66 protein-coding genes (2 of these 66 only partly in view) are annotated in these 52,688 nt (G+C 62.2%); 32 read left to right on the forward strand and 34 right to left on the reverse strand.

All coding sequences use genetic code 11. From position 1 onward, the window contains the following. From ACR3EL_RS14400 to ACR3EL_RS14410, 3 genes are all read right to left on the reverse strand, one after another. Nucleotides 1-1,587: the 5' portion of a chromosome segregation SMC family protein gene (locus ACR3EL_RS14400; RefSeq protein ID WP_170342705.1), read on the reverse strand. Its footprint begins 1,869 nt before the window's first position; the window shows 1,587 of its 3,456 coding nt (coding positions 1-1,587); the start codon lies at nucleotides 1,585-1,587; the stop codon falls past the left edge of the window. 137 nt (nucleotides 1,588-1,724) lie between these two features. Further along, nucleotides 1,725-2,129, reverse strand: a complete 405-nt coding sequence (locus ACR3EL_RS14405) for a hypothetical protein (RefSeq protein WP_170342707.1) — start codon at nucleotides 2,127-2,129, stop codon at nucleotides 1,725-1,727. A 44-nt stretch (nucleotides 2,130-2,173) separates the two neighbouring features. Beyond that, nucleotides 2,174-3,367, reverse strand: a complete 1,194-nt coding sequence (locus ACR3EL_RS14410) for an aminotransferase-like domain-containing protein (protein WP_480722061.1) — start codon at nucleotides 3,365-3,367, stop codon at nucleotides 2,174-2,176. Between the two features lie 159 nt (nucleotides 3,368-3,526). Between ACR3EL_RS14410 and ACR3EL_RS14415 the strand changes: the two genes are divergently transcribed. Then, complete coding sequence (locus ACR3EL_RS14415; RefSeq protein ID WP_170342711.1) at nucleotides 3,527-4,303, forward strand: FadR/GntR family transcriptional regulator; 777 nt, start codon at nucleotides 3,527-3,529, stop codon at nucleotides 4,301-4,303. 13 nt (nucleotides 4,304-4,316) lie between these two features. Here the strand turns inward: ACR3EL_RS14415 and ACR3EL_RS14420 are convergent, their stop codons facing one another. From ACR3EL_RS14420 to ACR3EL_RS14455, 8 genes are all read right to left on the reverse strand, one after another. Next, entirely contained in the window at nucleotides 4,317-5,555 is a 1,239-nt protein-coding gene (locus ACR3EL_RS14420) for a glycosyltransferase (protein WP_170342713.1), read from the reverse strand. 102 nt (nucleotides 5,556-5,657) lie between these two features. Further along, nucleotides 5,658-6,458: an FkbM family methyltransferase gene (locus ACR3EL_RS14425; RefSeq protein ID WP_170342715.1), complete on the reverse strand. Its 801-nt coding sequence runs from the start codon at nucleotides 6,456-6,458 to the stop codon at nucleotides 5,658-5,660. Next, nucleotides 6,455-7,402, reverse strand: coding sequence for a glycosyltransferase family protein (locus ACR3EL_RS14430; RefSeq protein ID WP_480722064.1), 948 nt, complete (start codon nucleotides 7,400-7,402; stop codon nucleotides 6,455-6,457). The genes ACR3EL_RS14425 and ACR3EL_RS14430 overlap by 4 nt, the downstream gene beginning before the upstream one ends. Nucleotides 7,403-7,531: 129 nt before the next feature. Beyond that, entirely contained in the window at nucleotides 7,532-8,092 is a 561-nt protein-coding gene (locus ACR3EL_RS14435; RefSeq protein ID WP_480722066.1) for a F0F1 ATP synthase subunit B, read from the reverse strand. 5 nt (nucleotides 8,093-8,097) lie between these two features. Next, nucleotides 8,098-8,649 carry a F0F1 ATP synthase subunit B' gene (locus ACR3EL_RS14440; protein WP_093965216.1) on the reverse strand — a complete coding sequence of 184 codons (552 nt, stop codon included), beginning with the start codon at nucleotides 8,647-8,649 and terminating at the stop codon, nucleotides 8,098-8,100. 86 nt (nucleotides 8,650-8,735) lie between these two features. Then, nucleotides 8,736-8,960, reverse strand: coding sequence for a F0F1 ATP synthase subunit C (locus ACR3EL_RS14445; RefSeq protein WP_005981269.1), 225 nt, complete (start codon nucleotides 8,958-8,960; stop codon nucleotides 8,736-8,738). A 68-nt stretch (nucleotides 8,961-9,028) separates the two neighbouring features. Then, the gene (locus ACR3EL_RS14450) at nucleotides 9,029-9,784 is read right to left on the reverse strand and encodes a F0F1 ATP synthase subunit A (RefSeq protein WP_093965215.1); all 756 of its coding nucleotides are present in this window, start codon (nucleotides 9,782-9,784) and stop codon (nucleotides 9,029-9,031) included. A gap of 2 nt (nucleotides 9,785-9,786) precedes the next feature. Then, the gene (locus tag ACR3EL_RS14455; protein WP_093965213.1) at nucleotides 9,787-10,119 is read right to left on the reverse strand and encodes an AtpZ/AtpI family protein; all 333 of its coding nucleotides are present in this window, start codon (nucleotides 10,117-10,119) and stop codon (nucleotides 9,787-9,789) included. A 231-nt stretch (nucleotides 10,120-10,350) separates the two neighbouring features. Here ACR3EL_RS14455 and ACR3EL_RS14460 point away from each other — a divergent pair, with 231 nt between their 5' ends. After that, nucleotides 10,351-10,686 (forward strand): ArsR/SmtB family transcription factor, encoded by a 336-nt coding sequence (locus ACR3EL_RS14460; RefSeq protein WP_093965326.1) that lies wholly within the window; start codon nucleotides 10,351-10,353, stop codon nucleotides 10,684-10,686. Here ACR3EL_RS14460 and ACR3EL_RS14465 read toward each other — a convergent pair. The 4 genes from ACR3EL_RS14465 to ACR3EL_RS14480 all read right to left on the reverse strand — a co-directional run bounded on the left by ACR3EL_RS14465 (nucleotide 10,683) and on the right by ACR3EL_RS14480 (nucleotide 13,287). Then, entirely contained in the window at nucleotides 10,683-11,096 is a 414-nt protein-coding gene (locus ACR3EL_RS14465) for a universal stress protein (protein ID WP_170342718.1), read from the reverse strand. The two genes, ACR3EL_RS14460 and ACR3EL_RS14465, sit on opposite strands and share 4 nt — an antisense overlap. Nucleotides 11,097-11,170: 74 nt before the next feature. Next, the gene (locus ACR3EL_RS14470) at nucleotides 11,171-11,440 is read right to left on the reverse strand and encodes a hypothetical protein (protein WP_170342720.1); all 270 of its coding nucleotides are present in this window, start codon (nucleotides 11,438-11,440) and stop codon (nucleotides 11,171-11,173) included. A gap of 57 nt (nucleotides 11,441-11,497) precedes the next feature. After that, nucleotides 11,498-12,412 carry a DMT family transporter gene (locus tag ACR3EL_RS14475; RefSeq protein WP_170342722.1) on the reverse strand — a complete coding sequence of 305 codons (915 nt, stop codon included), beginning with the start codon at nucleotides 12,410-12,412 and terminating at the stop codon, nucleotides 11,498-11,500. After that, a complete protein-coding gene (locus ACR3EL_RS14480) occupies nucleotides 12,409-13,287 on the reverse strand; it encodes a LysR family transcriptional regulator (RefSeq protein WP_170342724.1) in 879 nt (292 codons plus the stop codon). Before ACR3EL_RS14480 ends, ACR3EL_RS14475 begins: the two co-directional genes overlap by 4 nt. A 121-nt stretch (nucleotides 13,288-13,408) precedes the next feature. Between ACR3EL_RS14480 and ACR3EL_RS14485 the strand changes: the two genes are divergently transcribed. Then, nucleotides 13,409-13,990 carry an FMN-dependent NADH-azoreductase gene (locus ACR3EL_RS14485; RefSeq protein WP_170342725.1) on the forward strand — a complete coding sequence of 194 codons (582 nt, stop codon included), beginning with the start codon at nucleotides 13,409-13,411 and terminating at the stop codon, nucleotides 13,988-13,990. Between the two features lie 73 nt (nucleotides 13,991-14,063). Then, entirely contained in the window at nucleotides 14,064-14,804 is a 741-nt protein-coding gene (locus tag ACR3EL_RS14490) for an aspartate/glutamate racemase family protein (protein WP_170342727.1), read from the forward strand. Here ACR3EL_RS14490 and ACR3EL_RS14495 read toward each other — a convergent pair whose 3' ends face one another. Continuing rightward, entirely contained in the window at nucleotides 14,805-15,335 is a 531-nt protein-coding gene (locus ACR3EL_RS14495; RefSeq protein ID WP_170342729.1) for a prolyl-tRNA synthetase associated domain-containing protein, read from the reverse strand. A gap of 258 nt (nucleotides 15,336-15,593) precedes the next feature. Here ACR3EL_RS14495 and ffh point away from each other — a divergent pair, with 258 nt between their 5' ends. Genes ffh through trmD form a run of 10 tightly spaced genes read left to right on the forward strand, consistent with a single transcriptional unit; the run spans nucleotide 15,594 to nucleotide 21,910 of the window. Further along, on the forward strand, nucleotides 15,594-17,102 hold the full coding sequence (ffh, locus tag ACR3EL_RS14500) for a signal recognition particle protein (protein WP_170343386.1): 1,509 nt from the start codon (nucleotides 15,594-15,596) through the stop codon (nucleotides 17,100-17,102). After that, complete coding sequence (locus tag ACR3EL_RS14505; RefSeq protein ID WP_170342732.1) at nucleotides 17,103-17,711, forward strand: GNAT family N-acetyltransferase; 609 nt, start codon at nucleotides 17,103-17,105, stop codon at nucleotides 17,709-17,711. Beyond that, nucleotides 17,708-18,259 carry a GNAT family N-acetyltransferase gene (locus tag ACR3EL_RS14510; protein WP_170342733.1) on the forward strand — a complete coding sequence of 184 codons (552 nt, stop codon included), beginning with the start codon at nucleotides 17,708-17,710 and terminating at the stop codon, nucleotides 18,257-18,259. The genes ACR3EL_RS14505 and ACR3EL_RS14510 overlap by 4 nt, the downstream gene beginning before the upstream one ends. Continuing rightward, nucleotides 18,256-18,552 carry a chorismate mutase gene (locus ACR3EL_RS14515; RefSeq protein ID WP_170342735.1) on the forward strand — a complete coding sequence of 99 codons (297 nt, stop codon included), beginning with the start codon at nucleotides 18,256-18,258 and terminating at the stop codon, nucleotides 18,550-18,552. The genes ACR3EL_RS14510 and ACR3EL_RS14515 overlap by 4 nt, the downstream gene beginning before the upstream one ends. A gap of 41 nt (nucleotides 18,553-18,593) precedes the next feature. Continuing rightward, entirely contained in the window at nucleotides 18,594-18,989 is a 396-nt protein-coding gene (rpsP, locus tag ACR3EL_RS14520; protein WP_093965193.1) for a 30S ribosomal protein S16, read from the forward strand. A gap of 12 nt (nucleotides 18,990-19,001) precedes the next feature. Beyond that, a complete protein-coding gene (gene bluB / locus ACR3EL_RS14525) occupies nucleotides 19,002-19,637 on the forward strand; it encodes a 5,6-dimethylbenzimidazole synthase (protein WP_170370071.1) in 636 nt (211 codons plus the stop codon). A 6-nt stretch (nucleotides 19,638-19,643) separates the two neighbouring features. Further along, entirely contained in the window at nucleotides 19,644-19,793 is a 150-nt protein-coding gene (locus ACR3EL_RS14530) for a hypothetical protein (protein ID WP_170342739.1), read from the forward strand. Beyond that, a complete protein-coding gene (gene rimM / locus ACR3EL_RS14535; RefSeq protein WP_093965189.1) occupies nucleotides 19,786-20,289 on the forward strand; it encodes a ribosome maturation factor RimM in 504 nt (167 codons plus the stop codon). Before ACR3EL_RS14530 ends, rimM begins: the two co-directional genes overlap by 8 nt. After that, complete coding sequence (locus tag ACR3EL_RS14540) at nucleotides 20,286-21,104, forward strand: hypothetical protein (RefSeq protein ID WP_170370073.1); 819 nt, start codon at nucleotides 20,286-20,288, stop codon at nucleotides 21,102-21,104. Before rimM ends, ACR3EL_RS14540 begins: the two co-directional genes overlap by 4 nt. Next, on the forward strand, nucleotides 21,101-21,910 hold the full coding sequence (trmD, locus tag ACR3EL_RS14545) for a tRNA (guanosine(37)-N1)-methyltransferase TrmD (RefSeq protein ID WP_170370075.1): 810 nt from the start codon (nucleotides 21,101-21,103) through the stop codon (nucleotides 21,908-21,910). Before ACR3EL_RS14540 ends, trmD begins: the two co-directional genes overlap by 4 nt. Here the strand turns inward: trmD and ACR3EL_RS14550 are convergent. Further along, the gene (locus ACR3EL_RS14550) at nucleotides 21,907-22,710 is read right to left on the reverse strand and encodes a glycoside hydrolase family 25 protein (RefSeq protein WP_480722077.1); all 804 of its coding nucleotides are present in this window, start codon (nucleotides 22,708-22,710) and stop codon (nucleotides 21,907-21,909) included. The two genes, trmD and ACR3EL_RS14550, sit on opposite strands and share 4 nt — an antisense overlap. Nucleotides 22,711-23,105: 395 nt before the next feature. On the opposite strand from ACR3EL_RS14550, the gene rplS reads away from it, so the two are divergent. Then, nucleotides 23,106-23,489: a 50S ribosomal protein L19 gene (gene rplS, locus ACR3EL_RS14555; RefSeq protein ID WP_093965183.1), complete on the forward strand. Its 384-nt coding sequence runs from the start codon at nucleotides 23,106-23,108 to the stop codon at nucleotides 23,487-23,489. A gap of 11 nt (nucleotides 23,490-23,500) precedes the next feature. Next, nucleotides 23,501-23,722, forward strand: coding sequence for a 50S ribosomal protein L31 (gene rpmE, locus ACR3EL_RS14560; RefSeq protein ID WP_093965180.1), 222 nt, complete (start codon nucleotides 23,501-23,503; stop codon nucleotides 23,720-23,722). 64 nt (nucleotides 23,723-23,786) lie between these two features. On the opposite strand, the gene ACR3EL_RS14565 is transcribed toward rpmE, so the two are convergent. After that, nucleotides 23,787-24,107, reverse strand: coding sequence for a Dabb family protein (locus ACR3EL_RS14565; protein WP_170370079.1), 321 nt, complete (start codon nucleotides 24,105-24,107; stop codon nucleotides 23,787-23,789). Nucleotides 24,108-24,132: 25 nt separating this feature from the next. Then, nucleotides 24,133-25,020: an AEC family transporter gene (locus ACR3EL_RS14570; RefSeq protein WP_170342749.1), complete on the reverse strand. Its 888-nt coding sequence runs from the start codon at nucleotides 25,018-25,020 to the stop codon at nucleotides 24,133-24,135. Nucleotides 25,021-25,238: 218 nt separating this feature from the next. Here ACR3EL_RS14570 and ACR3EL_RS14575 point away from each other — a divergent pair, with 218 nt between their 5' ends. Further along, a complete protein-coding gene (locus ACR3EL_RS14575) occupies nucleotides 25,239-26,048 on the forward strand; it encodes a division plane positioning ATPase MipZ (protein WP_093965175.1) in 810 nt (269 codons plus the stop codon). On the opposite strand, the gene ACR3EL_RS14580 is transcribed toward ACR3EL_RS14575, so the two are convergent. Both ACR3EL_RS14580 and ACR3EL_RS14585 read right to left on the reverse strand, forming a co-directional pair. Then, nucleotides 26,045-27,277 (reverse strand): adenylate/guanylate cyclase domain-containing protein, encoded by a 1,233-nt coding sequence (locus tag ACR3EL_RS14580; protein WP_170342750.1) that lies wholly within the window; start codon nucleotides 27,275-27,277, stop codon nucleotides 26,045-26,047. The genes ACR3EL_RS14575 and ACR3EL_RS14580 overlap by 4 nt on opposite strands. A gap of 59 nt (nucleotides 27,278-27,336) precedes the next feature. Next, nucleotides 27,337-27,789: a MarR family winged helix-turn-helix transcriptional regulator gene (locus ACR3EL_RS14585; protein ID WP_093965172.1), complete on the reverse strand. Its 453-nt coding sequence runs from the start codon at nucleotides 27,787-27,789 to the stop codon at nucleotides 27,337-27,339. Between the two features lie 56 nt (nucleotides 27,790-27,845). Here ACR3EL_RS14585 and hmgA point away from each other — a divergent pair, with 56 nt between their 5' ends. From hmgA to ACR3EL_RS14620, 7 genes are all read left to right on the forward strand, one after another. Further along, on the forward strand, nucleotides 27,846-29,201 hold the full coding sequence (gene hmgA, locus ACR3EL_RS14590; protein ID WP_170342752.1) for a homogentisate 1,2-dioxygenase: 1,356 nt from the start codon (nucleotides 27,846-27,848) through the stop codon (nucleotides 29,199-29,201). A gap of 42 nt (nucleotides 29,202-29,243) precedes the next feature. Further along, on the forward strand, nucleotides 29,244-30,500 hold the full coding sequence (gene fahA / locus ACR3EL_RS14595) for a fumarylacetoacetase (RefSeq protein ID WP_170342753.1): 1,257 nt from the start codon (nucleotides 29,244-29,246) through the stop codon (nucleotides 30,498-30,500). Nucleotides 30,501-30,510: 10 nt separating this feature from the next. Beyond that, complete coding sequence (locus ACR3EL_RS14600) at nucleotides 30,511-31,461, forward strand: MBL fold metallo-hydrolase (RefSeq protein ID WP_170342754.1); 951 nt, start codon at nucleotides 30,511-30,513, stop codon at nucleotides 31,459-31,461. 134 nt (nucleotides 31,462-31,595) lie between these two features. Further along, nucleotides 31,596-33,206 (forward strand): FAD-dependent oxidoreductase, encoded by a 1,611-nt coding sequence (locus ACR3EL_RS14605; protein WP_480722085.1) that lies wholly within the window; start codon nucleotides 31,596-31,598, stop codon nucleotides 33,204-33,206. 5 nt (nucleotides 33,207-33,211) lie between these two features. Beyond that, nucleotides 33,212-33,403, forward strand: a complete 192-nt coding sequence (locus ACR3EL_RS14610) for a DUF2783 domain-containing protein (protein WP_149776332.1) — start codon at nucleotides 33,212-33,214, stop codon at nucleotides 33,401-33,403. Continuing rightward, nucleotides 33,400-34,038, forward strand: coding sequence for a maleylacetoacetate isomerase (maiA, locus tag ACR3EL_RS14615; protein ID WP_480722089.1), 639 nt, complete (start codon nucleotides 33,400-33,402; stop codon nucleotides 34,036-34,038). Before ACR3EL_RS14610 ends, maiA begins: the two co-directional genes overlap by 4 nt. A 90-nt stretch (nucleotides 34,039-34,128) precedes the next feature. Further along, complete coding sequence (locus ACR3EL_RS14620; protein WP_480722092.1) at nucleotides 34,129-34,470, forward strand: DOPA 4,5-dioxygenase family protein; 342 nt, start codon at nucleotides 34,129-34,131, stop codon at nucleotides 34,468-34,470. Here the strand turns inward: ACR3EL_RS14620 and ACR3EL_RS14625 are convergent. After that, nucleotides 34,467-36,095: an acyl-CoA synthetase gene (locus ACR3EL_RS14625; RefSeq protein WP_480722094.1), complete on the reverse strand. Its 1,629-nt coding sequence runs from the start codon at nucleotides 36,093-36,095 to the stop codon at nucleotides 34,467-34,469. The genes ACR3EL_RS14620 and ACR3EL_RS14625 overlap by 4 nt on opposite strands. 222 nt (nucleotides 36,096-36,317) lie before the next feature. Here ACR3EL_RS14625 and ACR3EL_RS14630 point away from each other — a divergent pair, with 222 nt between their 5' ends. Then, entirely contained in the window at nucleotides 36,318-37,709 is a 1,392-nt protein-coding gene (locus ACR3EL_RS14630; RefSeq protein ID WP_170530340.1) for an aminotransferase family protein, read from the forward strand. Between the two features lie 120 nt (nucleotides 37,710-37,829). On the opposite strand, the gene ACR3EL_RS14635 is transcribed toward ACR3EL_RS14630, so the two are convergent. From ACR3EL_RS14635 to ACR3EL_RS14660, 6 genes are all read right to left on the reverse strand, one after another. Then, the gene (locus tag ACR3EL_RS14635; RefSeq protein WP_480722097.1) at nucleotides 37,830-38,606 is read right to left on the reverse strand and encodes a methyltransferase domain-containing protein; all 777 of its coding nucleotides are present in this window, start codon (nucleotides 38,604-38,606) and stop codon (nucleotides 37,830-37,832) included. Between the two features lie 231 nt (nucleotides 38,607-38,837). After that, nucleotides 38,838-39,431: a hypothetical protein gene (locus ACR3EL_RS14640; protein WP_170342766.1), complete on the reverse strand. Its 594-nt coding sequence runs from the start codon at nucleotides 39,429-39,431 to the stop codon at nucleotides 38,838-38,840. Nucleotides 39,432-39,710: 279 nt separating this feature from the next. Beyond that, nucleotides 39,711-40,076, reverse strand: a complete 366-nt coding sequence (gene rplT, locus ACR3EL_RS14645) for a 50S ribosomal protein L20 (RefSeq protein ID WP_093965154.1) — start codon at nucleotides 40,074-40,076, stop codon at nucleotides 39,711-39,713. A gap of 14 nt (nucleotides 40,077-40,090) precedes the next feature. Beyond that, on the reverse strand, nucleotides 40,091-40,291 hold the full coding sequence (gene rpmI, locus ACR3EL_RS14650) for a 50S ribosomal protein L35 (protein ID WP_005981143.1): 201 nt from the start codon (nucleotides 40,289-40,291) through the stop codon (nucleotides 40,091-40,093). Between the two features lie 181 nt (nucleotides 40,292-40,472). Then, nucleotides 40,473-42,026 (reverse strand): alanine/glycine:cation symporter family protein, encoded by a 1,554-nt coding sequence (locus ACR3EL_RS14655; protein ID WP_170442069.1) that lies wholly within the window; start codon nucleotides 42,024-42,026, stop codon nucleotides 40,473-40,475. Nucleotides 42,027-42,040: 14 nt separating this feature from the next. Continuing rightward, the gene (locus tag ACR3EL_RS14660; protein ID WP_093965150.1) at nucleotides 42,041-42,478 is read right to left on the reverse strand and encodes a universal stress protein; all 438 of its coding nucleotides are present in this window, start codon (nucleotides 42,476-42,478) and stop codon (nucleotides 42,041-42,043) included. A 189-nt stretch (nucleotides 42,479-42,667) separates the two neighbouring features. Between ACR3EL_RS14660 and ACR3EL_RS14665 the strand changes: the two genes are divergently transcribed. Continuing rightward, nucleotides 42,668-43,153 carry an Lrp/AsnC family transcriptional regulator gene (locus ACR3EL_RS14665; RefSeq protein ID WP_093965149.1) on the forward strand — a complete coding sequence of 162 codons (486 nt, stop codon included), beginning with the start codon at nucleotides 42,668-42,670 and terminating at the stop codon, nucleotides 43,151-43,153. 2 nt (nucleotides 43,154-43,155) lie between these two features. Here the strand turns inward: ACR3EL_RS14665 and pyk are convergent, their stop codons facing one another. Next, entirely contained in the window at nucleotides 43,156-44,601 is a 1,446-nt protein-coding gene (gene pyk, locus ACR3EL_RS14670; protein WP_170342769.1) for a pyruvate kinase, read from the reverse strand. Nucleotides 44,602-44,718: 117 nt separating this feature from the next. Here pyk and ACR3EL_RS14675 point away from each other — a divergent pair, with 117 nt between their 5' ends. The 3 genes from ACR3EL_RS14675 (at nucleotide 44,719) to ACR3EL_RS14685 (ending at nucleotide 46,168) form a co-directional block, all read left to right on the forward strand. Next, entirely contained in the window at nucleotides 44,719-45,456 is a 738-nt protein-coding gene (locus tag ACR3EL_RS14675; protein WP_170342771.1) for an N-formylglutamate amidohydrolase, read from the forward strand. Nucleotides 45,457-45,542: 86 nt separating this feature from the next. Further along, a complete protein-coding gene (locus ACR3EL_RS14680; RefSeq protein WP_093965143.1) occupies nucleotides 45,543-45,782 on the forward strand; it encodes a DUF6868 family protein in 240 nt (79 codons plus the stop codon). Between the two features lie 71 nt (nucleotides 45,783-45,853). Next, complete coding sequence (locus ACR3EL_RS14685; protein ID WP_170342773.1) at nucleotides 45,854-46,168, forward strand: DUF1244 domain-containing protein; 315 nt, start codon at nucleotides 45,854-45,856, stop codon at nucleotides 46,166-46,168. A gap of 42 nt (nucleotides 46,169-46,210) precedes the next feature. On the opposite strand, the gene ACR3EL_RS14690 is transcribed toward ACR3EL_RS14685, so the two are convergent. The 3 genes from ACR3EL_RS14690 to dgcN form a co-directional block, all read right to left on the reverse strand. Then, nucleotides 46,211-47,071, reverse strand: coding sequence for a D-amino-acid transaminase (locus ACR3EL_RS14690; RefSeq protein ID WP_170370100.1), 861 nt, complete (start codon nucleotides 47,069-47,071; stop codon nucleotides 46,211-46,213). Between the two features lie 11 nt (nucleotides 47,072-47,082). Further along, on the reverse strand, nucleotides 47,083-48,048 hold the full coding sequence (gene dgcA / locus ACR3EL_RS14695; protein WP_170370102.1) for an N-acetyl-D-Glu racemase DgcA: 966 nt from the start codon (nucleotides 48,046-48,048) through the stop codon (nucleotides 47,083-47,085). 72 nt (nucleotides 48,049-48,120) lie between these two features. Then, complete coding sequence (gene dgcN / locus ACR3EL_RS14700; protein WP_170342779.1) at nucleotides 48,121-49,122, reverse strand: N-acetyltransferase DgcN; 1,002 nt, start codon at nucleotides 49,120-49,122, stop codon at nucleotides 48,121-48,123. Between the two features lie 293 nt (nucleotides 49,123-49,415). Here dgcN and ACR3EL_RS14705 point away from each other — a divergent pair, with 293 nt between their 5' ends. Continuing rightward, nucleotides 49,416-50,378 carry an L-malyl-CoA/beta-methylmalyl-CoA lyase gene (locus ACR3EL_RS14705; protein WP_480722111.1) on the forward strand — a complete coding sequence of 321 codons (963 nt, stop codon included), beginning with the start codon at nucleotides 49,416-49,418 and terminating at the stop codon, nucleotides 50,376-50,378. A 55-nt stretch (nucleotides 50,379-50,433) separates the two neighbouring features. On the opposite strand, the gene ACR3EL_RS14710 is transcribed toward ACR3EL_RS14705, so the two are convergent. Together ACR3EL_RS14710 and ACR3EL_RS14715 are read right to left on the reverse strand one after the other, a co-directional pair. Beyond that, entirely contained in the window at nucleotides 50,434-51,009 is a 576-nt protein-coding gene (locus ACR3EL_RS14710) for a PA14 domain-containing protein (RefSeq protein WP_170342782.1), read from the reverse strand. Nucleotides 51,010-51,128: 119 nt separating this feature from the next. Next, a complete protein-coding gene (locus ACR3EL_RS14715) occupies nucleotides 51,129-51,581 on the reverse strand; it encodes an Lrp/AsnC family transcriptional regulator (protein ID WP_170342784.1) in 453 nt (150 codons plus the stop codon). Between the two features lie 72 nt (nucleotides 51,582-51,653). Between ACR3EL_RS14715 and ACR3EL_RS14720 the strand changes: the two genes are divergently transcribed. After that, the gene (locus tag ACR3EL_RS14720; RefSeq protein WP_170342786.1) at nucleotides 51,654-52,241 is read left to right on the forward strand and encodes a LysE family translocator; all 588 of its coding nucleotides are present in this window, start codon (nucleotides 51,654-51,656) and stop codon (nucleotides 52,239-52,241) included. Between the two features lie 130 nt (nucleotides 52,242-52,371). Next, nucleotides 52,372-52,688: the 5' portion of an acetyl-CoA carboxylase carboxyltransferase subunit alpha gene (locus ACR3EL_RS14725; protein WP_170342789.1), read on the forward strand. It continues 646 nt past the right edge of the window; 317 of the gene's 963 nt are visible here — the first part of the coding sequence; it begins with the start codon at nucleotides 52,372-52,374; its stop codon lies off the right edge, out of view.

Here is a 52,688-nt window from a genome sequence, read left to right on the forward strand (position 1 = left end):
GGCCCCCAGCGCCTTTTCAAAGCCCGGCTCGACCCGCAGCAGGTCCAGCACCTGCCCGCCCTCGGCGGTGTCGCGCTCGACCAGCTTGGCCAGCGCGGTGGTCTCGGCCCGGATCGCGCCCAACTCGCCCTCAGCCTCGGAGCGTTGGGCGCGGGCCTCGGCCTCGCGCGCCTGCGTTTCACCGCGCAGCTCGTCGGCGGCGGCCAGCGCTTCTTCGGCGGCTTCGGCGGCCTCGCGCGCCTCTTCCTCGGCGGCTTGCGCGGCCTCGAACGCTTCGTCGGCGCGGGTCAGCGCGGCGCGCGCCTCGGCAACGGCCGCGCGGGCCTTTTCCTCTTCGGCCTCGGAGCGTGCCAGCGTCTTGCGGCTGTCCTCGACCAGGCGCTGCGCCGATTGGTGACGCGCGACTAGGCGGGCGGTGTCCTCGGTTTCCTGCGCCAGCAGATCCTCGCGCTCCTGCAGAACCGCGGCGGCTTCGCGGGCGATTTCGGCGGCTTCGGCCAGCTTGTCGTCATGGCCCTCGGCGGCCTTGGCCAGTTCGCGGGCCTCCCATTCCAGCCGTTCGATCATCTCGCCGGCGTCGCGGTTCAAACCGGTTTCACGCTCGATGTCGCGGCCCAGTTGCTGGATACGGGCGGTTAGGGTTTCGATGGTCTGGCGCGCGCGGGTTTCCTGATCGGACAGCTGATCGCGCTGCACCTGCTGGCGCTGCAGGACGGCGGCGGCGATGGCCTCTTCTTCGCGTAGCGGCGGCAGGGTTTCTTCGATCTCGGCGCGTTTCGCGCTTGCGGCGCGGGCCTCGGCCTCGGCGCGCGCGGCTTCGGTGGTGCGGTCGCGCAGACGCTCTTCGGCCTGCTGGCGGGCCATGTCGGCCTCTTTCCAGCGGCGATACAGCAACATGCCCTCGGCCTGGCGCAATTGCTCGCCGATTTCGCGATACCGCGCGGCCTGACGGGCCTGGCGCGCCAGCTGCGCCAACTGCGTGCCCAACTGTTCCAGCACGTCATCGACGCGGGTCAGGTTGGCCTCGGTGCCCTTGAGCTTCAGTTCGGCCTCATGCCGGCGCTGGTACAGACCCGAGATGCCGGCGGCCTCTTCCAGAATGCGGCGGCGGGCGCGGGGTTTGGCGTTGATCAGCTCGGCGATCCGGTTCTGCCCCACCAGCGCGGGTGAATGTGCGCCAGTCGAGGCGTCGGCGAACAGCATCTGCACGTCGCGGGCACGCACGTCCTTGCCGTTGGCCTTGTAGGCGCTGCCCACGTCGCGGGTGATGCGGCGCACGATCTCGATCTGGTCGCTGTCATTGAACCCGGCCGGGGCCAGACGTTCCGAGTTGTCCATGGTCAGGACGACCTCGGCGAAGTTGCGCGCTGGACGGGTGGCAGCACCGGCAAAGATCACGTCCTCCATCGCGCCGCCGCGCATCGATTTGGGACGGTTCTCGCCCATCACCCAGCGCAGCGCCTCGAGCAGGTTGGACTTGCCGCAGCCGTTGGGCCCCACAACACCGGTCAACCCGTCTGCGATGATCAGATCGGTCGGATCGACGAAGCTTTTGAAGCCGGTGAGTTTGAGTTTGGTGAAGCGCAAAGGCCGATTTCCATGATTCCCGTTCCCTGAAAGTCTGGACAAGGGAATGCCCGCGAGTCAACGAAGTTGCGCAGGATATGGGATATTGGGCCGAGTTATCCACAATATCTTGCTGATTTGGGCGGAATTGCGCGGAGTCAATAAGGCGAACACTCGAACACCTGGTATCCGGTGTCCGCCCCGCTTTCATAGGTTCCGAAGTCGATGCATTCATAGTTGGTCGGCGTGACCGCAGCCAGCAACAGCCGGTCCGACGCCCTGCGGTCGCAGGCGAGGATGCCCACGGTCACCGCCGCGTCGCCCAGCACATCGGCGACCGGACAGCCCGCGACCTGAGCCATGGCCAAGGCGGCCCGATCTCGGACCGGCCCCAGCCGCGGGGCATATTGGCTGTTGATGCGGACCGCCTCGGCCAGGTCACCGCGCAGGCGCACGTCGAACACGCTGCCGTTCACGGCCACGCGGGTCGCTGGCACGTCGCGGAAATGGGGCGTGCCGGCCGAGCAACCGGCCAGCAACAGCAAGGCGAGGAACCGGATCATGCCGCAGCTTTGCGGCAAAATGGTTAACGAAAGCTTTCCCGCGCTCAGCCGCGCAGGAGCGTGCCCAGCCGTTCAATGCCCTCGGCAATCGTGGCCTCGTCCGAGTTGGAGAAACTCAGCCGGATCGTGTTGGCGCCGCTGCCATCGGGGTGAAAGGCCTGGCCGGGCACAAAGGCGACCTTGACCGTCTCAAGCGCGCGGGCCAGCAGCTGCGCGCCATCCGAGCCGGGCGGCAGGGTCAGCCAGATGAACATGCCACCCTCGGGCCGGGTCCATTGCACGCCTTCGGGCATGTGCCGATCCAGCGCCGCCAGCATCGCGTCGCGGCGCGCACCGTAGGTTGCGCGCACTTTCAGGATGTGGCTGTCGAAACAGGTTTGGGCCACTTGGTGCACGGCCATCTGGTTGATGGTGGCCGAATGCAGGTCAGCGGCCTGTTTCATCAGCACAAGCTGCGCGATGACGGGCCGCGCCGCCACGACCCAACCCACCCGCAATCCGGGCGACAGGGTCTTGGAAAAACTGCCGCAATAGATCGTCCGGCAGGCTTGCAGATCGCCCTTCCGCGCCAGTTCCAGCGCAAGGATCGGCGGGATCGCCTGCCCGTCATAGCGCAGGGCCTGATAGGCGCCGTCCTCGATCAGGGCGCAGTCCAACTCCTCGGCCAGATCCAGAAGGGCCTCGCGCCCCTGCCGATCGACGGTCTCACCGGTCGGGTTTGCAAAATCGGGAGACAGATAGCCGTATTTGACGGTCCCCGGCCCCGCCGCGGCCCGGTATTGCGCCGCGCCCGCATTGCCGCCTTCGCGCAACCGGTCAAAGCGTGGTTCATAGGCGTTGAAGGCCGCCAAGGCGCCCAGGTAGGTCGGCCACCCGACCAGCGCCGTGTCGCCGGGCGACAGAAACAGTTTGCCCAGATAGTCGAGCGCCTGCTGCGAGCCCGAGGTGATCAGTACGTCGTCGGGGCCGCAGTTGATGCCGATCTTGCGCATGTGGCCGGCGATGCATTCCCGCAACGGCATGTACCCTTCGGACACGGAATACTGCAGCGCCTGCGCGCCGCCGCCAGCACCAAGTGCCTGTTGGAATGCCTGAGAAAACGCCTCGGTCGGAAAAAGCGCCGGGTCGGGGATACCGCCGGCAAAGGAAATGATGCCGGGTTGATCCAGCAGCTTCAGCAGCTCTCGGATTTCAGACGCCTTCATTCGCGCGGCGCGCGTTGCAAATAGCTGGTGCATGTGCCGAGCCTCCTCCGCTGGGTCGGACCGACGCTATGACCTCTGCGTTTAAAGTCAATAATACTGACCTAGTGTTTCAGCCAATGTGATCGCGGCCCGTTCTTGCACGGGCCGGGCATATGTGGTCATATGATTTGACCAATTTTCAGCGATGATCCGATGCCCTTTCAGAAAGTCCAGACCGAGAAACTGTCCCTGGCCGTCGTCAAACAGATCGAACTGCTGATCCTGCGCGGGATCCTGCGCCCCGGTGAGCGCCTGCCGTCCGAGCGCGAGCTGGCCGACCGGCTGGGTGTGTCGCGCCCGTCGCTGCGCGAGGCGATCTCGCAACTGCAGGAGCAGGGCCTGCTGACCGCCAAGGCAGGGTCAGGCATTTATGTGGCCGAGGTTCTGGGCTCGGCCTTTTCGCCCGCACTGATCCGTCTTTTCGGCAGCCATGACGAGGCCGTATTCGATTACCTGTCGTTCCGGCGCGACATGGAAGGGCTGGCGGCCGAACGCGCCGCGCGTCTGGGCTCGGGCAGCGACCTGAAGGTGATCCAGACGATTTTCGACAAGATGGAGGCCGCCCATGCCCGCAACGCGGCCGATGACGAGGCCCATCTGGACGCGCAGTTCCACATGGCCATCATCGAGGCCAGCCACAACGTGGTGATGCTGCACATGATGCGGTCGATGTTCGATCTGCTGCGGCAGGGCGTGTTCTACAACCGCCAGATCATGTTCCACCAGCGCACCACACGCGACGCTATCCTGAACCAGCACAGGGCAATCAACGCAGCCCTTCAGGCCCGCGACCCCGAAACCGCCCGGCAGGCAGTGGAACAGCATCTGAGCTTTGTCGAACGCTGCATGGAAGACCAGCAGAAGGCCCGGCGCAACGAACTGATCGCGCGCCAGCGGCTGGAACATGAGGTTGGCAACTTGGGCGGTTGAGGCCCTCTGCCTCTCACTGCGCCTTCAACCCCAGCGTTTCATAAAGGCGCCTGTATTGCTCGGCCACGATTGGCATCGCATAGCTCTGCAGGGCATGTTTGCGCGCAGCATTCCCGTCGCGCTTCTGCCCTTGAGCCTCGCAGGAACGCTGATCATCAATCACCCCCTTTAGGCAATCCGCCAAGTCCCGCGCATCAAACGGCTTGGCCAGCCGCCCGCACCCGGGGTTCGGGACCAGATCGGGCAATCCACCGATCTTGAACCCGACGATCGGAATACCGCAAGAAAGCGCCTCGACGCCGGTGTTGGGCAGGTTGTCTTGTCGGGACGGCAACGCAAAAACGTCCGCGCACGCATAAACAGACCGCAGTTCCTCGGGCACTGAATGTTGTCCAGTGAAATGAGCCGGAAAGGGCAGATCGACCTCATGCGCATCCGCGCCGAATATCAGAACCCGGATATCAGATCTTTCCTGTTTCAGGATCGACAGAGCTTCCTTGAGGTGCCTAAATCCTTTGCGCGGATCGCTGTCGCCCCCCATGGCCCCAAAACCGATGACAGCAGAGTCGCGTGGCAGACCCAATCGATCTCTTGCCGCGTCTCGGTCGGTGGGGCGCCAGACATCGGTATCGATTGCGTTGGGAATGACTGAAACGGGCCAGTCCTGCGTCAAGGTGCTTTGCCGGGCGCAATCCGCCAGCCAGCGGCTGGGTGCAACAAGATGGAACGGCCGCGTCCAAAACCGCTGTTTTCTCTTCCAGACACGGCGGTTCAGCCTGCTCGCTCGGCTATCCTGCTCGGTCGCGTAACCGTTTTTCCAGGCATCGCCCTCAGAGTAGTGCTCCACCCCACAGAACGGCCACATGTCATGCATGGTCCATACAACCGGATGACACAGGTTTCCGATCTCGCGGATTGACATCAGATCCGAGTTGACCCAGTGCAGGTTCAGAATTTGTGAGGGCTGCTGGTTCAGGTACTTCGCCAAGCCCGAACGGACCTGACCCAGCGAAATCAAACCCGAGAAATCCGCTTCATGCCGGCGCCGGATACTGCGCGCCATTTCCCGTTGAATCATTCGTCCCAGACCCTTGGCCGGCTTGAACGTGGTGATGCCTGGCCCTTCCTGACCTCGCGCAACGGTCATGGTTGAGTTCACGCCGCTGGCGTTTAGGGCCATATGCAGCCGGTGCGCCGCAATCGCCGCGCCCCCCTCAGAACTACTGAAACTGATGTGGTTTACCTTGAGCACCGCGACTCCATTTGTCCGGCGTAGAATCTGGTCACGAGCCCCAGAGTCACGACGCTTGGTTCCGCCCGTTTTCTAGCGCATGAAATACTCGAAAGAAGCACGTCAGGGCTGTTTCTCGTGCAGGTACAAATAGTCGGTACTGCCATTTCCATAGACGCAGACATACCCTGCTGCCCTCAGCGCCTTGTCTGCGGCATCAACCCGCTGAAAGGCTTTCTTTCCGGGCCGGTTGAGTTCGTCGTATTCGACGCAGATCTGCTGGGGCCGCAGCCCGTCTGCCAGAATCTGCTCAAGAACTTCGACTTCCGCACCTTCTATGTCGAGCTTCAACAGCTGGACTTCCTCGATTGGAATTGCGTGATCGTCCAGTACTTCCTGCAATGTATCGGCCTGAACCATCAGGTGATCGGTATCCTGACGATAATCGTTCTGGAAATTCACGATCGAGTGCGACACATGCTCGGGGTTCTTGGGAAGAAAAAAACGCAGTGTCTCGTTGCGGCACCAAAGGGCGCGATCGACCATTATCAGGTTGTCTTCACTGCAGGTGCTCAGGTCGTAGGCTTCAACGGGCTGTGAACCACCTGAAACGTAGCCCGTTTCACCCACTTGGCCGAAACGCTTTTTCATCGCGCCAAAATGGGCCACGGCCCGAGGTGTCGGATCGATGATCACGACCCTAGCGCTGTAGCGGTTCGCAAACTCGACGTCGAAAGACGCGTCCTCTCCAAGACCAGCGCTGACGATCGTGCAGCCCTGCAGACTCTCGTCCTCGAGGAAAGTCCAGCCACCATAGTCAGAGCCGAGTGTGACCAGGCGCAAACCGTGCCTGGCCCGAACCGTTTGCAGCCTGTGGCGCTTGTAGCGCTTTTCGCGAAGCCAGTTTCCTATGCGCTCTATCATCTTTCCCTCTTGGACATGAGCCTGCCGACAAACCTGTTGAGCTTGCGCCTGATCTTTTCCAGTTTGCCGGGTTTGGTCAGGTAATACAGTTTCACCTGCTCCACCGCATCGGTATTTTCCGAGATCTGGTCAGGTAAGCCCGGCGAAAGGTTGGAGTTCAGGCGGCTGCGCGTGTAGGACTTGTTCACCACACCATGACTGCCGGATCCATCAAAACCGATGTTCTCTACATAGGAAAAATATGGGGACAGGCACAATCCGCGATTCCGGAAAATGGTCGCGTACCAGAAAACCGCCCATGTCTTCAACTCGCCGGTCTGGTTCGCCAGAACCTGCGACCAATAGTCCTGTGCCCCGTCGAGGTTGAAGCGGGCGATGTCTGCGTCTGAAAACTCATCCACCAGCGCGTCAGGGTCGCGGCTGTAATGCGCCCAACGGTCCGCCCAGGTTGCCCATCCCCAGCAGCTCATGAAACGCCACAGATATGCGCCCTGCGCTCGGCGAAAGGCAGGCACGTCCTCATTGTACCCGGCTATATGCCAGACATCCGGAGTATCCCTGTAGCGCTCCAGGGCAAGGTTCATATAATACAGGAAGGCTGGCGACGTGAGGATATCATCCTCGAGAATGATCGCGCGGCCATGCTCGGCCATCATCTGCGAAACACCCTCTTCGATCGAGACGGCCAGCCCTGCATTCTGGTCACGTCGGCGCAGCTCGATACTGGCGAAACCCTGCTGCGTTTCGGCGACCTGCGCAACGGCGTCGACAATCGGTTTCTCGGCATCATTGCGGGGGCCGTCGATGAATACGGTCACGGATGTCGACGCTGCGAAGGGCGATTGCGCCAGGGCATCCAACGTCCGTCGCGTATGTTCGGGTCGGTTGAACGCAAACACGCACACAGGGGCGGGATCAACAATCTTGGTATGTCCGGATGTCATCGTACCTCACCGAAATGCCACAAGCTGACTGCCCTGAATCAACAGACTATGACGAGGGCTACAAGCAAAAAACCCGAAAGCGGACAGCTTTCGGGTTTTGGAGATTGCAATTGGCTCGTGCCGAACAGCTCAGTGCAGCTTGTCACCGACCTCGGAGATCGCCGAGTCAATCAGCTTGTTGGCTTGCGCCGCAGTCATCTGCTTGGCCAACACGGACTTGGCAGCCGCAACGGCCGCAGTAACAGCCTGGTCGCGCACTTCCTTCACTGCCGAGGCCTCGGCCGATGCGATTTGATCCTGTGCGGCAGCCAGACGACGCTCGATGGATTTCTCCAGATCCGCCTTTGCCTGTTCGGCAGCCAGAACCGAATCTTCCTTCGCCGCGGCCACGATGGCTTCGGCCTGAGTCTGCACTTCGCGCTGCTTGCGTTCGTATGAGGCCAGCAGGCTGCGCGCTTCTTCATGCAGGGCACGGGCCTCGTCCAGCTCGGCCTTAATGCCTTCGGCGCGGTTGTCCAGCGCCCCGCCAATCATCGAGGGAACCTTGAAATAGAACAGGACCGCGATAAAGACGATGAAGCCCAGCGTCACGACGAAATCAGTGTTCGCCAGCGAGAAGAACGGACCGCTTGCGGCCAGCGCCGGGCTGGCGAAGCCTGCGGTCAGGATAAGAGCAAGTGTATTCCGCATGTCACTTATCCTTTCATCTGCGCGCTGATGGCACTGCTGATGGCTTTGGCATCCGCCTCGCCGCCCAGCGCAGTCACCAGTTCGGCCGCCGTATCGTTGGCAACCTGTTGAATGCTTTCCAGCGCTCCGGCACGGATTTCGGCAATTGCCTTCTCCGATTCTGCCGCCTTGGCCGCGATTTCCGCGTCTGCCTTGGCAATCGCGTCATCCAGGTCCGCCTGGATTTCGGCACGCGCTTCGGCTGCGATCCGCTGAGCCTCGGCACGGGCATCGGCCAGCGCCTTGTTATAGGCCTCTTCGGCCTCGACCGCCTTGGCCTTCAGATCTTCGGCCGCAGCCAGGTCATTTGTAATGGTCCCCTGACGCTCGGCCAGGATCGCCGCGATGCGCGGCAGGGCCACGCGGGACAGGACCAGAAAGATGACGACCAGCGTAATGACCAGCCAGAAGATCTGGTTGGGGAACCAATCGAAGCAGAGCTGCGGCATCCCGATGGCCGAGCCATGGGAATCGACGCATTTGCCGACTGCTTCTGCAGCTATGGGTTCTGTCGCCATGATGTCCTCCGTCGGAACGTTGTCTTTACAACAGGTGGGCCGCTATGGCTTGGGCCCACCTGCGCGTAAGGATCAGGTTCCGCAGATTAAACGGCGAACATCAGCAGCAGCGAGACCAGGAATGCGAAGATCCCCAGGGCTTCTGCGAATGCGATACCGATGAACAGGGTTGCGGTCTGCGAAGCAGCCGCCGAAGGGTTGCGCAGAGCGCCGGCCAGGAAGTTGCCGGCCACGTTGCCCACCCCGATTGCGGCCGCGCCGGAACCGATTGCTGCCAGGCCTGCGCCGATGTGTGCGAGATCGCCTTCCATGATGTATCTCCTTACGAATTGGAAGTTTCGATTTTGGGTTATCGTTCCTGTGCCAGGGTCGCCCCTGATCAGTGATGCGGATGCAGAGCGTCCTTCAGATAAACACAGGTCAGAATGGTGAATACGTAGGCCTGGATGAAGGCCACCAGGACCTCGAGGCCGTACATCGCGGTGATCGCCAGAACCGATACGGGCGAGATCACGGCGACCGCGGCGAAGCCGGCGAAAACCTTGATCACGGCGTGGCCGGCCATGACGTTACCCGCAAGACGAATGGAGTGGCTGACCGGGCGCACGAAGTACGAGATCAGCTCGATGATCGCCAGGATCGGGCGCAGCGCCAGCGGCGCGCTGGACACCCAGAACAGGCTGAGGAACCCGGCGCCGTTCTTGACAAAGCCCAGAACGGTCACGGTCAGGAACACGGCCAGCGCCAGCGGAATTGTGACTGCGAAATGCGACGTGGTGGTGAACGAGGTCGGGATCAGGCCGAGGAAGTTCGCGGTGACGATGAACATGAACAGGGTCATGACATACGGGAAGTACTTGACGCCTTCCTTGCCACAGATGTCTTCCAGCATCTTGTAGATGAAGCCGTAGGCCAGCTCGGCGATCGATTGCATGCGGGTCGGGACGATGGCGCGCTTCGAGGTGCTCAGCACCAGCAGGCCGATGATGGCCAGAACCGCGAAGAACAGCCACAGGGTCACGTTAGTGGGCGTGTACCAAGCCATCTCACCGCCGAAAAGCGGCTTGACGATGAACTGGTCCATCGGATGGAAAACCAGGCTGCTGCCTTCTGCTGCGGTGGTCTCGGTCGCCACGTTCAGTCCCTCTCGTCCTTCTCGGCCTGTGTCGAGGCCGCTTGTTTCTCTTGAGCTTCTTGCGCGCTGCGGAGCATGACCTTCACGCCCGCGACAAGGCCCAGCAATGTGAACAGCACCAGGAAGATCGGGATCGTCCCGAACAGGCTGTCCAGCCCGTACCCGATGCCAAATCCGATCCCCAGACCGGAAACCATCTCGATGACCATCCGCCAGGCCAGCTCGCCCCCGGATATGTCAGCGTCCGCACGAGGTTTCGGCGCTTTGGCCTTTTTTGCCGCGTCGATCTTGGCCTCAAGCTGCGTCAGGCGCTGCTTTGGGTCGTCATCGGTCACGGGCGTTTCCCTCGCACAGTCTTGGCGCAGTTGCTAAGCGGCCTCGCGCGCAGAGTCAACGCTGTTGATGGCTCCAATTGACGCAGCTTAAGCCTATGTTTTCAAATGATTTTTATGGACACGCTCTGACTGACGATCGGGCCGCGAACAAACCATGCCGCTGGAAACATCGGATTCCGCATATTCAACCAAATGGTTGACCAAACTTTCCCGCTGTGGTTCAGCGGGATCATGTCCGATGACCTCGATACCGTCTTTGCGGCCCTGGCCGACCCCACGCGGCGCGCGATACTGGCGATGCTGCTCGAGGATGACATGGCCGTCACCGACGTGGCCCAGCCGTTCGAGATGTCGCTGGCGGCGATCTCGAAGCACCTTACGATCCTGACCCGAGCCGGGCTGATCAGTCAGGAAAAGCGTGGCCGGGTGAAATGGTGCAAGCTGGAACCCGACGCCCTGCGCGCGGCCTCGGTCTGGATGCAGGGGTTCGGGCAGTTCGAACCCGTGAATCTGGACGCGTTCGAGCGGTTTCTGGAAAACCAGCTTTCCGCGGGGGACGAGGCCTAGCGCACCACGAAGACCGACATGCTGGCATGTTTGGCCAGATATCCGGCATGGCTGGACAGGATGAAGTCGGTAATCCGTGGCGCATGGGTGCCCACCACGATCAGGTCGGCACCGATCTCTTCAGCGGTGCGGGCCAGATCACCATCCACTTCGACCGCCACATCCACCGAATGAATGTTGCGGAAATCAACTTGCGCTCCGCTGGCCTGGGACAACTCGTCCGCCAGATCGGAAAGGTGGTCCTTGATCGCGGATTCGGTTTGCGTGGGGTCGCCGGGCTGGTTGCTTGTCACGCTGACGATGGTGATCCGCGCGCCCTGCCACCGGGCGATCTGTGCCGCAACTTCGGCCGCTTTGCGCACTTCGGGTGGCAGATGCAGATCGACGGGAAACATTATGTGTTGGAACATCAGTCCCTCCTTTCACGCCGACAGCTTAGCGGGTTTGACATAACCGGCCCTTGATGTGGCTCAATCCAAGAGGATCAGCCTTGCTGGCTGTACTCGACCCCTGTGACCACACCGCTGGGATCGGCGCGGCACAGCCACGGGGCCTGAGCGCCGGCCACTGTGACTTGTGTGACGGTTCCCGCCGGTTCGGCAGTTGTCGACAGAGCCTGGACATCCGCGGGGCTCCGGTTGGCCTCAGCAGCCACCAATGCCTCGCAGCTGGCTTGAAGGGTTGAATTGTCGGTGGTGTCCTGCGTACACCCAAAAACCAGCATTAGCGTGGCCGAGGCAATCAATCTGTGCATGTTCCGGTCCTTTCGGAGTTTGCCCCACCCTGCCACGAACGGGCGCTTTGGCAAAGGTCAGTCCAACGCGGTTTGTCGCCGAGCCATCCCCAGGTCATCCCCTTTCAGCAACAGCACCAGGGCAAGGATCGTCAGCCCTATCCCCACAAGAACAAGAAGGCCAGGCGCCGGCTGGCCCAGCGCGATCTGCCAGATGATCACCCAGCTGGGCGTCAGGTAGGTATAGGCCATGACCTTGGCCGATGGCAGCAGTAGCGTGGCATATTGCAACAGAACGAAGGTGGCCGCGCTGGCGCAGACGGCCACATAGAACAGACCGATCCAGACGATCGCCGGCAGGTTGGCCCAGTCGGTCGCGCGGATGTCGGACCAGCCGAACACCGTCAGCACCGCGCATCCGGCCACAAGCGTGCCGAAGGTGAACACGACCGGCGGCTCGCCCCGGTTCAGCTTGCGCACCATGGGCGTATAGATCGCATGGGCCACGCAGCCCCAGAAATAGATGATCTCGCCCTGCCCGATCTCAAAGGCGCGAAAGGCCAGCCAATCGGCGCGGAACACCACCCAAAGCGCGCCAACCGCGCCCACGCTCAATGCAAGGGCCATGTGCGGGGTGGTGATCTGGCGCAGCAGGACCCAACCCGCCACCGCCGACAGGATCGGCGTCAGGGTAAACACCGCCGCCGCGCTGACCGGCGGCGCGGTCTTCAGCCCGTAGAACATCAACACGAAATAGGCCGAGAACAGCCCGCCCAGCACCAGATACCGCCACGGCGCGCGCGCCGCGCTGCGCGGCAGGCCGGTCGTCATCAGCGCCGCGATGCCGATCACCACGCCGGCAATTGCGAACCGCGCGGCGTTCAACGCCGCCGGCGCGATCTCGTTGGCGATCATCGAGCCCAGCGAGAAACTGCCCGCCACCAGCGCCGAGAACACCAGCATGGCCAGATGGCCACGCGCCTGCGGGCTCATGGCAGCCAGTCCTTTGCCTGCTCCTTGAGGAATTTCAGAAAGGTCTGCACCTTGTTGGTGCGGTGCAGATCCACATGGGTCACCAGCCACAGGTTGCCGGCCCATTCCGGCAGCGGCTCCATCACCTCCTGCAACTGCGGATGGCGGGCGGCCTCCCACCGGGCCATGAAGCCGATCCCTGCCCCGGCCAGAACCGCTTCGGCCACGGTGAAGTTGTTGGAGCAGCGGAAGGTGATCGCCTCGGCCGGGACATTGGCGCGCAGCCAGCGCGAAAAAGGCGCGCGGCTGTTTTCGTCATCCGCCCCGACGAAGGCGTGGTTGGGGAAATTCTCGACGCCCGCGGGCAGGCCGCGCCGCGCGATATAGTCCTGACTGGCATAAAGCCCCACTTCTTGCGTCATGAAGGGCTGCACCACGTTGTCCGGCTGATCTGGGGCCGCACCGGCACGGATGGCCACATGCGCCTCGCCATATTCCAGGCGGAACAGGCGGTCGCCGGTCAGATAGCGCACGATCAGATCGGGATGGTCCTGCTGGAACGCGGTCAGCGTGGGCACCACCAGCGGTGCCAGCGAGGCCAGCGAAGTCACCACCAGCTCGCCCGAGACATCGTCTCCGCGCCCCTTCAGCCGCCCGACCAGCTGGTTGAACTGATCCTCGGTGGCCTGGGCCACGCGCAGCAGATCCTCGCCCGCCTCGGTCGGGGTGTAGCCGCGCGCGTGGCGCTGGAACAGCTTGACCTTCAGCCGGGCCTCGATCGCATCGATATGGCGGATCACCGTGGCGTGGTGCACCCCCAGAACCTCGGCCGCGCCGCTGACCGTGCCCATACGCGCTACCTGATAGGCGGTGCGGACCTCGTCCCAATTGTCCATGACAATACCAATTCTGTGCGATTTCCAACAATGACTGTTGATTTATCCCAGTTTCGTTCGCTCACGCAATACTCATATTGGGCTCAGACACAAAATCCGAACCCTGAGAAGGACCCACGCTATGACAAAGACCATCCTGCATATCGACGCCTCGGCCCGCCGCACCGGCTCGGCCACCCGCGACCTGTCGGCCCGCATCGTCCAGCACCTGGGCGCCGGCCGCATCATCCGCCGCGACCTGGCCACGCCCCTGCCCCTGCTGACCGAGGACTGGATCACCGCCAACTTCACCCCCGCCGATCAACGCGACGCCACCCAGCGCGACCTGCTGGCCCTGTCGGACGAGTTGGTCAAGGAACTGCAGCAGGCCGACACGGTGGTGATCGGGCTGCCGATCTACAATTTCTCGGTCCCCGCTGCCTTCAAGGCCTGGATCGACCTGGTCGCCCGCGCGGGACTGACATTCTCGTATACCGAAAACGGCCCCAAGGGCCTGCTGGAAGGCAAGCGCGCCATCCTCGCCATCGCTTCGGGCGGCACTGCCGTGGGGTCCGAGATCGACTTCGCCACCGGATACGCCCGCCATGTGCTGGGCTTCATCGGCATCCACGACGTGGATGTGGTGGCCGCCGACCGCATGGCGCTGGATCCGGAAGCCGCGCTGAGCAACGCGCAGAAAGCCGTGGCCGAACTGGCCGCCTGATCCGGCCACTGGCCATCCTTGGTCAAACCGTCCAATCTGCACCCGAACTGGATCGGCAGATTGGACGGTTGTCATGAAGAAGATCGGAATTCTGGGCGGGGTCGGCTGGGCGTCGACAATAGACTATTACCGCGCCATCGCCGAGGGCGCCGGGCGCCATTTTGCAGACCGTGGGCACGGATCACCGCTGCCTGTTCCTCCGATGACCATCGAATCCGTCACCCAGGCCAGAACCCGCGCGCTGCGCGGAACTGCCGGCGACGAAGCAAGCTGGTCCGCGTTCGATGCCCTTTTCCGCGATGCACTGCTGACGCTTGAGCAGGCGGGATGTGATTTCGGCATCATTGCCTCGAACACACCTCACGCCCGTTTGCATGCGATCCGGCAGGGCGTGACCATGCCGATCCTGAGTATCTTTGATGCAACCGCCGTGGCCACCAAAACGACACGCGCCAAATGCGCGCTGGTGCTGGGAACCTCGGTCACGATGCAAGCGCGCCACTATGCGGAAAGGCTGGCGGTTGAAGGCATCACAGCCAATGACCGACTTCCCGAGGACCAGATCGCGGAAATGCAGGCCATGATCGACACCGAGTTCTATGGCGGTGCCTCGGCCAATGCCCGCCACCGTCTGCTGGCGTTCTGCAACCGGCACGCCGCCCCCGGAACCGCGATCCTGCTGGCCTGCACCGAATTGCCGCTGGCCTTTCCCCAACATCTTGATGACCCGGTTTTCGAGACCGACGGGCACCTGTTCGTCAATCCCTCGGCCGCCCATGTCGCCGCCGCGTTGAAAGAGGCGCTGAGCGATTGATCAGGGATGCCAGGTAACCTCGCACCCGATCCGGTCGAAGAAGGCCATCAGGTCGTCGCGCGCCATGGCCACCGTCCGGTCGTTGACAAGCGGATGCATATAAATCACGTCCGCATGCTGCGCCGCGTCGTCCATGAAAAACCGCACATCGTTGCCGACGCCGTTGATCATCGCCAGCGGGCTGACCGCGCCGGGACGGATGCCAAGGTTCTGCATCAGCCGATCCGCCGACCCGAAGGACAGGTTGCCCACCCCCAGTTCGGCGCCCAGCGCCTTGAGGTCGATCTCGCGGCTCTGCTCCAGCGTCACCAGGTAGTTCCGCTTTTTCTTGTCGCGCAGATACAGGTTCTTGAGCCGCAACGCGTTTTCGCCCGGCACCATGAACTGATCCTCGACCGCCTTCGACTCTTCGACCGTCCGCAGCGGGACGTGGCTGTGCAGGCGATAGGGCAGCCCCCAATCGTCCAGCTGCGCCAGCAGTGCATCGGAACTAAGCGGCAATGTGTCCTGAAAGGCGGATGAGGCGTCCATGGTCTTCTCCCGAATAGCGCAGCAGTCATGGCCGACGGGGCAAGACGATGCAACCCGGCAAGCGCGGATGGTTGACTCGGGTGGCCAATGGGCCTAAACGCCAACGCAACATCCGGAAGCGTCTGTTCTTCCGGTCCCTTGAGTCGTTCAGGGATCGCCCCCCACCAGCGAGTTTCGCCCGTGGGGGCGTTTGTGCATTGACCCGTCTGCCCCTATCTATGGGGCGCCAACCGACAACCGGCGAAGGAGGCCGAAGGCATGTTTGAAAATCTATCCGAACGCCTCTCTGGCGTCTTTGACCGGCTGACCAAACAGGGCGCCCTGTCCGAGGAAGACGTCAAGACCGCCCTGCGCGAAGTTCGCGTGGCGCTGCTTGAGGCTGACGTGTCGCTGCCGGTGGCGCGTGCGTTCGTCAAGAAGGTGCAGGAACAGGCGACCGGCCAGGCGGTGACCAAGTCGATCACGCCGGGCCAGCAGGTCGTCAAGATCGTGCACGACGCGCTGGTCGATACCCTGCGCGGCGAGGAAGACCCCGGCAAGCTCAAGATCGACAACCCGCCCGCGCCGATCCTGATGGTCGGCCTGCAGGGCTCGGGCAAGACGACGACCACCGGCAAGCTGGCGAAACGTCTGAGAGAGAAAGAGGGCAAGAAGGTCCTTATGGCCTCGCTGGACGTCTACCGCCCGGCGGCAATGGACCAGTTGGCGGTTCTGGGCACCCAGATCGGGGTGGACACCCTGCCGATCGTGCCGGGCCAGAAACCGGTGGACATCGCCAAGCGCGCCAAGCAGCAGGCCACGCTGGGCGGCTATGACGTCTACATGCTGGATACCGCGGGCCGTCTGCATATCGACGAAGTGCTGATGGACGAAGTCGAGCAGGTCCGCAACGTGGTCGACCCGCGCGAGACCCTGCTGGTGGTCGACGGCCTGACCGGTCAGGTCGCCGTCGAGGTGGCTGAGGAGTTCGACGCCAAGGTCGGCATCTCGGGCGTGGTCCTGACTCGGATGGACGGCGACGGGCGCGGCGGCGCGGCACTGTCGATGCGCGCGGTCACCGGCAAGCCCATCCGCTTCGTGGGTCTGGGCGAGAAGATGGATGCGCTGGAAACCTTCGAGCCCGACCGCATCGCGGGCCGAATCCTGGGTATGGGCGACATCGTGGCCCTGGTCGAAAAGGCCCAGGAGACCATGGAGCTCGAGCAGACCGAGCGCATGATGAAGCGCATGATGAAGGGTCAGTTCAACATGAACGACCTGAAGATGCAGCTGGAGCAGATGATCCAGATGGGCGGCATGCAGGGCATGATGGGCATGATGCCGGGCATGGGCAAGATGGCCAAGCAGATGGATCAGGCCGGACTGGACGACCGGATCCTGCGCCAGCAGATCGCCATGATCCAGTCGATGACCAAGAAGGAACGCGCCAACCCCGCGCTGCTGCAGGCCAGCCGCAAGAAACGCATCGCGGCCGGTTCGGGCATGGAAGTCAGCGACATCAACAAGCTGCTCAAGATGCACCGGCAGATGTCGGACATGATGAAGAAGATGGGCAAGATGGGCAAAGGCAAGATGCTGAAACAGGCCATGAAAGGCATGTTCGGCAAAGGCGGGCCCAGCCCCGAGGACATGGCTGCGGGCATGGACCCCAAGGCGCTGGAAGCCGCAGCCAAGGCGATGGGCGGCAAGATGCCCGGCGGCATGCCCGGCATGGGCGGCGGCATGGCCCTGCCCCCCGGCCTGAGCGGGTTCGGAAAGAAGAAGTAAGTGACCGCGCCCGTCGCATATCCTTGGGAGGCTCCGGCCACCGGCCCCGCTGCCGCTCTGTCGGCGCGGCTGGCTGCGGACTTGCCGCGGCTGGAGACTGCGCGGCTGGTGCTGCGCGCGCCGCGGATCGGGGATTTCGACACCTATGCCGACATCCTGATGTCGGACCGCGCCAAACACATGGACGGCCCGTTTGACCGGCAGGCGGCTTGGCTAGATTTCTCGCAATACGTCGCGGGCTGGCTGCTGCGCGGCGCGGGAATGTGGGCCATCGAGGACCGCTCGGGCGGTCAGGTTCTGGGGTTCGTGTCGGTCGGCATGGAATTCGGCGACCGCGAACACGAGCTGGGCTATCTGCTGACCGAAGCCGCCGAGGGGCGTGGCTTTGCAACCGAGGCGGCCGAAGCCGCCCGCGACTTTGCGCTGGGTCCGCAGGCCCTGCCGTCACTGGTCAGCTATGTAGACCTCGACAACGCGGCCTCGGTCCGCGTGGCCGAGCGCCTGGGCGCCCAGCGCGACCTACAGGCCGAGGCCGGGTTCGACGAGCCGGTTCTGGTCTATCGCCACCTGCCCGGCGACGAAGATGGCGGGATGGAGGCCTACGCATGACGACCTTCGCCATCCCGACCCTTGAGACCGAGCGCCTGATCCTGCGGGCGCCGCATCTGGACGATCTGCCGGCGATGACAGCCTTCTACGCGACCGAGCGCAGCCACATGGTGGGCGGGCCAAGGGATGCGGCGGGCTGCTGGAACGGACTGGCGAACCGGCTTGGCCACTGGGCGCTGCGTGGCTATGGCCTGTGGCACCTGACCGAAAAGTCCAGCGGTTCTTTCGTGGGCTGGACCGGCATGATCTATGTGCCGGGCTGGGACGAACCCGAACTGGGCTGGACCCTGATGGAACAGGCCGAGGGCAAGGGCCTGGGCTTCGAGGCCGCGCAGGCCGCCCGCGACCACGCGGCGCGCCATCAGGGGCTGAACGGCGTCATCAGCTATATCGCCCACGCCAATGACCGCTCGCGCGCTCTGGCGGAGCGCCTCGGTGCGACCTACGAGCGCGAGGGCGAAGTGCTGGGCAAGTCCGCGCAGATCTGGCGGCACCCGAAACTCGACACGTCAACGACCGATCTGACCACCGAAAGGACCGGCCAATGAACAATCCCGTGACGCGGGCCGCGGCCTTGCTGAAAGACCACCGCGAAAGCATCGACCGGTTGGACGCGATCCTGGTCTATACGCTGGCCGAGCGGTTCAAGCACACGCAGGCCGTTGGCAAGCTCAAGGCCGAACACGAACTTCCCCCGTCCGATCCCTCGCGCGAGGCCGCGCAGATCGCACGGCTTGAAGACCTGGCGAAAGAGGCGGATCTGGACCCCGATTTTGCCAAGGCTTTCCTGAATTTCATCATTCAGGAAGTCATCCGACACCACAAGAAACACCAGAAATAGCCGGAACATTCCGGCCAACGCCATCCAAAGGAGATACCACAATGGCAATGAAAATTCGTCTGGCCCGTGGCGGCTCGAAAAAGCGCCCCTTCTACCGCATCGTTGCAGCTGACAGCCGCATGCCTCGCGATGGCCGTTTCATCGAGAAGCTGGGCACCTACAACCCGCTGCTGCCGAAGGACAGCGAAGAGCGCGTAAAAATGAACATGGAGCGCATCCAGTACTGGCTGGACCAGGGCGCGCAGCCGACCGACCGGATCGCCCGCATGCTGGAAGCCGCCGGCGCCAAGGAAAAAGCCGAGCGCAACAACCCTCAGAAGGGCACCCCGGGCAAGAAGGCCCAGGAGCGCGCCGAAGAGAAAGCCGCCAAGGCTGCTGAAGCCGCAGAGGCTGCTGCCGCTCCGGCCGAAGAAGAAGCTGCTGCTGCAGAAGAGTAAACAGGCGGGCGCGTGCAGGATCAGGCTTTCACCGAAGACTTCCGCACGCAGTTCGATCTGTTGATGCGGCTCCGGCGCGATGTACGCCGGTTCCGCACCGACGCGGTGGACGAGGCAGTGCTGACGCGCTGCCTCGACGCGTTTCAGCTGGCCCCTTCGGTGGGGCTGAGCGAACCGTGGCGCGTGATCCGCGTCGAGAGCCCAGCGGCCCGGACCGCGGCGCTGGAGAATTTCAAGGCGGCCAATGACGCCGCGCTGTCGGGTTATTCCGGTGACCGGGCGCAGCTGTACAGCCAGCTGAAACTGTCGGGCATGCAGGAGGCGCCGGTGCAGCTAGCGGTGTTCTGCGATGACTCCACCGACAAGGGCCAGGGGCTGGGCGCAGGCACCATGCCCGAGATGCGCCGTTATTCGGTGGTCTCGGCCGTCACTTTGTTCTGGCTGGCGCTGCGCGCGCATGGCCTGGGGCTGGGCTGGGTCTCGATCCTCGATCCCGACCGGCTAGCCCGCGACCTGTCGGTGCCCGAAGGCTGGCGGCTGATCGGTTATTTCTGCGTGGGCTGGCCCGAGGACTGCTCGGACACGCCCGACCTGGAAACCCATGGCTGGGAGTGCCGCCGCGGCAGCCTGCCGGTGGAAACGCGGTAGGGTGGCATGTTTGGATTGATACGCCTTCCCATCCTGCTGCTGATCGCCTTTATTGTGGGCGTGTTCTTTGAACGCAACAATCAACGCGAAGCCTGCGGCGAAATCGGTGTCTGGGAAAGTGGAATATGCGTGACAACGGAAATGCCCAATGACTGATCTGATCTGTGTCGGCAGCATCGCCGGGTCCTTTGGCGTACGCGGCGAGGTCCGCCTGAAAAGCTATTGTGCGGTACCCGAGGATATCGAGACCTACTCCCCCCTGACCGACGAGAGTGGCGCCCAGCGCTATCCACTGATCATCACCCGCGCAATCAAGAACGGGTTTGCCGCGCGTCTGGGCGGGGTCGAAACCAAGGAACAGGCGGACGCCCTGAAGGGGCTGCGCCTTTATGCCCGGCGCGAGCAGTTGCCATCGCTTCCGGATGACGAATTCTATCACGCCGACCTTTTGGGGCTTGAGGTTTATGACACCGGCGGAACCCTGTTGGGGCGGGTCAAATCGGTGCAAAACCACGGCGCCGACGACCTGCTCGAACTGCACGGGCCGGGGCTAAAATCGACTGTATTCCTGCCATTCACCAAGGCCGCCGTACCCACAGTTGACCTTGAGGCTGGGCGTATCGTCGCCGACCCTCCCGAGGGTCTGCTGTGACGCGGCGCATCTTGCTGCATCTGGGCCTTCACAAGACCGGCACGACTGCCGCGCAATCCTTTCTGTTCGAGAACCGAGCGCTTATCTGGCCGCGCCACGCATTGGTTCTGCCATATGTCACCCGCAAATCCGGGTTATCCGAAGCCGCCACGCGCCATTCGCTGTATGGGACATTCGGTACGCTGTCCGAATTCGGCAATCGCTGGCGCGAAATTCTGGCGAAGCTGGATTTCGGGGAAAAGCGCGGGCTGATCCTGAGCGAGGAGAACTTCTCGGGGCTTCGCCCCAGCCGCAATCTGGTTGTGGGATACGCCGAAGCCCCTGATCTGGCCGCCTGCGTGGTCGATACGCTGCGCAACCGGCTTGTCGGGTCGGAACTGGACATCACCGTCTATCTCTCGTTGCGCCAGCGCGGCAGTTGGATCCGCAGCCTCTGGGCCCATGATCTTCAGCGCACGCGGCTTGTGCAGGATTTTGACACGTTCCGCGAGAAGCTCGAAGAGCTCCCGTCGCTGCAGCAGACTGCGGACGCCGTTCGTGATCGGCTGCCCTCGGTTCGAGTGCAGACCGAATGGCTGGAAGACCTGCGTGAGCGCAGCTTTGGCCCCGGCACACCTTTTGCCGAGTTCCTGGATCTTCCGCCCGAGAAAGCCGCCCTGCTGGTCAAGCCCACTCGGTCAAACCCGGCATTGCCGCGAGAAGCGCTGTCCGAAATGCTCGAGTTGAACCGATCGGGGCTGGACGAGGCGGCGCTGGTCCGACAGAAAGCCCGCATCGTCGAACGCGCCCAAAACAGCCTGACCACGAACACATGACGGACAAACCTGCAAAGTCATATGGCCGCAAGGCTATTCGCCCCACGCTGAAACCGCGTGAGCTGCTGACGCCCACGCCGGACCTGCATGGCGTGTGGAAGGCCAAGGTGATCACGCTGTTCCCATCTGCCTTTCCCGGCGTCTTGGGCGAAAGCCTGACCGGCAAGGCGCTGCAAGAGGGGCTGTGGCAACTGGAAACGGTCGATCTGCGGCAGTTCGGAGTCGGCAAGCATCGCAATGTCGACGACACGCCCGCAGGCGGCGGTGCCGGCATGGTGTTGCGGCCGGATGTACTGGGGGCCGCCATTGATCACACGATGGATGGGGTACAGGGCAACTGGCCGCTGATCTACCTCAGCCCGCGCGGGCGCCGGATGGATCAGCGCATGATGCAGAATTTGGCCCGGTGCGATGGCATAACCCTGTTGTGTGGCCGCTTTGAAGGCGTTGATGAACGGGTTTTGGAGCACTACGGCATCCGGGAAGTCTCGCTGGGCGATTTCGTCATGACCGGAGGCGAGATTGCCGCCCAGGCGCTGATCGATGCCACCGTGCGACTGCTGCCCGGCGTTCTGGGCAATCAGGCCTCGACCGAGGAAGAGAGCTTTTCGTCCGGCTTGCTGGAACATCCACAATACACTCGGCCGGCCGAGTGGAACGGGCGCGAGATCCCTCCGATCCTGATGTCCGGACATCATGGGCGCATCGCCGAATGGCGTCACCAGATGGCGGAAGAGATTACCCGCACGCGCCGCCCGGACCTGTGGGATGCCTACCTGAAGGCGCGCGGGGAAGTCGACGACTAGGGTGCGCCCGCCTTCCATCGCGCCCAGATATCAGGCGAGCCATTGAAGGCGTTGATGTCCACCCGCCCCTGCACGCCGGGAACCAAACCGGTACCCGTATACTGCCAGAACCGCCAGACTGCCTTGGGATAGACATTGCGCGGATGCCCCGCGACCGAGCGCAGCCAGAACTCGGTCTTTGGCAGCCGTCCGATCCCTGTGTCCTCGTAGAAATCGACCGTGGTGTAGACGATCGGCCGGCGGCCGTAATGTCGCTCCAGTATGTCGAGGAACCTTTCCGCCTCGGCCCGCACCGTCTTGCCATCGGGGCGCAGGGTGCAGGTTTTGGAATGGGGGGTCCATTCCATGTCCAGCACATGCGGCAGGTCGGCCCCACGTGGAACGTTTCGAATGAACCAGCGGGCCTGCTCGGCCGCGGGGCGGCAGAAGTAGTAATAGTGATATGCCCCCCACGGAACCCCTGCCGCACGAGCGCCCTGACTGTGATCCTGGAACATCGGATCGGCCACGTCGCCCCCTTCGGTCGCCTTAATGAACACGAAACTGACCCCCGAGGCCTTGGCCTGGCGCCAGTCGATCGGTCCCTGCCAGCGCGAGACGTCGAGCCCATGCACGGGATAGTGCTCGGGCCGCCGCCGCTCCCAGTCATGCGGGTCGGCATCCGCAAAGGCTGGGTACAAAACCGAAGGTCCGGAAAGGCCCGCGACCATCGGTTGGTCTACGATTTGGGGCGCCGGCGCACGACGCCCGCAAGACATCAGTGCCAGCGCTAGAACCACGCATAAAATCGCTTTGCTCATCCTGTTGCTCTGCCTCTAAACCTGCCCTCAAATTATGACCCAGAATGCCCGATCCCCGGCACAAGGCAACGTCGCGGTACAGGTGACGGCGGATTCCCACCAAATCCACCGCGATTTGGCCGGAAAACCGGCGATTTGGGCTTGATATACACGTCCGACTTCCCTAAACGGGCGCAATCTGGTGCCGCCTTTCGGGCGACTCCGGTGTTTTGGGTTGATCGCAGGAACGCACCTGCCCTTCTTCGGATCAGGGAAGCTGTGGAATAACCCGGACCAAAAGGAACATTCGACCTGACCTCTGGCGGGCTGCAGATCGCGGGACCCGGAGAAGACCAAGAGCTCTCAGATCGTGCCCAACTTCGTGGACCAACCACGAGCAGATAGGAGTAACTGCGATGGACCTGATCGCACAGCTTGAGGCGGAACAGATTGCCGCCCTGGGGAAAGACATCCCCGACTTCAAAGCCGGTGACACCATCCGTGTCGGCTACAAGGTGACCGAAGGCTCGCGCACCCGTGTGCAGAACTACGAAGGCGTCTGCATCGCGCGCAAAAACGGCGACGGCATCGCCGGATCGTTCACCGTTCGCAAGATCTCGTTTGGCGAAGGCGTGGAGCGTGTGTTCCCGCTGTATTCGACCAACATCGACAGCATCACCGTTGTCCGTCGTGGCCGCGTCCGTCGCGCCAAACTGTACTATCTGCGTACCCGTCGCGGTAAATCCGCTCGTATCGCAGAAGTCACCAACTACAAGCCCAAGGCTGGCGCCGAGGCGTAAGGAGCGGAAAGATGAAAAAAGACATCCATCCCGACTACCACATGATCGACGTCAAACTGACCGACGGCACCGTGATCCAGATGAAATCGACCTGGGGCGCCGAAGGCGATCAGCTGGCCCTGGAAATCGACCCCTCCTCGCACCCCGCGTGGACCGGTGGCTCGTCGCGTCTGATGGACGCCGGCGGTCGCGTGTCGAAGTTCAAGAAGAAATACGAAGGCCTGGGTTTCTGAACCCACGCCTTTTCGGAATTTCCAAGGCCGTCCCCATGGGGGCGGCCTTTTTCGTTGGCCGCTTCTATTGCGCGTCCGGCACGTCGAGATCAAAGACGATGATCCCGTCAGCACCATTCTGACACAGATCACACAGCTGACCGCCCAACCGGCGGTGTTTCGGGTGTTCGGCATAAGCCTGCACGGCGGTTCGATCCGCAAAGCGGATCACGAACCCATCGCGATAGTCCTGCGACTTTCCTTCAAAATCGAGATTGGGGCCGCTTTCAAAGGTCAAGACCCCCTCCAGGTCGGCGCATAGCTCGGCCAAGCCGGTCAGAACGGCACGGCGCGCGTCCTGCGGTGCATCTGATCGGAAAGTGAAGAACACGCAGTGCAATATCATGATTTCGGTTCCTGGTTGGGCAAAGTCAGATCCAGTAGGCCAAGGCGAGTGGCAGCACCAGGATCGTCGTCAGGGTTGAGACCATGATGTATCCGGCCACTTCCGGGCCATATTCCGGAACATGCTGGTCGATGAACAGGTATGTCGCAACCGAGGACGGCATCAGGCAGCAGAGGATCAGCGCTCCGCGTTCGACCCCGGTAAAGCCGAACAGCCAGACAAGCGTGGTGGCGATCCCGACGGCCAGAACGAGATGCAGACCTGTCAGAACGACCGCCCGGCCAAGGCTGCCCGTCCGAAGCGTGGCCAGCGTGTGACCCAGTGTCAGCAACATCAGCGGGATCGACAGCCCGCCCAGAATGTCAAAGGATTTGGCGATCGGTTGCGGCAGGGTAGACCCCGTAGCCATCAGCGTCAGCGCGATGATAACCGCATAGATGATCGGAGATGTTGCAAGCTTGCGCGCCGAGAACTCTCCGGCCGGGATCCACATGCCGACCGTGAAAATACTCACCAATACCACGACGACAAAAGCCATCGTATAGGCCATGCCCGCATCGCCCAGTGCCAGCAAAGTGATCGGCAATCCGATATTGCCCACATTGCCATGCATCAGCGGGGTCAGAAACGCCCGCACCGGCCAACGCAACAGCCGCAACGCCAGAAATCCGAGCACGCCGAACGCCGCAATGGCGAGGGCAGCAGCAGCCATCATGTCCAGAAACGTGGCAATCTGGATCTTGGTGGCGGACAGATGGGAGATGATCAGTGTCGGATATCCCACCTTCGAGACAATCCCGCCGATCACCTTGTTGTCGAACGGTGCGCGCGCGACCGCCAGCCCGTACCCCACACCGGCACAGATCAGCACCGGCAGAACGATGTTCAATACGTTCAGGAATACGTGCTCCAAACCGGGTCCTTGCGTCCAAGTCAGTTTGCAGACTGTGGCGACGGACGCCCCGTTTGGCAACATCCAAGCGTCAAGCGGCGGGTATCGCGAAAAAATCCAATTTAGACACTGATATTGTCCCGCAGACCCTACAGGACCGCTTTTCTTCGCGGATCACACAACATATAGTGGGTTCAAACAACGTGTAGGCAAACACGGCGCGACTTGGGAATACAGGTATGGCACATATCATCGTTGTGGGGAACGAAAAGGGCGGCGCAGGCAAGTCGACGGTTTCCATGCATGTTGCAACCGCGCTTGCGCGTTTGGGAAACAAGGTCAGCACCCTGGATCTGGACCTGCGGCAGCGCAGCCTGGGCCGCTACTTCGAGAACCGCCGCAATTTCCTGTCCACGGAAAAGCTGGAACTGCCCAGCCCGCGCCACCATGACCTGCCCGAGATCGACGCAAGCAAGCTCAAACCCGGAGAGAACATCTATGACCACCGCCTGTCCGCCGCCGTGGCCGAGTTGGAGAGCGACAGCGATTTCATCCTGATCGACTGCCCCGGCTCCCACACAAGGCTGAGCCAGGTGGCCCATTCGCTGGCCGACACGCTGATCACGCCGCTGAACGACAGTTTCATCGATTTCGACCTGCTGGCCCGGATCGACTCGAAGGGCGAAAAGATTCTCGGCCCCTCGGTCTATTCCGAGATGGTCTGGAACGCGCGGCAATTGCGGGCGCAGGCCGGGCTGAAACCGATCGACTGGGTCGTGGTGCGCAACCGCGTGGGCACCCAACGCATGGTCAACAAGGAAAAGATGCAGCGCGCCATCGAAATGCTGTCGCAGCGCATCGGCTTCCGCGTTGCCTCGGGCTTTTCCGAGCGTGTGATCTTTCGCGAACTGTTTCCGCGCGGGCTGACTCTGCTGGACCTCAAGGATATCGGGGTGAAACAGCTCAACATTTCGAACATCGCCGCGCGGCAGGAGCTGCGCGACATGATGCGTGAACTGAACCTGCCCGGGGTCGAGATCGACTTCTAAGCCGTCGGCGCGAAGATCGTGAACAGCTCTTTGGGTTCGGGTACGCCGCGCAGCATGTAGCGCCCGACCGAGATCAGTTCCTGTTCGCAGGGCTGAGCGGCGCGGGCCACGTCATCCGAGATCAAGATACGTCGATCCAGCGATCGGTGCATGCCTGCAATACGCGCAGCCTGGTTCACCGCCGGTCCGATCACAGTGAAATCCAGCCGGCTTTCAGCACCGATATTGCCGTAAAGGATTTCGCCCGAATGCAGAGCAAGGGTGAAATTGGCAACCGGCAAGCCGGCGGCAGCCCGTTCCGCGTTGAGCACTGCAATGCGCTCTTGCAGAACAGTCACAGCGGCCAGCGCGGCGCGGGCGTCCTCGTCGATCTCGCCCACGTCGAACATGGCCATCAAGCCGTCGCCCATGAATTTCAGGATATTGCCGCCACAACCCTGAACGACCTCGACCGCCACGGCCAGATAGTCGTTCAGCATCGCGATGATGTCCGACCCCGGAAGGCGTTCGGCCAGGCCGGTAAAGCCCTCGAGGTCGAAATTCCAGATCACAGCGTCGATCTGCTGTAGCGACCCGCGCCGGATTTCACCCGACAGTACACGGTGGCCAGCATCCCCGCCCAGATAGACACGCAACAGATCCTGCGCCATCTTCCGGTTCGCGGCCGATTTCAAGGCGAGGCCCAGATGCGGCAGGGCATATCGGATAAGATCCAGATGCGTTTCGTCGAACCCCTCGGCGTGATCCGTCGCCCAAGACATCAGAACCCCCTCGGGCATCTGGTCCAGCGCGATCCGGCGCTCGGGTTCGACCTTCTGCAAAACCAGCCCGGATGCGAAATAGTCGGTGGCGCCCCTCTGGTGCAGTTCGTTGAGAAACGGAAACCGGCTGGGTTCGTTCTGGTCCTTCAACCTCTCGCGCAGTTCCTTCGCGCCGGTCTGCAGCATCTCGTAAAGCGGGCTGTTCACCCATTGTGCGGGCGGTACCTCGGTGTGTTCGTAATTCTCGACGCTGCCCCCTTCGTCACGGTACCAGTTGAAGCCGGTACCGCCATAAGTGGGGTGATAGGCGCTCTGGGCGGCGTGAAACCGCATCAGGGGAACGCCCGCATCCACAAGCCGCAGGCAATAGCCTTCCAGTATTTCCGACTGTTCGGCCCCCTCCAGCCCCCGGTCCAGCAACCATCCGATCAGGTTTTCGGCGTAGGCTTTGGGGTCGGTGGATGGCATCTTGTGGCTCCGTCTGGTCTGCACCCCACTTGGGGGTTGCGGGGCCAGATTACCAGAGGTCAGTCCATCCCGGCCAGCCGCCGCAGCATCATCCGCAACAGGGCCGCCTCGCCTGTGGTGAACATGCCCGCCAGCCGGGCGTCATAGTCGCGGGCGATGTCGCGCAATTCGCGGTACACCGTCAGACCGGCGGGGGTCAGGGTCAGCCGCTCCATCCGGCGGTCGTTTTCGTCGCGGGTGCGCCGCAGGTATCGGCGCTGTTCCAACTTGTGCACCGCGCGGCTGATCTTGGTCTTGTGCATCTTGGCACGTTCCCCGATCTGCTTGGCGGTCATCTCTCCGTAATTGCCCAGGTGGAACAACACGCGCCATTCGGTGCGCAGCATCCCATAGCGGTTCTTGTAGACCTTTTGAAAATCCAACGAGCTTTCCTCGGCTGCCTGGTTGAGCAGGAAGGGCAGGAAATTTCGCAGGTCGAAGTCATCTTTTTCGGCGGAATCTGGCTGTGTCATGGTTGTTAGTTACAAAATCAACTATTATTCGACAAGCAGCAAACGGAGGAACCCCGATGAATCGTCCGACTGACCCGCACGCTCTGACCCAAGCCAGCACGCCCGTTGGCACCCACGCAGGCTATATGCCCGGCTTTGGAAATGACTTCGAGACCGAGGCGCTGCCCGGCGCGCTGCCGCAGGGCATGAACAGCCCGCAGAAATGCAACTATGGCCTTTACGGCGAACAGCTCAGCGGCACCGCCTTCACCGCCAACCCGCCCGAGCGCACCTGGTGCTATCGCATCCGGCCGTCGGTCAAGCATTCCCACCGCTATGAAAAGATCGACCTGCCCTATTGGAAAAGCGCCCCAAATGTCGATCCAGACGTGATCAGCCTGGGCCAGTACCGCTGGGACGCGGTGCCCCATTCCGACCAGCCGCTGACCTGGCTGACCGGCATGCGCACCATGACCACCGCCGGGGACGTGAACACCCAAGTCGGCATGGCCAGCCACATCTATCTGGTCACTGAATCGATGGTCGACGACTATTTCTTCTCGGCCGATTCCGAGCTGCTGGTGGTGCCGCAGGAAGGCCGGCTGCGCTTTGCGACCGAGCTGGGCATCATCGACCTGGAACCCAAGGAGATCGCCATCATCCCGCGCGGCCTGGTTTACCGTGTCGAGGTGCTGGAAGGCCCCTGCCGCGGTTTCGTCTGCGAAAACTACGGCCAGAAATTCGAGCTGCCGGGCCGTGGCCCGATCGGCGCCAACTGCATGGCCAACCCGCGTGACTTCAAGGCGCCTGTCGCGGCGTTCGAAGATCGCGAGGTGGCCTCGACCGTGACGATCAAGTGGTGCGGCCAGTTCCACACCACCAAGATCGGCCACAGCCCGCTGGACGTGGTGGCCTGGCATGGCAACTACGCGCCCTACAAATACGACCTGCGCACCTACTGCCCGGTCGGGGCCATCCTGTTCGACCACCCCGATCCGTCGATCTTTACCGTGCTGACCGCGCCTTCGGGCGTGCCGGGCACGGCGAATATCGATTTCGTCCTATTCCGCGAACGCTGGATGGTGATGGAGGACACGTTCCGCCCGCCGTGGTACCACAAGAACATCATGTCCGAGCTGATGGGCAATATCTACGGCCAGTATGACGCCAAACCGCAAGGCTTCGTGCCGGGCGGCATGAGCCTGCACAACATGATGATCCCGCATGGCCCCGACAAGGAAGCCTTTGAAAAGGCATCCAACGCCAATCTGGGTCCGGACAAGTTGGACAACACCATGTCCTTCATGTTCGAGACCCGCTTCCCGCAGCACCTGACCGCCTTTGCCGCGAACGAGGCGCCGCTGCAGGATGACTACATCGATTGCTGGACGGATCTGGAAAAGAAATTCGACGGCACGCCCGGCAAGAAATGACACCGGTGGCCCCACGGCCACCGCACCGCACAAGGAAACGCAATGCCTTTGATGAAATCCTGGGTGGCCTCGGCCAATGACGCGAACCACCCGTTTCCGCTGAACAACCTGCCTTATGGCGTCTTTTCGACTGCAGGTTCCGAGCCGCGCTGCGGCGTGGCCATCGGGGACATGATCCTCGACGTGTCCGCCGCCGAGGCCGAGGGGCTGATCACTTTGGGCGACGAGCCGCTGTTCGATCTGCCCTTCTGGAACCCGCTGATGGAACAGGGTCCGGCCGTCTGGGCCGCGCTGCGCGAGCGGCTGACCGCCCTGCTGGCGAAAGGGTCGAAAGAACAGGACAAGGTCGAACCGCTGCTGGTTCCGCAGGCCGAGGCCCATTTTCACATGCCTTTCGCCGTCAGCGAGTACACCGATTTCTATGCGGGCAAGCACCACGCCACCAACGTCGGCACCATGTTCCGCGGCCTGGAAAACGCGCTGCCACCCAACTGGTTGCACATCCCCATTGGCTACAACGGACGGGCCTCGTCTGTGGTAGTCTCGGGCACCGATATCCGCCGCCCGTGGGGGCAGTTGAAGTCGCCCGACCATGACCGCCCCGCCTTCCTGCCCAGCCGCCGTTTCGACATCGAGCTGGAGATGGGCGCCATCGTCGGCACCCCGTCCGACGGCCCGATCACCGTGCAGGAGGCCGACGATCATATCTTTGGCTATGTCCTGCTGAACGACTGGTCTGCGCGCGACATCCAGGCCTGGGAATACCAGCCGCTGGGCCCGTTCCAGGCCAAGGCGACCGCTACCTCGATTTCGCCGTGGATCGTAACCAAGGCCGCGCTGGACCCTTTCCGCTGCGACACGCCCCCGCGTGAGGTCGAACTGCTGGACCACCTCAAGGACTGCGGCCCAATGCTCTATGACATCGAGCTTGAGGTGACGATGGCGCCCGAGGGCAAACCGGCATCCACCATCGCCCGCACCAATTACAAGGAAATGTATTATTCCTCGGCGCAGCAACTGGCGCATCATACCACCTCGGGTTGCCCGATGAACGTGGGCGACCTGCTTGGCTCGGGCACGATTTCGGGGCCGACGAAGGACAGCCGCGGCTCGCTTCTGGAACTCAGCTGGGGCGGCAAGGAACCCATCACGCTGGAGACCGGCGAAACGCGCAGCTTCATCGAGGACGGCGACACGCTGACCCTGAAGGGCGCTGCCCTGGGCGACGGCTACACGATCGGCTTCGGCGATTGCACCGGCACGGTGCTGCCCGCCCTTGAAGACCCATACGCACGATAAGGAGCGCCAAATGGCCAAGGCATTCGCGTCCCAAGGGGACATGACCGAAAAGAAGATCTCGTTCACCGAGGTGGGCGAAGGGCTGTATGCCTTCACCGCCGAGGGCGATCCCAACTCGGGCGTCATCATCGGCGATGACAGCGTGATGGTGGTCGAGGCGCAAGCCACACCGCGCCTGGCGCAAAAGGTGATCGACTGCATCCGGTCCGTAACTGACAAGCCGATCACTCATGTGGCGCTGACCCACTACCACGCGGTCCGCGTGCTGGGCGCCAGCGCCTTCGGTGCGCAACAGATCATCATGTCGGACATGGCCCGCGCCATGGTCGTCGCGCGCGGGCAAGAGGACTGGGACAGCGAGTTCCAGCGTTTCCCTCGCCTGTTCGAAGGCCACGAAAGCATCCCCGGCCTGACCTGGCCCACCACCACCTTCAACGACACGATGACGGTCTATCTGGGCAACCGCCGGGTCGACCTGATGCATCTGGGGCGGGCGCATACCGCCGGTGACATCGTCATCCACGTGCCCGACCAGAACGTGATGTTCACCGGCGACATCGTCGAATATCACTCGGCCTGCTATTGCGGTGACGGGCATTTCAGCGACTGGGGCGATACGCTGGATCAGATCCAGTGGTTCGACGTGGACGCCATCGCCCCGGGGCGCGGCGATGCGCTTGTCGGCAAGGAAATGGTGAACGCCGCCATCGAGAACACCCGCGATTTCGTCGAAAGCACCTATCGCCCGGCCGCCAAGGTGGCGGCGCGCGGCGGCAGTCTGAAAGAGGCCTGGGACGCAGTGCGTGCGGAATGCGATCCGAAATTCTCGGACTACGCCATCTATGAACACTGTCTGCCCTTCAACGTGGCCCGTGCCTATGATGAAGCGCGCGGCATCGACACCCCGCGCATCTGGACCGCCCAGCGCGATCTGGAGATGTGGGAGGCCCTGCAAGGCTGAGAAATGGCCCGGCGACTTGATCCAGATCGTGTTGCCGGCCTGAAAACGATGCGACCATGGAGGAGAGCCATCGGCGCCACGCGCCGGTGGGCAGGGATTGTGCGCCACGCGCACAGAACTTGGGGAGAGAGCCCATGAACAAGATTTTTGAACAGCCGCTCTATGCCTATGCCCGCAGCCCCGATCAGGATGCCCCCACCCCGGTGCGGCATCAGGTGATCGTGATAGGCGCTGGGCCGGTCGGGTTGGCCGCCGCCATCGACCTGGCCCAGCAGGGCGTCGAGGTGGTGGTGCTGGACGACAACGACAAGGTCAGTTTCGGCAGCCGCGCCATCTGTTTCGCCCAGCGCACGCTGGAAATCTCCGACCGACTGGGGTGTGCTCGGCCGATGGTGGACAAGGGCGTGCTGTGGAACACCGGCAAGGTGTTTTTCGACGACCGAAAGGTCTATGAATTCAACCTGCAGCCCGATGAGGGCTATGCCCATCCGGCCTTCATCAACCTTCAGCAATACTACTTTGAACAGTTCATGGTCGAACGGGTCCGCGAGTTGCAGGCCCAGGGCGCACCGATCGAGATCCGTGGCCGCAACAAGGTCGAGGCGATCGGCACCCATGACGACCACGTCAAGCTCGAGGTGGAAACGCCCGAGGGGTCGTACACCGTCGAGGCCGACTGGCTGATCGCCTGCGACGGGGCCAATTCGCCCACACGCCGGATGCTGGGGCTGGATTTCGTGGGCCGCGTGTTCGAGGACAACTTCCTGATCGCCGACGTGGTCATGGAGGCCGATTTCCCGTCCGAGCGCTGGTTCTGGTTCGACCCGCCCTTCAATCGCGGCCAGTCGGCGCTGCTGCACAAACAGCCCGACAATGTCTGGCGTATCGACCTGCAACTGGGCTGGGACATCGACAAGGAACGGGAAAAGCGCCCCGAAAACGTGATCCCGCGCCTCAAGGCGATGCTGGGCGAGGATGTCCAGTTCGAGTTGGAATGGGTCAGCATCTATACCTTCCAGTGCCGCCGGATGGAGAAGTTCCGCCACGGCCGCGTCCTGTTTGCCGGCGACAGCGCGCATCAGGTCAGCCCCTTCGGCGCGCGCGGGGCCAATTCGGGCCTGCAGGACACCGACAACCTGTGCTGGAAGCTGAAGATGGTCCTCGACGGTACCGCCCCCGAAAGCCTGCTGGACAGCTATGATGTCGAGCGCATCCACGGCGCCGACGAAAACATCCTGAACTCCACCCGCTCGACTGATTTCATCACGCCGAAATCGGAAATGTCACGCATCCTGCGCGACGCGGTTCTGGACCTGAGCGAACACTACGACTTCGCCCGTCCGCTGGTGAATTCCGGGCGGTTGAGCGTGCCCTGCACCTATGACGGCTCGCTGCTGAATTCGGCCGATGCGCTGAATGGTCCGGCCGAAACGCGCCCCGGATCGCCCTGCCCCGATGCTCCGCTGGGGGATGAATTCCTGTTGCCCAAGCTGGCGGACAAGTTCACCCTGCTGACCATCGACGCCGACGCCCCCGACACGATCGAGGAAGAGGGCGTGACGGTCGAGCGGCTGGCGCTGTCGGTCAAGGACGACCGGACGCTGGCGCTGAAGCGGCGGTATCTGGGCGACGCGGAAGCTGCGGTCTATCTGATCCGGCCCGACCAGCATGTGGCGGCGCGGCGCGACAGCTATGAAGACAACGCGTTCCGGCATGCGATCCGCCGGGCCATCGGCAAGGAGTAGGCACAATGGATGAACTGATCCTCACCCCGAATATCGACGGCGCGGATGATTTCTATGCCGATCTGCTGGCCGCGCACGACGGTCTGGACAAGGCTGAAAGCGACGCGCTGAATGCGCGGCTGGTGCTGGTGCTGGCCAACCACATCGGCGACCGGACTATCCTTAAACAGGCGATCGACGCGGCCAAAGCCCGATGAGCGACGTCGTCCTGTATGACTACTGGCGGTCCTCGGCCAGCTACCGGGTGCGCATCGCGCTGAACCTGGCCGGGATCGCCTATCGCACGCAGACCGTCGATCTGGTCAAGGGCGAGCAGACCGCGCCCGCGTATCTGGCGCGCAACCCGCAGGGCTTTGTGCCGGTGCTCGAGATCGACGGCGTGCAACTGACCCAGTCGCTGGCCATTCTGGACTATCTCGACCGGACGCGGCGCCTGAACCTGCTGCCGGACGAGCCGGTTGCGCGGACCAGGACGCAGGCGCTGGCCCATGCCATTGCGGTGGATCTGCACCCGGTCTGCAACCTGAAGGTCGCCCGCCACGCCACGCAGCTGAGCGGCGGACGGGGCGACATGCCCGGCGACTGGATGCGCCATTTCATCCGGCCCGGGCTGCTGGCCTTCGAGGCAATGCTGGCCAACTTCGAACAAGCCCCCTTTTGTACGGGGCCGGCTCCCGGTTTGGCCGATCTGTGCCTGATCCCGCAGATGTACAACGCCCGGCGCTGGCAGGTGGATCTGTCGGACATACCGCGCATTCTGGCGGTCGAGGCGGCCTGTGCCGACCACCCCGCCTTTGCAGCGGCCCACCCGGACGCCCACGCGCCGGGCTGAGCCGCGCACAGGGTCTGTTTGCCGATGCGTCTGTGCACCGGCGCCGATCGGGCCTAGCCTTGTGCCGGAAACCACCGCACGAGGCCCCCGATGCCACAGATCACCGGCTATCACGCCCATGTCTATTTCGACGCCGAAACGCAGGAGACTGCCCGCCATGTCTGCGAGGAGGCTGCACGCCTGCTCCCCGTCCAGATGGGCCACATGCACAGCCGCAATGTCGGCCCCCACCCGCGCTGGAGCTGCCAGCTGAGCTTTGCCGCCGATGCCTTCGACAAGGTGATCCCGTGGCTGATGCTGAACCGGCAGGGGCTGACCGTGTTCACCCACCCCGAAACCGGCCAGCACCTGCCCGACCACCGCGACCGGGCGATCTGGATGGGCGAGATGCTGGACCTGGACCTGTCGATCTTTGACCGGCTGGGCGCCTAGCCCAGCGCCCGCGCCTGTTCCCTGAGCTTGAATTTCTGGATCTTGCCCGTCGATGTCTTGGGCAGCGGCCCGAACATCACCGTCTTGGGTGCCTTGAAATGGGCCATGTGGTCGCGGCAAAATGCGATCAGATCGGCCTCGGTCGCCTCGGCGCCCGGCTTCAGTTCGACAAAGGCGCAAGGCGTCTCGCCCCATTTCTCGTCCGGTTTGGCGACCACGGCGGCCTCCATCACGGCGGGGTGCTTGTAGAGGATATCCTCGACCTCGACCGACGAGATGTTCTCGCCCCCCGAAATGATGATGTCCTTTGACCGGTCCTTCAGCGCGATATAGCCGTCGGGATGCATCACCCCCAGATCGCCCGAGGCGAACCAGCCTCCGCGAAACGCCTTTTGCGTGGCCTCGGGGTTCTTGAGATACCCTTTCATCACGATGTTGCCCTGCATAAAGATCTCGCCCATGGTCTCGCCATCGGCCGGCACCGGCTCGAGCGTTTCGGGATCAGCCACCATCAGCCCCGACAGGGCAACGTATTTCACCCCCTGCCGCACCTTGAGCGCGGCGCGCTCCTCGGCGGGCTTGTCGTTCCATTCGTCCTTCCAGGCGCACACGACCGACGGCCCGTAGGTCTCGGTCAGGCCATAGACATGAGTGACTTCGATGCCCATCCCCTCCATCGCCGCGATCACCGCGGCAGGCGGCGGGGCACCTGCGGTCATCACCTTGATCTCGTGGTCGAAATCCTTGAGGTGATCGGGCGCGTTGGCCAGCATGTTCAGAACGATGGGCGCGCCGCAGAAATGGGTCACGCGCTCGTCGCGGAAGGCGCGGTAGATCGGCTCGTCCCGCACCGCACGCAGGCAGACGGACGTGCCCGCGTTCGCGGCCATGGTCCAGGGGAAACACCAGCCGTTGCAGTGGAACATCGGCAGCGTCCACAGATAGACCGAATGCTGCGGCATGCCCCATGTCAGGATGTTCGACGTGGCATTCAGCGCCGCGCCACGGTGGTGATAGACGACACCCTTGGGGTTGCCCGTGGTGCCCGAGGTATAGTTCAGCGTGATCGCGTCCCATTCATCGGCGGGCAGAGACCAGTCGAATTCCGGGTCGCCCTCGGCCAGCAGCGCGTCATAGGTCAACGCGCCCAGTTTCTCGCCGCCGTCGAAACTCGGGTCCTCGATGTCGATCACCAGAATGTCGTGATCCACCTGCTCCAGCGCCTGTTTCACCACGCCCGAGAATTCGGGATCGACCAGCAGCACCTTGGATTCGGCGTGGTTGAGGATGAAGGCGATGATCGGGGCATCGAGCCTTGTGTTGATCGTGTTCAACACCGCGCCTGCCATGGGCACACCGAAATGCGCCTCGTACATTTCGGGGATGTTGGCGGCGATGATCGATACCGTGTCGCCCGCGCCCACCCCACGCGCGGCCAGCGCACTGGCCAACTGGCGGCAGCGCGCATAGGTCTGCGCCCAGCTATGGCGCCGGTCACCATAGACCACGGCGGGATAGTCAGGGTAAACGGCCGCGGTCCTCTCGATATAGCTGAGCGGGGACAGGGCCGTAAAATTTGCCGGGCCTTTGTCCAGATCGCGCTGATAAATGCTGTGGGTCGCCATCCGCCTCTCCTCCCCAAGTCGTCGGATTTTTCGTATTGAGCACAAAGGTTGCCGCAAAACAAACCCGTAAAAATACGCGAGGCGAATATACTGGAGCTACGTGATCGGGTAATCTGGCCCTACTGCGTACCGGGCTTTCGGGCTGATCTGCGGTATCTGGTTCATCCGCGCCTGCCGGGCATCCTGATTCCCGCGCGTCGCGTCTTAATGAAAGGACATGTCATGGACGGCACGTTCAACGAAAACGATCTTTCCCGCGTGGTCGAGGCCGACCGCGCCCATATCTGGCACCACCTGATCCAGCACAAGCCGTTTGAGACAAACGATCCGCGCATCATCGTCGAAGGCAAGGGCATGCGCGTCTGGGATCAGAAAGGCAAGGAACACCTGGATGCCGTCTCGGGCGGCGTCTGGACGGTGAACGTGGGCTATGGCCGCGAATCCATCTGCAAGGCGGTTTACGACCAGCTGATGAAGCTGTGCTATTTTGCGAACTCGGCGGGCTCGATCCCCGGGGCGCTGTTTGCCGAAAAGCTGATCGAGAAGATGCCAGGCATGAGCCGGGTCTACTACACCAACTCGGGGAGCGAGGCGAACGAGAAGGCGTTCAAGATGGTCCGCCAGATCGCCCACAAGAAGTACGGCGGCAAGAAGACCAAGATCCTGTATCGCGACCGCGATTATCACGGCTCGACCCTGGCGGCGATGTCGGCGGGCGGTCAGGATGAGCGCAACGCGCAATACGGCCCCTTTGCGCCGGATTTCGTGCGCGTGCCGCACTGCATGGAATACCGCAAGCACGAACTGGACGGCGCGCCCGACGAGAACTTTGGCGAATGGGCCGCCAATCAGATCGAAGCCGTGATCCTGCGCGAAGGTCCCGACACCGTGGGCGCGCTGTGCCTTGAACCGGTGACTGCCGGCGGCGGCGTGATCGAAGCGCCCGAGGGCTATTGGCAGCGCGTGCAGGAGATCTGCAAGAAGTACGACATCCTGCTGCATATCGACGAGGTCGTCTGCGGCGTGGGCCGCACCGGCACCTGGTTCGGGTACCAGCAATATGGCGTGAAACCCGATTTCGTGACCATGGCCAAAGGCGTGGCCTCGGGCTATGCCGCGATTGCCTGCATGGTGACCACCGAGGAAGTCTTTGACATGTTCAAAGACGATGCCGCGGACCCGATGAACTATTTCCGCGACATCTCGACCTTTGGCGGCTGCACCGCCGGGCCGGCCGCGGCGATCGAGAATATGCGAATTATCGAAGAAGAGAACCTGCTGGGCAATTGCGCCGCGATGGGGGATCGCATGATGGGCAATCTGCAGGCACTGATGGACAAGCACAATGTCATCGGCGACGTGCGCGGCAAGGGCCTGTTCCTGGGGGCCGAGCTGGTCGCGGATCGCGCGTCCAAAGAACCGGTGGACGAAAAGCTGGCCCAAGCGGTCGTGGCCGATTGCATGGCGCAAGGGGTAATCATCGGTGTCACCAACCGCTCGGTCCCCGGCCGCAACAACACGCTATGCTTCTCTCCGGCTTTGATCGCCACGGCGGACGACATCGACCAAATCACCGATGCGGTTGATGGCGCACTGGGGCGTGTGTTCGGGTAAACCCAGCGCGGGAAAAAAGACCAAGTGAAGCCGGCGTTCTTCGCGCCGGTTTCTTTTTTTAGCTCCATTTGCTCAGGCAATAGCCTTTGTTTGAGTCAATCAGCGCATCCAGACCAAAGTCTAGGATTTGCGCCCGCTGATGACAAAATGAGTTAGCGAAAAGAAAAACCGGCCCCTCGCGGCCAAGGATCTCTGCTCATCCGCCCATTCCTTGGCTTCCTGATCCGGAACGAGCTTGTTGGACTCGGCAAACCTTTTCATCAGGGTGATCATCATATTGGCCAGCCCATCTGGCCGGAGTTCGTTATCGCAAATCGTGATCGGCGTGATGCTTTCCACAGTGAAACCCTGGTCTCTCAAAATCGGTGGCAGTCGTGCGGGCACGTCTCTCCCGACAAAGTGCTTGTCCCAGGCTTTTATCATCCGATCCATTCTTGCCGGATCATCACTGTACCAAACCAGACTGTCGAAATGGATGTCGCCCACGACAAGCAGACCAGCCGTCCTGAGACAGCGATGGGCCTCCTCCACCGCGGCGGCAATGTCGTTCAAGTACTCGTAAACCTGAACCGACACCGCCTTGTCGAGTGACGCGTCCTTGGCCGGAAGTTGGCCTGCCTCACCCTCCATGATCTGGACCCAGTCATATTCATGGCAGCGGTTTTTGGCGGAACTCCGCATCGCCTCACTTGGGTCGATGCCCAAAACACGCCCGGTCGGACCAACCGCCCGAGCAAGCTCTGCTGTTAAAAGACCATTTCCGCACCCAACGTCCGCGATGGTATCACCCGGGGCTGGTCGCAACGCGTCAAAAGACCCTCGCCGCCGTCGGGTGACATCGGCACCTTGATACACGCTATCGAGTAGGCGCGTTGTTGCTGCATCAAATTCAAGCATGGCACTCGCAAAACCAATGTTGGTCAATTCAGCACGTGCAAGCCTAGCGGTTTTTGGCCCGGATGTCTGCCTGCGCAAAAAGCCGGCACTCAGGCACCAAAAAAGCCGCCCCTAGTCGGGCGTCCTTTCTCTCACTGTTTAGCGAATGAGGATCAGGAGGCCAGAGGGGCAAGTACCCTCGCGAGGACACCACCCAACGGTTCCAGTTCGCGCGACCTGCGTTTTTGGGCGTCAGTTGGCTCTTTTGATCTCAACTTCATCAAATTCGAAACGACCAGTTCCAAAGGCTGCCAGGCCTATCCCTGCCCGAGCGCCCTGGCCGGGGTTCGAGGACGTTCGCTTTGAAAACAGCGTTTGAACGACCTTGGTTCCGTTGGCATAGAAAACCACATGCGCTCCTCGGACCTGGAAGGTCAGCTTGTTCGGGGCGCCGACGCGTATCGCGTCATGTCTGTCTGCGTGTACCAGCCTCAATTGGCGGCCGTCCTTTTGCAGTACGTGATAGCGCCCTTTGTCGTCCACAGTGAACGCCACGTATTTCCCGGACTTTCCGCTGCCAACCAGAATGCCCACACCGCTTTTGCCGCTGAACTCTCCGTCCACCACGGCAGAGATTACCATGTCCTGCGTGCTCTCCAACGAATCCGAGCCGGGAAACTTCACCCACGCCACGTCGTTGAACTGAAGGCTGCGCGCATCCTGTCTGTTCTCCATGACGAATTTTCCATCGGCCATATAGACGACCCAGGGCGGCTTGGCCGATTGAAAGTCGATCTGCCCACCCAGTATGAGCGTCGTGTCGTCGCCATCAAAGGTTTCAACCAATACGTCAGGGAGGTCAGGTTCGGTGATCGTGCCACTGTCGGGTGGCAGATCACCACTGCAGTCAAGACAAGAAGGGCTTGGGTAAGTCTTTGGCAAATAGGCATTTCAGTATTCCGCATTCAATTCATCAGTGAAACTTAACAGATGATTACATCAAATGCGTGTAGTGACCATAACGGAATCCCATACTTGGTTTACGCGAAATCCAATCTGGTCGATCCAAAGAAAAAAGCCGCCCCGAACGGGACGGCCTTTCTTTCACTGTCTCTCGAAAGAGGATCAGGCAGCCAGAGCGGCCTGTGCCTTGGCGACGATCGCGCCGAACGCTTCCGGCTCGTGCACGGCCAGGTCGGCCAGGACTTTGCGGTCCACTTCGATGCCGGCCAGGTTCAGGCCGTTGATGAAGCGGGAATAGGTCAGAGCTTCGTCATGCGAACGAACAGCGGCGTTGATGCGCTGGATCCACAGAGCACGGAAGTTGCGCTTGCGGTTCTTGCGGTCGCGGGTTGCGTACTGGTTGGCCTTGTCGACGGCCTGACGGGCAACCTTGAAGGTGTTCTTGCGGCGGCCATAGTAACCTTTGGCGGCCTTGATGACCTTCTTGTGACGGGCGTGAGTTACGGTTCCACCTTTAACGCGGGACATATCGGTATCTCCTCTTAGCGGTCGTAGGGCATGTAGCCCTTGACGATCTTGGCGTCGGGGGCGGACAGGGTGGTGGTGCCACGGGCGTCGCGGATGAACTTCTTGGTCCGCTTGATCATGCCGTGCCGTTTGCCGGCCTGGCCAGCCATGACCTTGCCGGTCGCAGTCACCTTGAAGCGCTTCTTGGCGCTCGATTTGGTCTTCATCTTGGGCATTTCCGTCTCCTTTCAGGGTTCGGTCCGAAACGCGACTCGGCATGCCACATCGGCCGGTCGCGCGATCAGATGCGCCGTTTACGCAAGTTCGGTCATGCTGGCAAGGGGTTTTTGACCCGTTCGGGTGCTTTTTGCACCGGGGTCGGGAACCGGGGCAGCAGGGCCGCCCCGGTTGGTGTCATCAGTCGGCGAACTTGCGGATTTCGCCGCTTTTCAGTCGCGCGCTGTACGAGGCCAGTTCCTGACGCACCACTTTCATCAGGAAGTAGAGCGCAAAGACGTTGACCACGGCCATGGCAAAGATCGCCGCATCCGAGAAGTCGATCACCGGGCCCAGGTTGGCCGCAGCCCCGATCACCACGAAGACGCAGAAGATGATCTTGAACACCAGTTCCTTGGTGTGGCCCTCGCCGAACAGATAGGTCCAGGCCTTCAGGCCATAGTAGGACCAGCTGATCATGGTCGAGAAGGCGAACAGGATCACCGCGATGGCCAGGATGTAGGGGAACCAGCTGAAGGCGCTGCCGAAGGCGGCCGAAGTCAGGCTGACGCCCGAGTTGCCATCCACGGTTGCGATCGCCGTGCCCGCTTCGTTCAGCACGTACAGGCCGGTTGCCGGGTCGATCACCAGCTGCTGGGTGATGATGATCACCAGCGCGGTCATGGTGCAGATCACCACCGTGTCGATGAACGGCTCGAGCAGTGAAACAAAGCCCTCGGTGATCGGTTCCTTGGTGCGGACGGCCGAGTGCGCAATGGCCGCCGAACCCACGCCCGCCTCGTTCGAGAAGGCGGCGCGCTTGAAGCCCTGGATCAAAGCACCGACCATGCCGCCGGCGACACCCAGACCGGTGAAGGCACCAGCAAAGATCTGACCGAAGGCCCAGCCGATCATGTCGGCGTTCATGATGATGATGACCAGCGCAGTGGCGACATACAGGATGCCCATGAACGGCACGACCTTCTCGGTCACGCGGGCGATCGACTTCAGGCCGCCCACGATCACCATGAACACCACGGCCGCGAAGACCAGGCCGGTGATCCAACCGGGATAGTCACCGACGATACCCGCGATCTGCTGGTGCGCCTGGTTGGCCTGGAACATGTTGCCCCCGCCCAGCGCGCCAAGGATACAGAAGATCGAGAACAGGACCGCCAGGATCTTGCCGCCGGGCAGACCCAGCTCGGCAAAGCCCTTGGACATGTAGTACATCGGGCCGCCCGAAACGGTGCCGTCTTCATACTCGTTGCGGTACTTCACGCCCAGCGTACATTCGGTGAATTTCGATGCCATGCCCAGAAGGCCGGCAAGGATCATCCAGAAGGTCGCACCGGGTCCGCCGATGCCGACCGCCACCGCGACGCCCGCGATGTTGCCGAGGCCGACCGTACCGGACAGCGCCGTTGCCAGCGCCTGGAAGTGACTGACCTCGCCCGCATCGTTGGGGTCGGAATAGTCACCTTTGACCAGGCTAATCGCATGGCTGAAGAACCGCATCTGCACAAAGGCGAAATACAGCGTGAACACCGTCGCGGCCACGACCAGCCACATCACGATCCAGGGAAAGCTCGTCCCCGGAAACGGTGCGAAGATGAAGCTGACGAAGGGGCCCGTCAGATTCGCGAAGGTCTGGTTGATCTTTTCATCCAGACCGGGGGCCTCCTGCGCAAATGCGGGGTTGGCCAGCAGGGCCGCGGCCGCACCCGACAGGCCCAGGGTTTTGATCGATTTCATGTCTGCTCCTCCCGTCAGTTCACGACTGTGACCGGAACGTCGGCGTGCATGACCAGATTCTGGGTCGAACTGCCGAAGATTCGCTTTTTGATGCCGTCAGCCGAGGATCGTCCCACGACGATCTGCGATCCGCCGTTTTCGACCGTGATCGCGTTCAGCGTTTCGGCCACATCGCCATGGCGGACAATACCGCGGGCGCTGAAGCCTGCGGCCTTCAAGGCCTCGACGGCGGGTTCCACCACGCGGCTGGTGGCAAGCGCGATCTCCTCTTCGCGCCGCTTGTGCCGCAGGGCGTTTTCCTCGGGAGTTTGGAAAGTATAGGGCGACCATTCGATGACATAGGCAACCAGCAGTTCACACGATCCAATCCGACTTGCCAGATCCTTGGCAAAGCCGACCGCGCGATCTCCGGTCTCTGTCCCGTCCAGTCCTATGACAATTTTCGTTGTCATCTCGTTCCTCCGTTTTTGTTGATTTGGCCGGGGCCCGTGCCCCCGGCAGGGCAGCCGGAACCTGGAACTCGTTTTACAAGGCTGCCCTTCGGTCAAGTATCAGGAAAAATCACTAGGAAAAGGAGATTTTTTCGGTCTATTTTCAAGAAAATATGCCGCCAGACCTCAAAAACGCAGGGAAATTGCCTGATGGACAGGGATTTGGATAAGATCGATCAACGGATATTGGCCGAGCTCGAGGCCAATGGACGCCTGCCAATAGTCGAACTGGCGGCCCGAGTAAACCTGACCAACACGCCGTGTTCCGAGCGGGTGAAACGGCTGGAAAAGAGCGGGTACATCACCGGCTACAGCGCGGTGATCGACAAAGAGAGGCTGGGGCTGGGGCACTTGACGGTGGTGCAGGTTTCGCTGACGGCCACAGCCGAACACTCGCTGGACCGTTTCAACGAAGCCGTGCGACGGGTACCTGAAATCGAAACCTGCCTGATGGTCGCCGGATCATTCGACTACATGCTGACCGTTCGGACACGCGACATCGCGCATTTCCGAACGGTTTTGGGCGACAAGATCAACAAGCTTCCGGGGATACACCAGACAAGCTCGTTCACGGTTATGGAGACCGTAAAAGAGCCTGTCGGCGCCAAAGCAAGGCCCGGCGGACCGGGTGGCTGATCCTATTCGGGATCCGTCGAGTAGATCAGTCGCTCGTCGCAGGGTGCGACGCGCAGGATGTTGGTCGAGCCTGGCACGTTGAACGGGACACCGGCGGTCACCACGATCTGATCCGAGGCGCCGGCAAACCCGCTGGCTCGCGCCGCGCGCGCCGCATTGACCACGGCGCTTTTGAACCGCTCGAGCTCGGGCGTCATCACGCAGTGACAGCCCCAGCTGAGACACAGACGCCGCGCGGTGCCCCGCAGCGAAGTCATGGCGATGATCGGGACACCGGGACGCTCGCGGGCGGTGAGCAGTGCGGTGGTGCCGCTTTGGGTAAAGCAGCAGATCGCCTTGATGTCGGTCTTTTCGGCGATTTCACGGGCCGCGGCCACGATGCCGTCGGCAACGGTCGTTCCCTTGGTCTGGCGCGAGGCGTCGATGATCTGTTTGTAGGTTGGGTCGGCTTCGACCTCGATCGCGACTTTGTTCATGGTCTGAACGGCCTCGATCGGATACGAGCCCGCGGCCGACTCGGCGCTCAGCATGATGGCGTCGGTTCCCTCGTAGATGGCGGTAGCGACGTCCGACACTTCGGCGCGGGTGGGCATCGGGCTTTCGATCATGCTTTCTAGCATCTGGGTCGCAACGATAACCGGCTTGGCGGCAGCGCGGCACTTTCGGACCAGTCGCTTTTGAATCGGAGGCACGGCCGAGACCGGGAGTTCGACGCCCAGATCGCCACGGGCGACCATGATGCCGTCCGATGCGTCGAGGATTTCGTCAAACGCCTCGACCGCCGCGGGTTTTTCGATCTTGGACAGGATAGCGGCGCGACCGTCAGCCAGGGCGCGCGCTTCGTACACGTCCTTGGCCCGCTGCACGAAGCTCAGCGCAAGCCAGTCGACACCCAGCTGACAAACGAACTCCAGATCGTCGCGGTCCTTCTCCGACAGGGCCGCCAGCGGCAGCACCACGTCGGGCACGTTCACACCTTTGCGGTTCGAGATGGTCCCGCCGATTTCAACTTTGCAATCCGCGAAATCGGGGCCGCATTTCTCAACCACAAGCCGGATCTTGCCGTCGTTGACCAGCAGATGCGCCCCCGCTTCCAACGCCTGAAAAATCTCGGGGTGCGGCAGGCAGACCCGGCTGACATCGCCCGGAGTTTCGTCCAGATCCAGACGGAACGCGGCACCTTCGACCAAGTCCTCTGCATCATTCGCAAACACACCGACCCGCAGTTTCGGGCCCTGAAGGTCAGCCAGAATGGCGATCGGGCTGTCGAGGTCCTTTTCGATCTGACGGATGATCCGGTGGCGTTCACGGATTTCGTCGTGGCTGCCATGGCTCATGTTCAGGCGGAAAACATCGGCGCCGGCCTCGTGCAGAGCACGGATCATATCATAGTCGTTGGACGCCGGGCCCAGCGTCGCCACGATTTTCACATTTCTCAGGCGTCGCATCGATCTTGCTCTCCTTGATGGTCGAATGTTACCGCAAACAATAGTCGGTTTGCTTATTGCGCAATTCCCTTTCCGAGGCAACTGTCCTACACCTGCGGCAAACAAGATGACAGGCTCATGACATACACTCCGTTTTACGTGCACGGGGCGGATCGCCCGTCCCGCTGGCTGATCACGTGCGACCATGCCACCAATATCGTACCGCCGCAGATCAACGGCGGCGACCTCGGCCTTCCGCGTGAGGACATGGAGCGCCACATCGCCTATGACGTGGGCGCCTACGAGGTATCGAAACATCTGGGCGAGATCCTGAACGCGCCGGTGATTGCCGCCAATTTCTCTCGGCTGGTGATCGACCCGAACCGGGGCGAGGACGACCCGACCCTGTTGATGAAGCTGTATGACGGGTCGATCATTCCGGCCAACCGTCACGCCGACGCCGCCGAGCGCGAACGGCGCCTGAACCTGTGCTATCGCCCCTATCACGAAGCGCTGGCCAAGATGGCCGCCCTGCCCCACGCCGTAATCGTGTCGATGCATTCCTTCACGCGCCAGCTGCGGGGCCGCCCGCCGCGCCCCTGGCATGTCGGCATCCTTCACACCGAGGACGAGCGGTTCTCGGCCCCGCTGATCGAGCGCCTGCGGGCCGAGGAGGATCTGTGCGTCGGCGTCAACGAACCCTATACCGGCGTGCTGCCCGGGGATGCGATCGACCGGCACGCCACCGCCTTTGGCCGCCCCAACGCACTGATCGAGCTGCGCAACGACCTGATCGCCGACCATGCCGGGCAGCGCGCCTGGGCCGAGCGGCTGGCGCCGATCCTGCAGGACGCGCTGGCCGCAAGCGGTCTGTAACGCTGGAAAAATCCGCGACCAAACGACGCCCATGCTCTTGCGCGGCGCGCAGGCGGTCCCCATTTTTGGGCTGAAAGGAGGCCGTCATGACACCTGAAACCCTGACAGCCTTTTTCGGCTGGATGACCGTTCTGAACTTTGCGGTCCTGCTGCTGTCGACCCTGATGGTGGTGGCCCTGCAGGACCGCATCGCCGCCATTCACGGCCGCATGTTCCAGATGGACAAGGCCGAGGTCAGAAAGGCCTATTTCAAGTATCTTGCGAACTACAAGATCCTGACCCTGATCTTCTGCCTGATGCCCTGGATTGCCCTCAAGCTGGTCTGAACCGGCGCGCGTTGTGCAATGGCCTCGGGCTTGCTAGGTCTGGATCAAATCCCACGAACCGGAGCCCGCCCATGGACCCCCAGACCGAGATTGAACTGCAGGCCGCCGCTTTCCGCCGCCTGCGAAAACACCTGATGCAGGACCGTACCGACGTTCAGAACATCGACATGATGAATCTGGCCGGGTTCTGCCGAAACTGCCTGGCGCGGTGGTTTCAGGAAGCCGCCAATGAAAAAGGCATCGAAATGGGCAAGGATGAAGCCCGCGAAATTTTCTATGGCATGACCATGGACGAGTGGAAATCCAGATACCAGACCGAGGCCAGCCCCGACAAACAGGCCGCCTTCAAGGTCGCGTTCGAGGAAAACGTCGGCAAAAAAGACTGACGCATTAACGAAAAGGCCCGCCAGATCGGCGGGCCATGGGGTTCAGATCGCCGCCTTGCGGCTTTCGTCCAGATAGATCTCGCGCAGCCGCTTGGCGATCGGGCCCGGCGTGCCGTCGCCCAGCGCCACGCCGTCGATCTCGACCACCGGCATCACGAAAGCACTGGCCGAGGTGGTAAAAGCCTCGTCGGCCTCTTTTGCTTCGTCGATGGTGAACAGGCGTTCTTCGACTTCCATCTGAGCCTCGGCCGCCATGCGCAGCACCGCCTTGCGGGTGATCCCGTGCAGGATGTCGTTCGACAGCGGGCGGGTAACGATCTTGCCGTTCTTGACGATATAGGCGTTGTTGCTGGTGCCTTCGGTGACATACCCGTCTTCAATCATCCAAGCATCGTCGCACCCAGCGGCCTTGGCCATCATCTTGCCCATGGACGGGTACAGAAGTTGCACCGTCTTGATGTCGCGGCGGCCCCAGCGGATATCCTCGATCGAGATGATCTTGGCCCCTTTCTTCGCCGCCGGATTGTCAGCCAGACCGGGCTTGTTCTGAGTGAACAGAACCAGCGTCGGCTTGGTGCCGGCCGAGGGAAATACGAAATCGCGGTCGCCGTCGCTGCCTCGGGTGACCTGCAGATAGACCAGCCCCTCGGTGATGCCGTTCAGCTCGACCAGCTTGCGGTGGATTTCAAGCAGCTCGTCCTTGCTGCAGGGTTCGGCCATCTGCAATTCGTCCAGCGACCGCTTCAGGCGCACCGCGTGACCCTCGAAATCGATCAGCTTGCCGTCCAGCACGCTTGTCACCTCATAGACGGCATCCGCCATCAGAAAGCCTCGGTCGAAGATCGAGACCTTGGCTTCGGTCTCGGGCAGGTATTCGCCGTTCACGTAAACGGTACGGGTCATGTTCGTCTCCATCAGCCCCAGAGTTCCGCCTCGGGCGGGTGTACTCCGGCATCATCAAAAATCAGCGGGGTGTCGCGGTCTTCGGCCAACAGAAGCGGGCCGTCAAGGTCCGTCACCAGCGCACCCTGCGCCACCAGTGTCGCAGGCGCCATCGCCAGAGAGCTGCCGACCATGCAGCCCACCATGATCCCATAGCCCTCGGACTGCGCCGCGCGGCGCAGCTCCAGCGCCTCGGTCAAGCCGCCGGTCTTGTCCAGCTTGATGTTGATCACGTCATATTTGCCCTTCAGCCCGGGCAGGCTGGCGCGATCGTGGCAGCTCTCGTCGGCACAGACCGGCACCGGACGATCGAGTCCGATCAGCGCCTCGTCATCTCCGGCGGGCAGCGGCTGTTCGACCAGCGCGACTCCCAACCGCACCAGATTCGGCGCCAGATCGGCATAGACCTCGGCCGACCAGCCCTCGTTGGCATCCACGATGATCTTCGCATCCGGCGCCCCGGCTCGTACGGCCTCGAGCCGCGGCATGTCGTCGGGCGTGCCCAGCTTGATCTTCAACAGCGGACGATGCGCGTTCTTCGCCGCCTGCGCCCGCATGGCGCCGGGCGTGTCCAGCGACAGGGTATAGGCGGTGATCTCGGGCTTGGGCGCGGGCAGGCCGGCCAGTTCCCAGGCGCGCCTGCCCGCCCGCTTGGCCTCAAGGTCCCACAGGGCGCAATCCACCGCATTGCGCGCGGCGCCGGCGGGCAGCAGGTCCATCAGCGACTGGCGCGTGAATGCTTCTGGCAAAGCGCGGATCTCGGCCTCGACCGACTCCAGCGTTTCGTCATACCGGGCATAAGGCACACATTCGCCCCAGCCCTGATGCGCCCCATCCGTCAGGCGCACCGTCAGTACCTTGGCCTCGGTCCGCGACCCGCGCGAGATGGTGAATACCTGCGCCAACCGGAACACATCACGAGAGACGTCGATTTGCACGCGTCCACTCCTTACTCTTTGCAATTTCCCGGGCCGGTGGCGGGCTCCCCCGCCATCGGCGCCCCGGTTGGATCACATCGCGGCCAGCGCGTCCACCAGCTTGCCCGCGCCGAACCGGTACGGATCGGTCGTTGGCAGGCCCATCTCGGCCTCGACCTTGGCGATGTAGGCTTTCGCGTCCTCCTCGCTCAGGTGCTGGGTGTTGATCGACACACCCGCGACCTGGCAGGCAGGGTTGGCGACGCGCGCCAAAGGCAGGGCCGTGTCGCGCAGCTGTTCCAGCGTCGGCAGGGAGTATTCCGGCAGACCGCGCATATGGGTGCGGGTCGGCTCGTGGCACAGGATCAGAGCATCCGGCTGACCGCCATGGATCAGCGCCATGGTCACGCCGGAATACGAGACATGGAACAGCGACCCCTGCCCCTCGATGTGATCCCAGTGATCAGGATCGTTCTCGGGCGTCAGGTACTCGACGGAACCGGCCATAAAATCGGCCACCACGGCGTCGAGCGGAACGCCCTGCCCAGTGATCAGAATGCCGGTCTGACCGGTAGCGCGGAAGGTCGATTTCATGCCGCGCTTGCGCATCTCGGCATCCATCGACATGGCCGTGTACATCTTGCCCGCCGAACAATCGGTGCCCACCGCCAGACAGCGCTTGCCGCTGCGTTTGCGCCCGTTGGCGATCGGATAACCCACCGTGGGCACGCGAACGTCATGCAGGGTGCATCCATGGGTCTGGGCCGCGGCCACCAGATCGCCTTCGTCGCGCAGCAGGTTGTGCAGGCCCGAGGCCAGGTCATAGCCCATTTCCAGCGCGGCGATCAGGACCTCTTTCCAGGCCTGGCTGATAACGCCACCGCGGTTCGCGACACCGATCACCAGCGTCTTGGCGCCGGCGGCCTTGCCTTCGGCCAGGGTCATGTCGGTCAGTCCCAGATCGGCCTTGCAGCCCTCCATCCGCAGCTGACCCACGGCGTTTTCCGGGCGCCAGTCCCGAATGCCGATCGCGACCTTGGCGGCCAGTTGGTCGGGGGCATCTCCCAAAAACAGCAAATACGGTGTCTCGATCATCGCGCGCTCTCCTTTTCTTGCGCCACAACCTATTGAAGGCCGTCAACGAGCGTTTCTCGTTTTCCTCCGACCTGCCGCACATCGAACGGAGAATTTTGCAAGATTCCCCCGAGTGGCGCAAAAAGCTTCGAAATTTTCAAAATGATGAAACTTTGACCGCTGCGTTCCGGGGGTTGCGCACAGCTTTCTGCAACAGCATTGCCGCAACTGCACAATCAGGCTTGCGCAGGGTCGCGCAATTTAATACCCAATTGCCAACTGAAATCGCAATTTCATTACTCAGCGAGGTGCCGATGAGCTTTCGTATCCAACCCGCCGCCCCGGCGCGACCAAACCGCTGTCAGCTGTTCGGCCCCGGATCCAACACCAAGCTGTTCCCCAAGATGGCCGCCTCGGCCGCGGACGTGATCAACCTCGACCTCGAAGATTCGGTGGCCCCGTCCGACAAGGAGACCGCCCGCGCCAACGTGATCGAGGTGCTGAACACCGTGGATTGGGGCAACAAGTACATGTCGGTGCGCATCAACGGGCTGGATACGCCCTATTGGTACCGCGATGTCGTTGACCTGCTGGAACAGGCCGGCGACCGGCTGGATCAGATCATGATCCCCAAGGTGGGCTGCGCCGAAGATGTCTATGCGGTTGACGCTCTGGTCACTGCGATCGAACGCGCGAAGGGCCGCACCAAGCCCATCAGCTTTGAAGTCATCATCGAATCCGCCGCCGGCATCGCCCATGTCGAGGAAATCGCGGCCTCCTCCCCGCGCCTTCAGGCCATGAGCCTGGGCGCGGCCGATTTCGCTGCCTCAATGGGGATGCAGACCACGGGAATCGGCGGCACGCAGGAAAACTATTACATGCTGCGCGAGGCCCAGAAATACTGGTCGGACCCGTGGCACTGGGCGCAGGCTGCCATCGTGGCTGCCTGCCGCACCCACGGGGTGCTGCCGGTCGACGGACCGTTCGGCGACTTCTCGGACGACGAAGGCTACATCGCGCAGGCGCGCCGCTCGGCGACGCTGGGCATGGTCGGCAAATGGGCGATCCACCCCAAGCAGATCGCGCTGGCCAATCAGGTTTTCACCCCGTCGGACGAGGCGGTGACCGAAGCGCGCGAGATCCTAGCCGCGATGGAGCAAGCCAAGGCCAATGGCGAAGGCGCCACGGTCTACAAAGGACGGCTGGTGGACATCGCCTCGATCAAGCAGGCCGAGGTGATCGTGGCGCAGGCCGAACTGATCGCCGCAAACGGCTGATGGGGATATAAAAAAGGCGCTCGTTCCGAGCGCCTTTTCCTGACTTCGGTTGGCCTCAGCGGCCGAACACGTTGTTTGGTGTCCAGGTAAACTTCTCACCCTGCTTGCCGGATTTCATCATCAGGCAGGACGTTCCCAGCTTCTGGAAATAGATGATCTTCAGAGGGTACCAGCCCGCCTTTGGAACTTCGACCTCGGTGCGCTGGTTGGCTTCACACCCCTGAATCCCGGTGACACGGCCGATCTGCTGACCACCGACATAGGCCTCGAGCCCGTCATTGGACCAGGTTTCGAGTTCGTAAATGCCTGGAGAATCAAAGCGCATGTACCCGGTGATTTCAGCGGCAACATTGTAGGGGTCCGTGAACGTCAGAACCGGCTCGCCCTTGTTGGTGTCGGCATAGTCCAGCCCGCGCAGTGGCTTGCCCGGCTTGGCCTTGGACAACACGCTTTTGGCCTGGCTCAGATCGCGGATCTTTCTCTGAGTACCCTGCCCAACATATTTCACGTTCAACCCCGCCTTGGGATTGGGTTGCGGGTTGGCGGGCTGCAATTTCAAAGGCGCGGCAAATGCGGCACCGGCGACAATCGCCACCAAGGCCGCCAATGCGCCTGTCCGAACAAAACTCATGATCGTGTCTCCCTGACATCGCGCACTGTTCGATCTGATGCCGAATTTCTGGCGCTTTCAGGCCGACGATATTCCGGGATACACATGCCTGCAAGGCCCTAGCGGCAGTGGGCTCAAGCTCAGGCCCGCAGGTCTTTCGGGGATCCCATGACCACGTAGGACGTGATCGAGGTGACATGGGGCAACGTGCCCAATACGTCGGTATGGAAGGTCTTGTAGGCCGACAGGTCGGCGCATTCCACCCGCAGCAAGTATTCGATCGTACCGGTGATGTTGTGGCATTCGACCACTTCGGGCGCCAATTGCACCGCTTTTTCAAAACCTTCCTGAGCGGCCTTTGTATGCTCACCCAGTCCGACGCCGATATAGGCGACAAAACCGACGCCCATCGCCGCAGGGTTCAAAACGGCGCGATACCCGCTGATGACGCCGGACCGCTCAAGCTCTTGCACCCGGCGCAGACAGGCTGACGGCGAAAGCCCTACGCGGTCCGCCAGTTCAAGGTTGCTGATCCGGCCATTTCGGGCCAGCTCTTGCAATATTTGCTGATTCTTTAGGTCAATATTCGCCATTTGTTGCAAGCTTTATGTAATCGAAAACGAAATCGCAATTTCATTTGACCAAACCTGGGCGATCTTTGCGCCATGACTTACGACATCCTACTTGCGCTGGTCGCGTTTGCCTTTGTCTCGTCCATCACGCCGGGGCCGAACAATCTGATGCTGATGGCCTCAGGGGCAAGTTTCGGGTTCCGGCGGACAATCCCCCATATGCTGGGTATCGGCTTGGGCTTTATGCTGATGGTTTTGTTGGTCGGCGCAGGATTGGTGCAGGTGTTCGAGACCTATTCCATCAGCCACGTGATCCTCAAAATCGCGTCGGTGGCCTATCTGCTATTCCTCGCGTGGCGAATTGCCAATGCGGCTCCTGCCAAGGGCCCGGGGCACGTCGGACGGCCCATGACGTTTCTGCAGGCGGCGGCGTTTCAATGGGTGAACCCCAAGGCCTGGGCCATGGCGCTGACGGCGACGACCGCCTATGCCCCGGACCAGACCCTGCAAGCCATTGCGCTGGTTGCCCTTGTATTCGGCTGCGTAAATCTGCCATCTGTCAGCACTTGGACGGTTCTGGGCCAGCAGATGGCGCGCGTGCTGACCAACCGGCGACGCCTGACCGTGTTCAACTGGTCGATGGCGGTTCTTCTGGTGATTTCGTTGTACCCGGTGCTGTAGCCAGACTGAGGTCGCCGGCTCGCGTACCATGTCGCCGCGCGCGGGGAAACGCACCCCGAGATGCGGTGCCGAGTTGCATCCGGGGCGACCTCGGGTCATATAGCGGAGAACTTTCGCGTTGAGAGGCGTCATGACCCAGTATCTGGATTTCGAAAAACCGCTGGCCGAGATTGAAGGCAAAGCTGAAGAGCTGCGCGCCCTGGCCCGCGCCAACGAAGAGATGGACGTAGCGGACGAAGCCGCCGCGCTGGACGCCAAGGCGGCCAAGCTGCTGGACGAGTTGTACAAGGACCTGACGCCCTGGCGAAAATGCCAGGTGGCCCGCCATCCCCAACGTCCGCACTGCAAGGATTATGTCGAGGCCCTGTTCACCGAATTCACCCCGCTGGCTGGTGACCGCAATTTTGCCGACGATCTGGCGGTCATCGGCGGCCTAGCACGGTTCAA

This window comes from Ruegeria sp. BJ3, from assembly GCF_056535665.1.

Coding starts and splice junctions, on each gene's coding strand:
- fahA (WP_170342753.1), top strand. CDS start 29,244: ATGCCTTTGATGAAATCCTGGGTGGCCTCGGCCAATGACGCGAACCAC.
- maiA (WP_480722089.1), top strand. CDS start 33,400: ATGAGCGACGTCGTCCTGTATGACTACTGGCGGTCCTCGGCCAGCTAC.
- ACR3EL_RS14565 (WP_170370079.1), bottom strand. CDS start 24,107: ATGATATTGCACTGCGTGTTCTTCACTTTCCGATCAGATGCACCGCAG.
- ACR3EL_RS14415 (WP_170342711.1), top strand. CDS start 3,527: ATGCCCTTTCAGAAAGTCCAGACCGAGAAACTGTCCCTGGCCGTCGTC.
- rpsP (WP_093965193.1), top strand. CDS start 18,594: ATGGCAATGAAAATTCGTCTGGCCCGTGGCGGCTCGAAAAAGCGCCCC.
- ACR3EL_RS14600 (WP_170342754.1), top strand. CDS start 30,511: ATGGCCAAGGCATTCGCGTCCCAAGGGGACATGACCGAAAAGAAGATC.
- ACR3EL_RS14580 (WP_170342750.1), bottom strand. CDS start 27,277: ATGCCATCCACCGACCCCAAAGCCTACGCCGAAAACCTGATCGGATGG.
- rplT (WP_093965154.1), bottom strand. CDS start 40,076: ATGTCCCGCGTTAAAGGTGGAACCGTAACTCACGCCCGTCACAAGAAG.
- ACR3EL_RS14460 (WP_093965326.1), top strand. CDS start 10,351: ATGTCCGATGACCTCGATACCGTCTTTGCGGCCCTGGCCGACCCCACG.
- hmgA (WP_170342752.1), top strand. CDS start 27,846: ATGAATCGTCCGACTGACCCGCACGCTCTGACCCAAGCCAGCACGCCC.
- ACR3EL_RS14470 (WP_170342720.1), bottom strand. CDS start 11,440: ATGCACAGATTGATTGCCTCGGCCACGCTAATGCTGGTTTTTGGGTGT.
- ACR3EL_RS14475 (WP_170342722.1), bottom strand. CDS start 12,412: ATGAGCCCGCAGGCGCGTGGCCATCTGGCCATGCTGGTGTTCTCGGCG.
- dgcN (WP_170342779.1), bottom strand. CDS start 49,122: ATGATCGAGACACCGTATTTGCTGTTTTTGGGAGATGCCCCCGACCAA.
- ACR3EL_RS14445 (WP_005981269.1), bottom strand. CDS start 8,960: ATGGAAGGCGATCTCGCACACATCGGCGCAGGCCTGGCAGCAATCGGT.
- ACR3EL_RS14495 (WP_170342729.1), bottom strand. CDS start 15,335: ATGGACGCCTCATCCGCCTTTCAGGACACATTGCCGCTTAGTTCCGAT.
- ACR3EL_RS14680 (WP_093965143.1), top strand. CDS start 45,543: ATGACACCTGAAACCCTGACAGCCTTTTTCGGCTGGATGACCGTTCTG.
- ACR3EL_RS14630 (WP_170530340.1), top strand. CDS start 36,318: ATGGACGGCACGTTCAACGAAAACGATCTTTCCCGCGTGGTCGAGGCC.
- ACR3EL_RS14710 (WP_170342782.1), bottom strand. CDS start 51,009: ATGAGTTTTGTTCGGACAGGCGCATTGGCGGCCTTGGTGGCGATTGTC.
- ACR3EL_RS14660 (WP_093965150.1), bottom strand. CDS start 42,478: ATGACAACGAAAATTGTCATAGGACTGGACGGGACAGAGACCGGAGAT.
- ACR3EL_RS14530 (WP_170342739.1), top strand. CDS start 19,644: ATGTTTGGATTGATACGCCTTCCCATCCTGCTGCTGATCGCCTTTATT.
- ACR3EL_RS14610 (WP_149776332.1), top strand. CDS start 33,212: ATGGATGAACTGATCCTCACCCCGAATATCGACGGCGCGGATGATTTC.
- rimM (WP_093965189.1), top strand. CDS start 19,786: ATGACTGATCTGATCTGTGTCGGCAGCATCGCCGGGTCCTTTGGCGTA.
- ACR3EL_RS14435 (WP_480722066.1), bottom strand. CDS start 8,092: ATGCGGAATACACTTGCTCTTATCCTGACCGCAGGCTTCGCCAGCCCG.
- ACR3EL_RS14465 (WP_170342718.1), bottom strand. CDS start 11,096: ATGTTCCAACACATAATGTTTCCCGTCGATCTGCATCTGCCACCCGAA.
- ACR3EL_RS14515 (WP_170342735.1), top strand. CDS start 18,256: ATGAACAATCCCGTGACGCGGGCCGCGGCCTTGCTGAAAGACCACCGC.
- ACR3EL_RS14550 (WP_480722077.1), bottom strand. CDS start 22,710: ATGAGCAAAGCGATTTTATGCGTGGTTCTAGCGCTGGCACTGATGTCT.
- ACR3EL_RS14625 (WP_480722094.1), bottom strand. CDS start 36,095: ATGGCGACCCACAGCATTTATCAGCGCGATCTGGACAAAGGCCCGGCA.
- ACR3EL_RS14510 (WP_170342733.1), top strand. CDS start 17,708: ATGACGACCTTCGCCATCCCGACCCTTGAGACCGAGCGCCTGATCCTG.
- ACR3EL_RS14490 (WP_170342727.1), top strand. CDS start 14,064: ATGAAGAAGATCGGAATTCTGGGCGGGGTCGGCTGGGCGTCGACAATA.
- ACR3EL_RS14440 (WP_093965216.1), bottom strand. CDS start 8,649: ATGGCGACAGAACCCATAGCTGCAGAAGCAGTCGGCAAATGCGTCGAT.
- ACR3EL_RS14425 (WP_170342715.1), bottom strand. CDS start 6,458: ATGATAGAGCGCATAGGAAACTGGCTTCGCGAAAAGCGCTACAAGCGC.
- ACR3EL_RS14430 (WP_480722064.1), bottom strand. CDS start 7,402: ATGACATCCGGACATACCAAGATTGTTGATCCCGCCCCTGTGTGCGTG.
- ACR3EL_RS14575 (WP_093965175.1), top strand. CDS start 25,239: ATGGCACATATCATCGTTGTGGGGAACGAAAAGGGCGGCGCAGGCAAG.
- ACR3EL_RS14410 (WP_480722061.1), bottom strand. CDS start 3,367: ATGCACCAGCTATTTGCAACGCGCGCCGCGCGAATGAAGGCGTCTGAA.
- ACR3EL_RS14675 (WP_170342771.1), top strand. CDS start 44,719: ATGACATACACTCCGTTTTACGTGCACGGGGCGGATCGCCCGTCCCGC.
- ACR3EL_RS14480 (WP_170342724.1), bottom strand. CDS start 13,287: ATGGACAATTGGGACGAGGTCCGCACCGCCTATCAGGTAGCGCGTATG.
- ACR3EL_RS14720 (WP_170342786.1), top strand. CDS start 51,654: ATGACTTACGACATCCTACTTGCGCTGGTCGCGTTTGCCTTTGTCTCG.
- rpmE (WP_093965180.1), top strand. CDS start 23,501: ATGAAAAAAGACATCCATCCCGACTACCACATGATCGACGTCAAACTG.
- ACR3EL_RS14690 (WP_170370100.1), bottom strand. CDS start 47,071: ATGACCCGTACCGTTTACGTGAACGGCGAATACCTGCCCGAGACCGAA.
- ACR3EL_RS14585 (WP_093965172.1), bottom strand. CDS start 27,789: ATGACACAGCCAGATTCCGCCGAAAAAGATGACTTCGACCTGCGAAAT.
- ACR3EL_RS14485 (WP_170342725.1), top strand. CDS start 13,409: ATGACAAAGACCATCCTGCATATCGACGCCTCGGCCCGCCGCACCGGC.
- ACR3EL_RS14715 (WP_170342784.1), bottom strand. CDS start 51,581: ATGGCGAATATTGACCTAAAGAATCAGCAAATATTGCAAGAGCTGGCC.
- ACR3EL_RS14655 (WP_170442069.1), bottom strand. CDS start 42,026: ATGAAATCGATCAAAACCCTGGGCCTGTCGGGTGCGGCCGCGGCCCTG.
- pyk (WP_170342769.1), bottom strand. CDS start 44,601: ATGCGACGCCTGAGAAATGTGAAAATCGTGGCGACGCTGGGCCCGGCG.
- ACR3EL_RS14665 (WP_093965149.1), top strand. CDS start 42,668: ATGGACAGGGATTTGGATAAGATCGATCAACGGATATTGGCCGAGCTC.
- rpmI (WP_005981143.1), bottom strand. CDS start 40,291: ATGCCCAAGATGAAGACCAAATCGAGCGCCAAGAAGCGCTTCAAGGTG.
- ACR3EL_RS14405 (WP_170342707.1), bottom strand. CDS start 2,129: ATGATCCGGTTCCTCGCCTTGCTGTTGCTGGCCGGTTGCTCGGCCGGC.
- trmD (WP_170370075.1), top strand. CDS start 21,101: ATGACGGACAAACCTGCAAAGTCATATGGCCGCAAGGCTATTCGCCCC.
- ACR3EL_RS14685 (WP_170342773.1), top strand. CDS start 45,854: ATGGACCCCCAGACCGAGATTGAACTGCAGGCCGCCGCTTTCCGCCGC.
- ACR3EL_RS14635 (WP_480722097.1), bottom strand. CDS start 38,606: ATGCTTGAATTTGATGCAGCAACAACGCGCCTACTCGATAGCGTGTAT.
- ACR3EL_RS14620 (WP_480722092.1), top strand. CDS start 34,129: ATGCCACAGATCACCGGCTATCACGCCCATGTCTATTTCGACGCCGAA.
- ACR3EL_RS14605 (WP_480722085.1), top strand. CDS start 31,596: ATGAACAAGATTTTTGAACAGCCGCTCTATGCCTATGCCCGCAGCCCC.
- ffh (WP_170343386.1), top strand. CDS start 15,594: ATGTTTGAAAATCTATCCGAACGCCTCTCTGGCGTCTTTGACCGGCTG.
- rplS (WP_093965183.1), top strand. CDS start 23,106: ATGGACCTGATCGCACAGCTTGAGGCGGAACAGATTGCCGCCCTGGGG.
- ACR3EL_RS14705 (WP_480722111.1), top strand. CDS start 49,416: ATGAGCTTTCGTATCCAACCCGCCGCCCCGGCGCGACCAAACCGCTGT.